At 70.7% G+C, this 55,638-nt stretch carries 52 protein-coding genes, 3 tRNA genes and 1 pseudogene (1 of these 56 cut by a window edge); 33 read left to right on the top strand and 23 right to left on the bottom strand.

The window, feature by feature from the left end; translation table 11 throughout:
* Positions 1-22: 22 nt before the first annotated feature.
* The 4 genes from trpS (at position 23) to ACTMTB_RS08875 (ending at position 4,887) form a co-directional block, all read left to right on the top strand.
* The gene (gene trpS, locus ACTMTB_RS08890; protein ID WP_441143959.1) at positions 23-1,078 is read left to right on the top strand and encodes a tryptophan--tRNA ligase; all 1,056 of its coding nucleotides are present in this window, start codon (positions 23-25) and stop codon (positions 1,076-1,078) included.
* Between the two features lie 289 nt (positions 1,079-1,367).
* Positions 1,368-3,086, top strand: a complete 1,719-nt coding sequence (argS, locus tag ACTMTB_RS08885) for an arginine--tRNA ligase (protein ID WP_441143957.1) — start codon at positions 1,368-1,370, stop codon at positions 3,084-3,086.
* A 41-nt stretch (positions 3,087-3,127) separates the two neighbouring features.
* Complete coding sequence (locus tag ACTMTB_RS08880) at positions 3,128-4,192, top strand: DUF3885 domain-containing protein (RefSeq protein ID WP_441143956.1); 1,065 nt, start codon at positions 3,128-3,130, stop codon at positions 4,190-4,192.
* Between the two features lie 266 nt (positions 4,193-4,458).
* Positions 4,459-4,887 (top strand): protealysin inhibitor emfourin, encoded by a 429-nt coding sequence (locus tag ACTMTB_RS08875; protein WP_441143955.1) that lies wholly within the window; start codon positions 4,459-4,461, stop codon positions 4,885-4,887.
* Positions 4,888-4,944: 57 nt separating this feature from the next.
* Here the strand turns inward: ACTMTB_RS08875 and ACTMTB_RS08870 are convergent, their stop codons facing one another.
* From ACTMTB_RS08870 to ACTMTB_RS08860, 3 genes are all read right to left on the bottom strand, one after another.
* Positions 4,945-5,790 (bottom strand): alpha/beta fold hydrolase, encoded by an 846-nt coding sequence (locus ACTMTB_RS08870; RefSeq protein WP_441143954.1) that lies wholly within the window; start codon positions 5,788-5,790, stop codon positions 4,945-4,947.
* Positions 5,791-5,845: 55 nt separating this feature from the next.
* Positions 5,846-6,415, bottom strand: a complete 570-nt coding sequence (locus ACTMTB_RS08865; protein WP_441144044.1) for a phosphotransferase family protein — start codon at positions 6,413-6,415, stop codon at positions 5,846-5,848.
* Positions 6,416-6,476: 61 nt separating this feature from the next.
* Positions 6,477-7,001: a hypothetical protein gene (locus ACTMTB_RS08860; RefSeq protein WP_441143953.1), complete on the bottom strand. Its 525-nt coding sequence runs from the start codon at positions 6,999-7,001 to the stop codon at positions 6,477-6,479.
* Positions 7,002-7,224: 223 nt separating this feature from the next.
* On the opposite strand from ACTMTB_RS08860, the gene ACTMTB_RS08855 reads away from it, so the two are divergent.
* The 6 genes and pseudogenes from ACTMTB_RS08855 to ACTMTB_RS08830 all read left to right on the top strand — a co-directional run bounded on the left by ACTMTB_RS08855 (position 7,225) and on the right by ACTMTB_RS08830 (position 15,650).
* Positions 7,225-8,724, top strand: coding sequence for a diguanylate cyclase domain-containing protein (locus ACTMTB_RS08855; protein WP_441143951.1), 1,500 nt, complete (start codon positions 7,225-7,227; stop codon positions 8,722-8,724).
* A gap of 284 nt (positions 8,725-9,008) precedes the next feature.
* Entirely contained in the window at positions 9,009-10,349 is a 1,341-nt protein-coding gene (locus tag ACTMTB_RS08850; protein WP_441143949.1) for a hypothetical protein, read from the top strand.
* A gap of 723 nt (positions 10,350-11,072) precedes the next feature.
* On the top strand, positions 11,073-11,636 hold the full coding sequence (locus ACTMTB_RS08845) for a dihydrofolate reductase family protein (protein ID WP_441144042.1): 564 nt from the start codon (positions 11,073-11,075) through the stop codon (positions 11,634-11,636).
* Positions 11,637-11,658: 22 nt separating this feature from the next.
* Positions 11,659-12,325 (top strand): annotated as a pseudogene (locus ACTMTB_RS08840) (tyrosine-type recombinase/integrase).
* Between the two features lie 299 nt (positions 12,326-12,624).
* Complete coding sequence (locus ACTMTB_RS08835) at positions 12,625-13,182, top strand: hypothetical protein (RefSeq protein ID WP_441143947.1); 558 nt, start codon at positions 12,625-12,627, stop codon at positions 13,180-13,182.
* A 1,169-nt stretch (positions 13,183-14,351) separates the two neighbouring features.
* Positions 14,352-15,650, top strand: a complete 1,299-nt coding sequence (locus ACTMTB_RS08830; protein ID WP_441143945.1) for a hypothetical protein — start codon at positions 14,352-14,354, stop codon at positions 15,648-15,650.
* A gap of 180 nt (positions 15,651-15,830) precedes the next feature.
* Here ACTMTB_RS08830 and ACTMTB_RS08825 read toward each other — a convergent pair whose 3' ends face one another.
* Positions 15,831-17,144, bottom strand: a complete 1,314-nt coding sequence (locus ACTMTB_RS08825; protein WP_441143944.1) for a DNA-methyltransferase — start codon at positions 17,142-17,144, stop codon at positions 15,831-15,833.
* Between the two features lie 209 nt (positions 17,145-17,353).
* Between ACTMTB_RS08825 and ACTMTB_RS08820 the strand changes: the two genes are divergently transcribed.
* Both ACTMTB_RS08820 and ACTMTB_RS08815 read left to right on the top strand, forming a co-directional pair.
* Complete coding sequence (locus tag ACTMTB_RS08820; protein WP_441143942.1) at positions 17,354-19,048, top strand: AAA family ATPase; 1,695 nt, start codon at positions 17,354-17,356, stop codon at positions 19,046-19,048.
* Between the two features lie 272 nt (positions 19,049-19,320).
* Entirely contained in the window at positions 19,321-20,247 is a 927-nt protein-coding gene (locus ACTMTB_RS08815) for a hypothetical protein (protein WP_441143940.1), read from the top strand.
* A gap of 872 nt (positions 20,248-21,119) precedes the next feature.
* On the opposite strand, the gene ACTMTB_RS08810 is transcribed toward ACTMTB_RS08815, so the two are convergent.
* Positions 21,120-21,329, bottom strand: a complete 210-nt coding sequence (locus tag ACTMTB_RS08810) for a hypothetical protein (RefSeq protein ID WP_441143938.1) — start codon at positions 21,327-21,329, stop codon at positions 21,120-21,122.
* Between the two features lie 380 nt (positions 21,330-21,709).
* Positions 21,710-22,270, bottom strand: coding sequence for a hypothetical protein (locus tag ACTMTB_RS08805; protein ID WP_441143936.1), 561 nt, complete (start codon positions 22,268-22,270; stop codon positions 21,710-21,712).
* A gap of 79 nt (positions 22,271-22,349) precedes the next feature.
* Between ACTMTB_RS08805 and ACTMTB_RS08800 the strand changes: the two genes are divergently transcribed.
* Positions 22,350-23,129 carry an HAD family hydrolase gene (locus ACTMTB_RS08800; protein ID WP_441144041.1) on the top strand — a complete coding sequence of 260 codons (780 nt, stop codon included), beginning with the start codon at positions 22,350-22,352 and terminating at the stop codon, positions 23,127-23,129.
* On the opposite strand, the gene ACTMTB_RS08795 is transcribed toward ACTMTB_RS08800, so the two are convergent.
* The gene (locus tag ACTMTB_RS08795; protein ID WP_441143934.1) at positions 23,087-23,638 is read right to left on the bottom strand and encodes a kinase; all 552 of its coding nucleotides are present in this window, start codon (positions 23,636-23,638) and stop codon (positions 23,087-23,089) included. The two genes, ACTMTB_RS08800 and ACTMTB_RS08795, sit on opposite strands and share 43 nt — an antisense overlap.
* Positions 23,638-24,492, bottom strand: a complete 855-nt coding sequence (locus tag ACTMTB_RS08790; protein ID WP_441143932.1) for an AAA family ATPase — start codon at positions 24,490-24,492, stop codon at positions 23,638-23,640. Before ACTMTB_RS08790 ends, ACTMTB_RS08795 begins: the two co-directional genes overlap by 1 nt.
* Before the next feature lie 200 nt (positions 24,493-24,692).
* On the opposite strand from ACTMTB_RS08790, the gene ACTMTB_RS08785 reads away from it, so the two are divergent.
* The 11 genes from ACTMTB_RS08785 to ACTMTB_RS08735 all read left to right on the top strand — a co-directional run bounded on the left by ACTMTB_RS08785 (position 24,693) and on the right by ACTMTB_RS08735 (position 32,163).
* Positions 24,693-25,091, top strand: a complete 399-nt coding sequence (locus ACTMTB_RS08785; RefSeq protein WP_441143930.1) for a transcriptional regulator — start codon at positions 24,693-24,695, stop codon at positions 25,089-25,091.
* A complete protein-coding gene (locus tag ACTMTB_RS08780; protein ID WP_441143929.1) occupies positions 25,088-25,312 on the top strand; it encodes a hypothetical protein in 225 nt (74 codons plus the stop codon). Before ACTMTB_RS08785 ends, ACTMTB_RS08780 begins: the two co-directional genes overlap by 4 nt.
* 258 nt (positions 25,313-25,570) lie before the next feature.
* Positions 25,571-27,217 carry an FtsK/SpoIIIE domain-containing protein gene (locus ACTMTB_RS08775; protein ID WP_441143927.1) on the top strand — a complete coding sequence of 549 codons (1,647 nt, stop codon included), beginning with the start codon at positions 25,571-25,573 and terminating at the stop codon, positions 27,215-27,217.
* Positions 27,214-27,525: a spread protein gene (locus ACTMTB_RS08770; protein WP_441143925.1), complete on the top strand. Its 312-nt coding sequence runs from the start codon at positions 27,214-27,216 to the stop codon at positions 27,523-27,525. Before ACTMTB_RS08775 ends, ACTMTB_RS08770 begins: the two co-directional genes overlap by 4 nt.
* Positions 27,526-27,550: 25 nt before the next feature.
* Positions 27,551-27,739: a hypothetical protein gene (locus tag ACTMTB_RS08765; RefSeq protein WP_441143923.1), complete on the top strand. Its 189-nt coding sequence runs from the start codon at positions 27,551-27,553 to the stop codon at positions 27,737-27,739.
* A complete protein-coding gene (locus tag ACTMTB_RS08760; protein ID WP_441143921.1) occupies positions 27,736-28,350 on the top strand; it encodes a hypothetical protein in 615 nt (204 codons plus the stop codon). The genes ACTMTB_RS08765 and ACTMTB_RS08760 overlap by 4 nt, the downstream gene beginning before the upstream one ends.
* On the top strand, positions 28,347-28,787 hold the full coding sequence (locus tag ACTMTB_RS08755) for a hypothetical protein (RefSeq protein WP_441143919.1): 441 nt from the start codon (positions 28,347-28,349) through the stop codon (positions 28,785-28,787). The genes ACTMTB_RS08760 and ACTMTB_RS08755 overlap by 4 nt, the downstream gene beginning before the upstream one ends.
* 5 nt (positions 28,788-28,792) lie before the next feature.
* Entirely contained in the window at positions 28,793-29,011 is a 219-nt protein-coding gene (locus ACTMTB_RS08750) for a hypothetical protein (protein WP_441143917.1), read from the top strand.
* Positions 29,008-30,711 (top strand): replication initiator, encoded by a 1,704-nt coding sequence (locus ACTMTB_RS08745; RefSeq protein ID WP_441143915.1) that lies wholly within the window; start codon positions 29,008-29,010, stop codon positions 30,709-30,711. The genes ACTMTB_RS08750 and ACTMTB_RS08745 overlap by 4 nt, the downstream gene beginning before the upstream one ends.
* Before the next feature lie 13 nt (positions 30,712-30,724).
* Positions 30,725-30,931, top strand: a complete 207-nt coding sequence (locus ACTMTB_RS08740) for an excisionase family DNA-binding protein (protein ID WP_210791599.1) — start codon at positions 30,725-30,727, stop codon at positions 30,929-30,931.
* Positions 30,931-32,163 carry a site-specific integrase gene (locus tag ACTMTB_RS08735; protein WP_441143913.1) on the top strand — a complete coding sequence of 411 codons (1,233 nt, stop codon included), beginning with the start codon at positions 30,931-30,933 and terminating at the stop codon, positions 32,161-32,163. Before ACTMTB_RS08740 ends, ACTMTB_RS08735 begins: the two co-directional genes overlap by 1 nt.
* Positions 32,164-32,239: 76 nt before the next feature.
* On the opposite strand, the gene ACTMTB_RS08730 is transcribed toward ACTMTB_RS08735, so the two are convergent.
* Together ACTMTB_RS08730 and ACTMTB_RS08725 are read right to left on the bottom strand one after the other, a co-directional pair.
* Positions 32,240-32,312: transfer RNA gene (locus ACTMTB_RS08730), tRNA-Arg, on the bottom strand.
* A gap of 36 nt (positions 32,313-32,348) precedes the next feature.
* Positions 32,349-32,439: transfer RNA gene (locus tag ACTMTB_RS08725), tRNA-Ser, on the bottom strand.
* 845 nt (positions 32,440-33,284) lie between these two features.
* Here ACTMTB_RS08725 and ACTMTB_RS08720 point away from each other — a divergent pair.
* On the top strand, positions 33,285-34,316 hold the full coding sequence (locus ACTMTB_RS08720; protein WP_441143911.1) for a hypothetical protein: 1,032 nt from the start codon (positions 33,285-33,287) through the stop codon (positions 34,314-34,316).
* On the opposite strand, the gene ACTMTB_RS08715 is transcribed toward ACTMTB_RS08720, so the two are convergent.
* The gene (locus tag ACTMTB_RS08715) at positions 34,303-35,076 is read right to left on the bottom strand and encodes a CPBP family intramembrane glutamic endopeptidase (protein ID WP_441143909.1); all 774 of its coding nucleotides are present in this window, start codon (positions 35,074-35,076) and stop codon (positions 34,303-34,305) included. The genes ACTMTB_RS08720 and ACTMTB_RS08715 overlap by 14 nt on opposite strands.
* Before the next feature lie 123 nt (positions 35,077-35,199).
* Between ACTMTB_RS08715 and ACTMTB_RS08710 the strand changes: the two genes are divergently transcribed.
* Complete coding sequence (locus ACTMTB_RS08710; RefSeq protein WP_441143907.1) at positions 35,200-36,318, top strand: globin domain-containing protein; 1,119 nt, start codon at positions 35,200-35,202, stop codon at positions 36,316-36,318.
* Positions 36,319-36,429: 111 nt separating this feature from the next.
* Here ACTMTB_RS08710 and ACTMTB_RS08705 read toward each other — a convergent pair whose 3' ends face one another.
* Complete coding sequence (locus ACTMTB_RS08705) at positions 36,430-37,935, bottom strand: peptide deformylase (protein WP_441143905.1); 1,506 nt, start codon at positions 37,933-37,935, stop codon at positions 36,430-36,432.
* 286 nt (positions 37,936-38,221) lie between these two features.
* Between ACTMTB_RS08705 and ACTMTB_RS08700 the strand changes: the two genes are divergently transcribed.
* A complete protein-coding gene (locus tag ACTMTB_RS08700; protein WP_441143903.1) occupies positions 38,222-39,001 on the top strand; it encodes an IucA/IucC family C-terminal-domain containing protein in 780 nt (259 codons plus the stop codon).
* A 6-nt stretch (positions 39,002-39,007) separates the two neighbouring features.
* Here the strand turns inward: ACTMTB_RS08700 and ACTMTB_RS08695 are convergent, their stop codons facing one another.
* Positions 39,008-40,834: a hypothetical protein gene (locus ACTMTB_RS08695; RefSeq protein ID WP_441143901.1), complete on the bottom strand. Its 1,827-nt coding sequence runs from the start codon at positions 40,832-40,834 to the stop codon at positions 39,008-39,010.
* A 209-nt stretch (positions 40,835-41,043) separates the two neighbouring features.
* On the opposite strand from ACTMTB_RS08695, the gene ACTMTB_RS08690 reads away from it, so the two are divergent.
* Positions 41,044-41,754: a class I SAM-dependent methyltransferase gene (locus tag ACTMTB_RS08690; protein WP_441143899.1), complete on the top strand. Its 711-nt coding sequence runs from the start codon at positions 41,044-41,046 to the stop codon at positions 41,752-41,754.
* Between the two features lie 131 nt (positions 41,755-41,885).
* On the opposite strand, the gene ACTMTB_RS08685 is transcribed toward ACTMTB_RS08690, so the two are convergent.
* From ACTMTB_RS08685 to ACTMTB_RS08675, 3 genes are all read right to left on the bottom strand, one after another.
* A complete protein-coding gene (locus tag ACTMTB_RS08685; protein WP_441143897.1) occupies positions 41,886-42,419 on the bottom strand; it encodes a YbhB/YbcL family Raf kinase inhibitor-like protein in 534 nt (177 codons plus the stop codon).
* Between the two features lie 126 nt (positions 42,420-42,545).
* The gene (locus ACTMTB_RS08680) at positions 42,546-43,445 is read right to left on the bottom strand and encodes a 2-hydroxyacid dehydrogenase (protein WP_441143895.1); all 900 of its coding nucleotides are present in this window, start codon (positions 43,443-43,445) and stop codon (positions 42,546-42,548) included.
* 95 nt (positions 43,446-43,540) lie between these two features.
* A tRNA-Ser gene (locus tag ACTMTB_RS08675) sits at positions 43,541-43,627 on the bottom strand.
* Positions 43,628-43,883: 256 nt separating this feature from the next.
* Between ACTMTB_RS08675 and ACTMTB_RS08670 the strand changes: the two genes are divergently transcribed.
* Complete coding sequence (locus ACTMTB_RS08670; protein ID WP_441143893.1) at positions 43,884-44,861, top strand: NAD(P)H-quinone oxidoreductase; 978 nt, start codon at positions 43,884-43,886, stop codon at positions 44,859-44,861.
* On the opposite strand, the gene soxR is transcribed toward ACTMTB_RS08670, so the two are convergent.
* The gene (gene soxR / locus ACTMTB_RS08665) at positions 44,848-45,312 is read right to left on the bottom strand and encodes a redox-sensitive transcriptional activator SoxR (RefSeq protein WP_441143891.1); all 465 of its coding nucleotides are present in this window, start codon (positions 45,310-45,312) and stop codon (positions 44,848-44,850) included. The genes ACTMTB_RS08670 and soxR overlap by 14 nt on opposite strands.
* Positions 45,313-45,357: 45 nt before the next feature.
* Here soxR and ACTMTB_RS08660 point away from each other — a divergent pair, with 45 nt between their 5' ends.
* Together ACTMTB_RS08660 and ACTMTB_RS08655 are read left to right on the top strand one after the other, a co-directional pair.
* A complete protein-coding gene (locus ACTMTB_RS08660) occupies positions 45,358-46,059 on the top strand; it encodes a transketolase (RefSeq protein WP_441143889.1) in 702 nt (233 codons plus the stop codon).
* Positions 46,060-46,063: 4 nt separating this feature from the next.
* Positions 46,064-46,957 carry a transketolase family protein gene (locus ACTMTB_RS08655; RefSeq protein WP_441143887.1) on the top strand — a complete coding sequence of 298 codons (894 nt, stop codon included), beginning with the start codon at positions 46,064-46,066 and terminating at the stop codon, positions 46,955-46,957.
* Here the strand turns inward: ACTMTB_RS08655 and ACTMTB_RS08650 are convergent.
* A complete protein-coding gene (locus tag ACTMTB_RS08650) occupies positions 46,943-47,650 on the bottom strand; it encodes a glycosyltransferase family 2 protein (protein WP_441144039.1) in 708 nt (235 codons plus the stop codon). The genes ACTMTB_RS08655 and ACTMTB_RS08650 overlap by 15 nt on opposite strands.
* Positions 47,651-47,773: 123 nt before the next feature.
* On the opposite strand from ACTMTB_RS08650, the gene ACTMTB_RS08645 reads away from it, so the two are divergent.
* Together ACTMTB_RS08645 and ACTMTB_RS08640 are read left to right on the top strand one after the other, a co-directional pair.
* The gene (locus tag ACTMTB_RS08645) at positions 47,774-50,080 is read left to right on the top strand and encodes a hypothetical protein (protein WP_441143886.1); all 2,307 of its coding nucleotides are present in this window, start codon (positions 47,774-47,776) and stop codon (positions 50,078-50,080) included.
* Between the two features lie 265 nt (positions 50,081-50,345).
* A complete protein-coding gene (locus ACTMTB_RS08640; RefSeq protein ID WP_441143884.1) occupies positions 50,346-51,944 on the top strand; it encodes a ricin-type beta-trefoil lectin domain protein in 1,599 nt (532 codons plus the stop codon).
* Positions 51,945-51,997: 53 nt separating this feature from the next.
* On the opposite strand, the gene ACTMTB_RS08635 is transcribed toward ACTMTB_RS08640, so the two are convergent.
* The 5 genes from ACTMTB_RS08635 to ACTMTB_RS08615 all read right to left on the bottom strand — a co-directional run.
* Entirely contained in the window at positions 51,998-52,600 is a 603-nt protein-coding gene (locus ACTMTB_RS08635) for a hypothetical protein (protein WP_280839028.1), read from the bottom strand.
* A gap of 56 nt (positions 52,601-52,656) precedes the next feature.
* On the bottom strand, positions 52,657-54,135 hold the full coding sequence (locus ACTMTB_RS08630; protein WP_441143882.1) for a sensor histidine kinase: 1,479 nt from the start codon (positions 54,133-54,135) through the stop codon (positions 52,657-52,659).
* Positions 54,128-54,820 (bottom strand): response regulator, encoded by a 693-nt coding sequence (locus tag ACTMTB_RS08625; protein ID WP_441143880.1) that lies wholly within the window; start codon positions 54,818-54,820, stop codon positions 54,128-54,130. Before ACTMTB_RS08625 ends, ACTMTB_RS08630 begins: the two co-directional genes overlap by 8 nt.
* A 68-nt stretch (positions 54,821-54,888) precedes the next feature.
* Positions 54,889-55,401, bottom strand: coding sequence for a hypothetical protein (locus ACTMTB_RS08620; RefSeq protein WP_154941210.1), 513 nt, complete (start codon positions 55,399-55,401; stop codon positions 54,889-54,891).
* A gap of 121 nt (positions 55,402-55,522) precedes the next feature.
* Positions 55,523-55,638 carry the 3' portion of a DUF1906 domain-containing protein gene (locus ACTMTB_RS08615; RefSeq protein ID WP_441143878.1) on the bottom strand. The gene runs 817 nt beyond the window's last position, so only the last 116 of its 933 coding nucleotides appear in the window; its start codon lies beyond the right edge, outside the window; it ends in the stop codon at positions 55,523-55,525.

The following is a 55,638-nucleotide window of genomic DNA, read 5'->3' as shown; positions in this document are numbered from 1 at the left end:
TCGGCACGAAAGGCCCATCACCATGTCCGTTGCACGGATGCTCACCGGGGACCGCCCCACCGGGCGGCTGCACCTCGGTCACTACGTCGGCAGCATCGCCAACCGGGTGGCGCTGCACCGGCGGTACGAGAGCTACTTCATCATCGCCGACCTGCACATGCTGACCACCCGCCACCGCCGCGAGGACATCGCCCAGGTGTCCCGTAACGCCCGGGAGATGGTCACCGACGTCCTGGCGTGCGGGGTCGACCCGACCCGGGCCACGTTCTACCTCCAGTCCGCCATCCCCGAGGTCGGGGACCTGAACACGCTGTTCCAGAACCTGGTGACCGTGCCGCGCCTGGAACGGGTGCCGTCGGTGCGGGAGATGGCCCGGGACGCCGGCCGGGCGGAAATCCCGTACGGGCTGCTGGGTTATCCCGTCCTCCAGGCCGCCGACATCCTCTGCATGAAGGCGCAGGTGGTGCCGGTCGGCAAGGACAACGCGGCGCACGTCGAGGTGACCCGCGAGATCGCCCGCCGCTTCAACCACCTGTACGGCGAGGTCTTCCCGGTACCGGAGATGATCGCCTCCGACACGCCCACCCTGGTCGGCACCGACGGTCAGGGAAAGATGAGCAAGAGCAGGGGAAACGCCATCGCGATCGCCGACGACGCGGCGACCGTGCGCCGCAAGGTGATGGCCATGTACACCGACCCGAACCGGGTCCGCGCCGACGTGCCGGGCACCGTCGAGGGCAACCCGGTCTTCGCGTACCACGACGTGTTCAACCCGGACCGCGCGGCGGTGGGGGAGCTCAAGGACCGCTACCGGGCCGGTCGGGTCGGCGACGTCGAGGTCAAGGAGGCCCTGGCGGCGGCGCTGAACCGGTTCCTCGACCCGATCCGGGAGCGTCGCGCCCGGATCGAGGCTGATGCCGGCCTGGTCGACCAGCTGATCGTCGACGGCACCGAGCGGACCCGTGAGCAGGTCCGCCGGACCGTGGTCGAGGTCCGCCGGGCGATGGGGCTGACCGGGGCGTACCAGCAGGTGCGGCGCCGGGCCGAGCGCGCCCGCAAGGCCGCCGCCACTGCCTGACGGCGACGGTACGGCCACCGGGCCGGCCGGGGAACGCGGTGTACGCGTCGCCGGCCGGCCCGCTAGGCTCTCCGGCATGACCAGCGCGCCTGCCCACACCACCGGACCGTCCTGTGACGTCCAGGTCGGTGCGGAGCGACGCCGGCGATCCGTCGCCCGCCCGCGCTGACCTTTTCCCTGCGACCGGCGGATCGAGCCGCCGGTCATCGCCGTTCGTCCTCGGTCCGCCCACATTCTCCCGTGTCCAGATCCGCGTGACCGCGCGGATCCGAGCGAGATCGGCGTACCCATGGATCTTGAAAGGCTGCTCACCGACCGGCTGGCGCCGGCGTTCGCGACCGTGGCCGGCGGCCCGGTCGACCCCCTGGTGCGGCGCTCCCCGCGCGCGGACTTCCAGTCCGACGCCGCGCTGGCGCTGGCCCGGCGGCTCGGACGCCCGCCGCGCGACATCGCCGCCGCGGTGCTGGACCAGGCGGAGCTGGACGACGTCTGCGCGACCGCCGAGGTCTCCGGGCCGGGCTTCCTCAACCTGACGGTGGCCGACCGGACGCTGGCCGCGCTGGTCTCCGGGCTGGCCGGCGACGACCGGCTCGGCGTGCCGGTGGCGCCCGCGCCGGAGACCGTGGTGGTCGACTACTCGGCGCCGAACGTGGCCAAGGAGATGCACGTGGGGCACCTGCGCTCCACGGTCATCGGCGACGCCGCGGTCCGGCTGCTCGACTGGCTCGGGCACCGGGTGGTGCGGGTCAACCACCTGGGGGACTGGGGCACCCCGTTCGGGATGCTGATCGAGCACCTGGTCGACCTGGGCGAGGCCGAGGCGACGCAGGAGCTGTCGATAGGCGACCTCGACTCGTTCTACAAGGCGGCCCGGGTGAAGTTCGACGCCGACGAGGCGTTCCGGGAGCGGTCGCGGCAGCGGGTGGTCGCGTTGCAGGGCGGCGACGAGCGGACGCTGCGGCTGTGGCGGCTGCTGGTGGAGCAGTCCGAGCGGTACTTCCTGACCGTGTACGAGCTGCTCGACGTGACGCTGACCCGGGACGACTTCCGGGGCGAGAGCGCGTACAACGACCGGCTGGGCGGGGTCGTCGACGAGCTGGACCGGCTCGGGCTGCTGCGCCCCAGCGACGGCGCGGACTGCGTCTTCCCGCCCGGGTTCACCGGCCGGGACGGCGAGCCGTTGCCGCTGATCGTGCGCAAGGGCGACGGCGGTTACGGCTACCCGGCCACCGACCTGGCGGCGCTGCGGCACCGGACCGACGACCTCGGCGCGACCCGGCTGCTCTACGTCGTCGGCCTGCCGCAACGGCAGCACTTCGCGATGGTCTTCGCCGTCGCCGAGGCCGCCGGGTGGCTGCGCCCGCCGACCCGGGCCGTGCACCTCGGCTTCGGCTCGATCCTCGGCTCCGACGGGCGGATGCTGCGCAGCCGGGCCGGCGGCTCGGTGAAGCTGGTCGGGCTGCTGGAGGAGGCGGTCGCCCGGGCCACCGAGCTGGCCCGGGCCAAGAACCCCGAGCTGGACGCCGAGGCCGCCGCCGAGATCGGCCGGGCCGTCGGCGTCGGCGCGATCAAGTACGCCGACCTGGCCACCGACCGGGCCCGGGACTACGTGCTGGACTGGGAGCGGATGCTCTCCCTGGACGGCAACACCGCGCCCTACCTCCAGTACGCGTACTCGCGGATCCGGTCGGTCTTCCGGCGGGCCGGGACGGACGCGCGGCCGGACGCGGCGGTCCTGCTCACCGAACCGGCGGAGCGGGCGCTGGCGTTCGAGCTGCTCGGCTTCGCCGGGGTGGTCGCCGAGGTGGAGCGGAGTCTGGAGTTCCACCACCTGGCCGGCTACCTGCACCGGCTGGCCAGCACGTTCAGCGCCTTCTACGAGCGCTGCCCGGTGCTGCGCGCCTCCGGCGAGCTGCGGGAGAGCCGGCTGGTGCTCGCCGACCTCACCGCCCGGACACTGCGGCAGGGGCTGCACCTGCTCGGCATCCGGACCGTCGAACGGATGTGACGCAGCACGGCGGGCGCGTGGTCACGGCCCATGATCCGGCCGTGACGCAGCGATGGGCGACGCTGGCGGAGATCGGCGCGGCGCGGGACCGGTTCGAAGGTGAGCTGCGCTGGCGACGGCCGGTGCTGCACGGCATCGGCTTCCCGTCGGTGGACCTGGCGTATCCGCGCTCCCCGGAGGACATCTGCTTCCTGCGGGTCAACGGCGCCGGGAACGTGCTGCCCGCCGCCGTGCTGGCCACCGTCGTCGGCTGGCACGGCGGCACGGGCTCGGTCCGGGTGACCCAGGAGCAGCTCGGCCGGGCGATCGCCCTGCTGGCGCCGGCCGAGGCGTGCACCGACGTGCCGCACCCCAACCTGGCGGTCTGGCGCGAGGTGTACGGCTGGTCGTGGGGTGACGACGGCGAGGACCTGGTGGTGGTCTTCGACGCCGACCCGGACGAGCCGACCGACGACCCGTACGTGCGGACGCTGCGCGAGGTGGCGGCGTCCGGGCGGCAGGACGTGCCGAAGGGCGAGGTCCGCTGCTGGCCGCAGGACGGCGGCGGGGAGCTGCGGGCCGCCTGGGAGGCGCGCTGGCCCCAGCTCCCGCCGATCTTCCGTTCCCTGCCGGTGGAGCCGGAGCGTTGGGTCCGCTTCCACTCGCTGCCCGGCTCGAAGCGGTACGCCGACACCGCCGAGGAGTACGCGACCATCCTGCACCGGCACGACACGGTGCTGGCCGAGCTGGGCGCCACCGACCTGGTGGTGATCACCGTTGAGGTGCTGGGCACCCCGACACCCGGCCGCCGGCAGCCGGTCCTGGCCGAGCTGCTGCCCGAGGCGGAGTGCTGGTCGGTCTTCTCCTGGCCGGATCTGGAGCCCGAACTCTGCTTCGGCCACGCGTACGCCAGCCGGGTCGACTGGCGGCCGGGACGCCTCGACGACCTGCTGCGCCGGGTCGCCGACGACGAGGTCGACCACGTGATCATCGCGCCGCCGGACCTGAGCTGGCTCTACGCGCCGTACGACGGCGGGGCGGACGTGCTGCTGCCCACCCGGGAGGGCCGGGACGAGCTGCGGGAGCGGCACCCGGACTGGCTCTCGGTCCACCCGTCGGGGCGGTGACCGGGCGGGCAGCCTAACCGGCGGAAAAAGCCGGGAAATGAATTCTTTAAATAGGCTGACACAATCGCAACAAATTGCACCGGTCGCACTGTCCGCTTGGGACTTACGGCCCATGGATCGGTTGTCGCGCCGGTGCTAGAAATGTCGCGACAAGGAACGGGCGAACGAGCCGGCCGACAACAACCGGCGGCCCGTTACGGGCATCGCGACCGCTGATTCCCGGATCCGCCGCGTTCCACCATTCCCACGAGGAAAGGGGTTCAGCCATGTCTGCCATGCTGCGCGCCATCGGCCGGATCATCACGGCGTTCGCGCTGCTCACCGGGGCCGGAGCCGGCACGCTCGCGGCCGCCGCGCCGGCCCGGGCCGCCTGGAACGACGCCTACCAGGTGACCGTCGCCCGCACCGGCGGATTCGCCGGGGTCAACGAGCAGTACCCGGTTTCCGCCGGCACGGTGCACATCTACACCGCTGATCTGCTGGCCACGGCCAGCACCCGCGAATTCCGCCGCCTCTCGCCGGCGTACCCGGCGGGTCCGGGCGCCGACCGGTTCCACTACACCGTCACCGTGACCTACCGCAACGGAGTCACGAAGACGGTGTCCACCGAGGACGGCGCGCCGGCGCCGGAGGTGCTGTGGCAGGTCATCGACATGACGATGCAGATCAGCCGGGAAATCGCGCCGGTGAGCTGATCCCCTGCGGCGCGCCGGCCGGTCCGTGGCACGCGGACCGGCCGGCGGTTCACCCGCTCATCGGTCGGCCGACAGGAAGCCCTCCACCGAAGAGGCGAAGGCGGTCGGGTCGTCGACCCAGGGAAAGTGCCCCGCCCTCGGCTGCACCAGCACCTCGGCGCGGGCGAACAGGCGGGCCAGCTCCCGCACCGCCGTGACCGTCGGCCAGATGTCGTACTCGCCGGCCACCAGCAGGGTCGGCGCCGGCAGGGTGGCCAGCCGGGCGGGCAGCGCCGGGTCCGGGGTGAAGCCGGCGTAGAAGCCGTCGGTGGCGGGCGCGGAGAACTGGGCCGGCTCGGCGGACGCCTGCGCCCGGGCCGCCGCGTCCCACCGGCCGTACAGCAAGGGGGCGGCGAGCCAGCGGTAGCGCTGCTGCTCCTCTTCGGTGCTGGCGTCGGCGTGCAGCGCGGCCACCGCCTCGGCGTACCAGGGTTCGTGCGCCCGCTTCGCGAGGACGTCGGCCACGGCGAGGTCCGACTGGATGTCCACCACCCGCAGTGACGGCGCCACCAGGACGAGGTGGTCCAGCCGCCGCGGGTGCCGGTCCGCGTAGAGCAGGCAGATGCCGCCGCTGGCGGAGTGCCCGAGCAGGTCCATCCGGTCGAGTGCCAGGTGGCGGCGCAGCGCCTCGACGTCGTCCACCAGCCGGTCGACGCGGTAGCTCGCCGGATCGGCCGGAACCTCCGACGCGCCCGTCCCCCGGTTGTCGAGCAGGACCAACGTCCTGGTCGCGCTCAAGCCCCCCAGCTCGGCCAGGTATTCGACCACCTGGCCCGGCCCGCCGGGGACGCAGACCAGCGGTGGACCGGAACCGACGCGCCGGTAGGCCAGTTCCGTGCCGTCTGAGGATCGAAAGCGCTGCATGGCGCCCCATCCTGCCAGCGACGGCTCGACGGCTTGCCCGCCGTGGGCATCAGCGCTACCTGCCCCACGCGGTGCTGGCAGGCGGGCGCGCGCGTCGTCGTCGTCGGAACGCCGGCCTCGATTCGAGATGCCCGGTCAGGTACGTCAGGGACGCGGTGATGTCCTCGCCGGTGCCGTGCGGTCGGCGCAACTCGCCGACGTAGACGGCGATGTCGGCGAGCTTCCACCACAGTGGGTAGAGGTCGAGAACAGCCGGCGTGAGGTTCGGGCCGGTTGCCCGCGCGTAGCGCGCGAGGATCTCCTCGTCGTCGCCGACCGGGTCCTCGCCCACCATCCGGGCGAGGGCGCCGGTGAGCATCCACAGATCCCGTTCGGCCGGGGCGATCCGCACGGTGTCCCAGTCGATGAGCCGCAGTCCGTCGGGTGTCCGCATGACGTTGCCGGGATGGAGTTCGCCGTGCGTGAGCACCCAGTCCGCCGCGGTGGCGCGTACCCGCTCGACGCGCCGGTCGAACTCGGTGAGCAACCCTTCGACGTGCCCGGCGTGGGCGGACAGCAGCTTGCGGGCGGATTCGCCGTACGGCCCGCCGGCGTCCCGGCCGGTCTGTCTCTCATGCGCCGCGATTCTGCCCCGGCCGGGCGCACCGTCGCAGGTCGATTTCCCGTGGGTCGACCCCGGGCCGGGCCTAACGGCTCGGAGTCGCCTTCACGCCCGGGCTTGCCCCTTGGCCCGGGCCGGTCACCACGGCGCCCACGATCCCGACCACCGTGGCGAGCAGGATCGCCCCGACGGCGATCGCCACGGCCGCGAGCATGCCCCGTGGTCCCCGTCCGGTGGGATCGAGCGGGTGACAGGTACGGACAGCCGGTGCCCCTCGCCGCGCACCGCCTGCCTGGGCCGGGGTCGGCCCGGCCTCCGTCGCCCGCGGCCAGGTCAGCGCCGAAGCGGGCGGGTGCACGACCGGCGTCGGCTCGTCGTACGGCTCGGGAGCGGGGGACGGCGCCGGTTCCTCGGAGTACCGGTCGGCAACGTCGACGAACCGGCGGACCAGCGAGGCACCCCGGAAGTCGTGCTCGGCGGCGCAGTGCAGGCAGACGTAGTCGGTCGTCGACCGGTCACAGCGCGGACACAGGCCCGCGGGGTTCAGGGCGTCGTCCCGGTCGGGCAGCGCGTCCCACCCGGGGCGGCTGTCATCGGTGGAACCCGTCACCTCGTCCTCACCGTACGGGCCGGGAGCGGCCGGCGCATCGACGGCGATCCGCTCGCACCGTCCGTCCCGCGCACCGTATCCCGCCGGATGCGGGGCCGCCATCCGTCAATCCCGCTGGCCGGGACGGTGGAGGTGGACGGTTCATGTGGCGAGGGGTGGGCTCGCGTCGATGTAGCGATACCGGTGGTTGGCGGCTGTCGATCACCGCCTTACCGTGTTGGCCGTGAGCGTGTTCGACGGAGTCGACTGGGAAGCGCGCCCGATGGGCCGGTATCGCGGCCTGCACTCGGTGCCGGGCGGTCTCGGCCTGAGCCTCGCCTACCTGACGCTCTGCCTGACCGGCATCGCGGTCTATCCGTACCTGTCCGACGCACAGCGGATGGTCGACTACCTCGTCCTGTCGTTCGCTACGGTCCCCGCCGTCGTGGTCGGGCTGAACCGGACACCCGCCGACAGCCGCAAGCCCATCTGGTTCCTACTCGCCGCGCTGGTCAGCTTCAACGCCGGCAACGTGGCCTGGTACTGGTACGTCTTCGCGATGGGGCTGCCGAGCGGCGACGGCACGATCGCGGGAATCTTCGCGGCGCTGGCCCAGGTCTTCATGTTCTCCGGCGCGATCACGATCGTCGCGCGGCGCGGTCGTGACGACGTCGGCGGGTTGATCGACAGCACCATCGTGGCGATGGCGGTCGGCGGTGTGATCTGGAGTTTCCTGCTCCTGCCGCAGCTGCGGGAGGTCGCCGCCGCGCAGGTGTCGCAGATCGCGACGTGCGTGACGGTCTTCATGCTGACCGGCATCTTCGGTTGCCTGACCCGGCTGCTGCTCACGGCCAGGGAGTTCATTTCTGCGCTGTGGTTCCTGGTCGCGGCGATGGGCTTCTCGCTGGCCGGGGTGATCACCGTCGCGCTGGTGGTCGTACCGGGATCCGGTTCGCGACCCGCGTACACCGACATGATCTACCTCGCCGGCTACACGGCGGTGGGGTTGTGCGGCCTCGCCCGGTCGGTGGTACGCCTGCTCCAGCCCGGTCCGGCGCCGAAGGACGACCTGAGCAAGGGGCGGCTGGTCTTCCTCGGGCTCGCGCTGTGCGCCATGCCCGCCGTGGGCGCTGCCAGTGAGCTGTCCGGCCGGGACGTCGACACGGCCCTGCTGGCCGTCAGTACGGCCGCGGTGACCCCGCTGGTCATGCTCCGGATCTGGGGCGTGTGGTCGGAGCGGATGCGGGTCCTCCGGTACCAGGCGAGCTTCGACCCCGTCACCAACCTGCCGAACCGTCACGAGTTCGCCAACCGGTTGGACGCCGCGCTCGCGGTCGGTCACCCGGTGGTCGTGCTCTTCTGTGATCTGGACGGGTTCAAGGCCGTGAACGACCGGTACGGCCACACCGGCGGCGATCAACTACTGATCCAGGTGGCCGAGCGGCTGGGCCGTTGCCTGCGCCCGGGCGACACGGTGAGCCGATTCGGCGGCGACGAGTTCGTCGTCCTCTGTGTCGACATGGAGCGCTACGACGCGACGGAGCTGTGCCTGCGCATCGAGACGGCCTTCCGCGAGCCGTTCGCGGTCGACGGTGAACCGGTCGTGATCGGAGCGAGCATCGGCATGGTCTGCAACGACCGCGCCGAGAACGGTGAGCAGTTGATCCAGCGGGCGGACGCCGCGATGTACACGGCCAAGCAGGGGCGCCAACAGGTCCCCGGCGTACGGACCAGCGTGGCCTGACCCGGGCCGGCTCCGGGTGGGTGATGCCGGTTTGCCGAATGTCATCGGCACTGGGCTTTCGGCGGCAGAGGTGACGGCAGGAATTGGTGGTTGTTGGCGCTCGAGGTGCCCGGTATCCGCTCCGCAATAACGTAGGGACAACACTTCTCCGCAGCATCCACTATGCTCCGACGGGTCGCGCCGGCGGCGGCGGGGAATTGACCCGCGCGATTCATGGTCGGCATCGACCAATCAGACAACCGGAAGTCACCGCGTAACCTCGGAACGTTCGGAGGCCCTCAACGATGGCCCGCCCAAGGACGCGACGGTCCGTCGCGATCATCGCGCTCGCGCTCTCACTCGCCGGCGTCGTCTCGGTACCGGCCCCCGCCTCGGCCGCATTCAGCCAACCCCTTTCCATATCACCGGCGGGGTACGACTCCTACGATCAGCAACAGACCTACGACCGGCAGGGCGACGCGCTCTTCGTCTGGGTGCGTGAATCCCACACCTATCCGCACCCGCGGTACGTCGAGTTCAAATCCCGCAGCTACAACGGCCGATGGGGCACCACGACCACCCTGTCCCCGGCCGGCCAGGCCCCGCACAGCCCACAGGTCGCGGTCGATGACGACGGCGACGCGATCGTGGCGTGGCGCGCGTACAACGGCGTCGACAACAGCATCTATGCGCGGAGAATCGCCAAGAGTGGCACCCTCGGACCGCTCATCACGGTCTCGGCGGGCGGGGTGCAGGCCCACGGCACCAACGTGGCCATCGACTCCGACGGCGACGCCGTGGTGACCTGGGCCGAGTGGCACGACGACGGCAGGGTCCTTCCGATGATGCGTCGGTACAGCAGCAGCGGGTCGCTGTCGCCCGCCGTCGTGCTGGCGTCGACTCCGGCAGATGCGGAAACGCCGGCGGTGGCGTACGACCGCGAAGGCGACGCCGTCCTCGCCTGGGCCAACGACAACGTCGTGCAGGCCCGCACCCTCAGCGCTGACGGGACCATCAGTGAGCTCAAGACCGTGTCCGCGCCCCTCTCGCCGATCGACCGTCACTTCACGGCCAAGGTGACGGTGGACCGGGACGGCGACGCACTCGTGACCTGGCGCCACTGGAGCGACCAGGGTCAGAGCACGTCGGTCTGGGGTCGCTGGGTGGCCCGCGACGGGACCGTCGGCAACGTCCGTCGGCTCACCCCCGCACTGCACACGGACGTGGTGAACCACTCGGTCGCCGGCGACCTCGACGGCGACATGCTGCTGACCTGGGACCTGTTCTCCACCGGGCACCTGTACTCCGTGGCCATCAGTCCGGCGCAAACGGTGGGGCAGCCGGTGCTGCTGTCGACCTGGGGCCGTCTGCACTCGGTGCGCGTCGACGACGACGGTGACGGCATCGTGGTCTGGCAGGGGAAGGGCCTCAACAACTCGGTCGGCAGCGTGGAGGCACGTCGCGTGACCCGGTCGGGCACCTTCGGCACCACGGAGGTGATCGTGGGGATCGGTGTCGATCCGACAGTCGCGGTGACCCCTACGGGACGCGCTGCCGTCGCCTGGGAACGGCGGTTCCAGGTCGATCTGCAGATCCAGGTGAGCGTCGACCCCTACTTCGTCACCACTCAGGGAATCCGTTCCTAGACCGTCTTCTGGGCTGTCGATGGAGAGGGGTCCGGCCGGACGGCCGGACCACTTCCGCTGTCCCTGGTCCGGAGAGACGTGTGGCTACCCGAGCGGCTGTCTCGACGTATCGCCCATGGGCTTGGTACACAGCACGTCGGGCATGGGCAGATACCCGAGTGTCTGCCAGAACCTGCTGCGGCGGCCATGTCCCGTGCGCTGTTCGGGCAGTGAGGCACCCGGTGGCTCCCAGCCTGGCTCCCACGCCCACTCGAAGCCTGGCGGACACGAAGAAGCCGTCAACCCTGCCGTTCGGCTGGTCGAGGGCTTCTTCCTGCTCGGTGCGCCCGAAGGGACTCGAGCCCCTAACCTTCTGATCCGTAGGAGCGTTCCGCATCCGCTGCTACCCGCCTCGCCTGCCCGCTGGCTCGTGGCCGGCGTTCATCCGGTGGCGGCTGTGGGCGTCGTGCTGGGGTCAGGCTGGGGTCAGAAACTGGCAGCTTGGGAAATCGAGCGAAGCCATCATGAAGGCATCTTCGCCGCGTGTAAATGCCTCGACCAATGCCCGCGGGTGACCGTGGTTTACCCGCCCTAATGGCACGAACCAAGGTGTACGGGACGAGCGGCTTGGAAGTCTTGAGCGAGGGTCAGGAGCCGGTCCGTATGAACAGATTGCGCACCGATCAGTTTCCTCCGCTCGACTGGTCTAGTCTTCCGAGACCGACTGACGGAAGGCATGGCGCTATGCGGAAACTGATCTACGGCATGAACCTGACCCTGGACGGCTACATTTCCGCGCCCGGCGACGACCTCGGCTGGAGCGGGCCGAGCGATGAGCTGTTCCAGTGGTGGCTCGATCAGGAGCGGGTGATCAGCCTGTTTCTGTATGGGCGCCAACTGTGGGAGACCATGAGCGCCTACTGGCCGACCGGCGACCAGCAGCCGGGCGCCACCCCGGCGCAGATCGAGTTCGCGCGGAACTGGCGGGACACGCCGAAGGTGGTGTTCTCCTCAACGATCGACAAGGTCGACTGGAACACTCGCCTGGTCACCGGCGACGCGATCGCCGAGATCACCCGGCTCAAGGCCGAGGACGGCGGGCCGATGAGGGTCGGTGGCGCAACGCTCGCCGGGGCGGTCATGCGGGCCGGGCTGATCGACGAGTACGAGATCGTCACCCATCCGGCCCTCGTGGGCGGCGGCACACCGTTCTTCAGTGCGCTGGACGGCTGGGTGAACCTGAACCTGGTGGAGACGCGGACGTTTCCCGGCGGCGTGATCCTGACCAGGTACGAGACGAAGCGCTGAGCGCGATTCCTTCACGAAAAGCTTGTCTGAGGGAGCGAAGGCCCTGCGGATCTCGCACCGGTACCGGCCGAAGTTCACGCCGTGGACGGCTGACGAGGCCAAGCGGTTCTTGAAGGCGGCGCGGGATGACCGGTGGTACGCGCTCTACTCGGTCGCCTTGGCCCTTGGGCTTCGCCGCGGTGAGGCGCTGGCGCTGCGATGGGTCGACGTGGACATGGTCGACAACGTGCTCCGCGTTCGGCAGTCGCTGCAACGCACCGGCGGTGAGCTCCGGTTCGGGCCGGTGAAGACGGACGGCTCGGAGCGGGCCGTGGTTCTGCCGCTCAGTCTGGTCGACGTGCTGCGCGGTCATCGGGCGCTGCAACGGACGGAGCGGGAGGCGGCCGGGGACCGCTGGCAGGAGCATGGATTGCTGTTCACCACGAAGATCGGCACTCCGATCGAGCCTCGCAACATCAATCGGCACTTCGACCAGTTGTGCGAGCAGGCGGGAGTCCGGCGCATTTCGTGCGCATGACCTGCGCCATTCGTGCGCGACGCTGCTTTACGACCAGGGCGTGCCGCTCGAACGGATTCAGGACGTGCTCGGGCACAGCTCCCCGACCGTCACCAAGTCGATCTACGTGGAGGCCACGCGGCGTGTACAGCAGGACGCTGTGGACCGGCTCGGCTTCCTGTTCGACGCGTAGGCGTAGGGGTCAGCCGTGGGGGTCAGAAAGATCAAGGGCCGGTGTCCCGTGATGGGAAACCGGCCCTTGACCTGCTGTGCGCCCGAAGGGACTCGAACCCCTAACCTTCTGATCCGTAGCTCCGGGCAGTGCGACCTCTTACGGTCTCCCGCGATGTCGACTAGCTCCTGGTCGTCGTGTGGCAGCTTTTGCGGCTCAGTCGGTTGCTGTACTTCGCTGCTGTACTGCTGGTCCGGCCCTCCTGGGTGCGCGGTTTGCTGTCACCTTCGTGTATTGCGATCGGCTGGCACTCTGTGCAAGTGGATGACATGTGGCCGGTGCTCGTCGGGGGCGTGGTGGCGCTGCTGGGCACATATCTGGGGAGCCGATGGCAGGCGAGGCACAGCGCGAAGGTGCAGCGGGCGTCGCTGCTGCACGAGCAGCGGATCGCCTTGTACGTGGACCTGCTGGCCGAGTGCCGCGACCGTCGGCGCTGGCTTGAAGACCTCACGAAGGAGTACGGCGCTGTGCGCGGGCAGCGGAAGGACATCCAGTACCAGCCGGCTGTACCGGTGGAGGTGCGTGTGGACCTGCTTGCCCCACCGCGTACCAGCGCCGCATGCGAGGAGATGATCGCCGCGTTTGCCGTGTTGGCGTATGAGTTGCAGGAGCAGGGCTACCCGCAGCACGAGTGGGATGTCGTCCTACCGGAACAGGGGGAGTGGGTGGCCGCGGTGGAGGCCGTGGGGGTGCTGAACGCCGCGATTCGCGCGGACTTGGTTGACCCTTCGGATAGCGGCGGCCGTCGTCGGTGGTGGATACCCTCCTGGTGGCCGACGGCCGGCCGGCGCAGAAGCGGGCAGGACGTCAAGGGCTAGGGCTTTGTGGTGATCTCCCCTCCGTCGTCTCGCCGACGGAGCTTGACCTTCTCGTCCCGAACGTGATGTTTCGACGGCATCCATCCCAGCTGCCGTCCAACTGATAGCGCTAGACGTCCCCCTGACCAGAAAGATGCACCGATGAGATTTGATCGGCGATCCCTCCTGCTTCTCATCGGGAGCGGGGTATGCATTCTCACCGCCTCGACCCTAGGCATGGCCTTCATCTCGGTGACTTACCGTGCCCCTGTTGGAGAAGAGCAGCCGAAGGTCACAGACTGGATGCAGGCATGGGGAAGCGTCATGGGCGTCTTCACCGGGTTGGTGGCTGCCCTGGCCGCGACATGGCTTCTGCTTCACGAGCGACAGCAAACCCGTGAAGCACGGGCTGAACTCGCCGCAGAACGAGCTGAGGCAGCGCTGGCTCTGGCCCGTTCCGTGACCGTTAGCGCTGCACGCTTCACGGTCGTCAACGGCCTCGTACGTGACGTAACTGTCCACGTACACAACGACAGCGCGGGTCCGATTCGACAGGTGCAGCTGTATGTAGACGTACCGGGGCAGCGTCTCTCACTACCACCCATCGAGGCCATCCCACGTGGTATGGGCCAGGAGTCCCGGCGTCGGTACTCACCGCCAGTAGAACTCGGCGACGACGAGTGGTCCCCAGAGGGAGGAACGGCCCCTGCAACAGCCGTGTTCGTCGATTTTACTGGCCAGCGATGGCGCAAGACCGATGAAGGAGAGCCTGAGAAGTGGCGGGACACTTCTACCACCGGCTAGAGCAACCCCAGGCCCTGCCTTGCAAAGATCAAGACGTTGTCGGCCAGCGTCGGTGGCTGCCGCTGACCTGCTCGCCTGTCAACCTCCGCGGATCTCAGACTGGTCCCGTCGGCTGGCTTGGCTGTACGGATGGCTGCAAAGCCAACGACCTCTTCGTCCCGAACGCGGGCACCTGGCACCGTCACTTGTCACCCGTGCGATGCTGCTGGGCGTGGCCGTCATGCTGACCGGCGCCGGACATTGTCAGTGACTGCCGGCGGTTTCGATGCCTCCTTGCTGCCTCTGCGCCAAGGGTCAGCGCCATCAGCTTGTTGGAACGCAGGTTGCACAGCGACGTCCTACTATGGCCGAGCATCGCCAGCGTCAACGAGCCTCTGGGACGGACATTGCGCAACTTCACCTGGGAGGAGTGGGCCGGGCCTATCGAGAAGGCGGCGGTAACCGCTCTCGGCCAACCCGTGCTGTCGTGGGCTGTTGGCGTGCTGCGAGGCCTCTTCGGTGAGTCATGGTTGGCCGATAACGCGGCCAGGAACCAGACCATCCCACTGCTGCATCTGGATTGGTACCCCCTGGCCAATCCGCGTGCGGTCGTGCGAGTGCTGGAGTTCGCGGCGCGAGTCGCTCTGGTCAAACACCAGGAGGGCGCCGAAGCCCTGCTCGCCCAAGCGGGTGAGATCCGATCCAGGGCGGATGCCGCCCTCCGCGAGTTTCAGCATCTGCTGCTCGGGCTCGAGGTCGCAGCGTTCGCCGTCACGGATGGCTGGAAGGTGAGTTACGAGCAGCAGCTCCCCTCCGGCCGGAAGCCTGATCTGTGGCTGAGCCGAAACGGCCTGAACTACTTGATCGAGACCACGGTCATCGGCTTCGACCGTGACTTTCGGTCAATCGAAGGTTGGACGGACCGCCTACATCGGGCTCTCCAGGTGTTGGAGCTACGGCACGAGATCGAGACCGTCGCCCAGCTTGACGAGGTGCTGGGTGAGGCAGAGACCGAACAGTGGGTCCTGAACATCGCCGCCGCAGCTCTCGCTACTGGCGAGGATGGAAAGCAGCGCACCGTGCGGGCCGGCGAATGCTCTGTGCAGGTCTTCGCAAAGGGCGAGCGTCCCTCCGGACCAATCCTGACCGGCCCCGCCTTGACGAACGACGCGTGGTTACGCGTGGCGGCTCGGCTAGCCAGCAAAGTTAAGCAAACCTCGGGAGGTCCGCCTGCCTGGCTGCGCATTGATGATGTAGGAACCCTCTTCCGCCTTACTGACTGGAGCGCTCGCCCGCTTGCTCAGCGTCTATACGAACTATCGCTGAACATCGGAGTCGCCCTGGCCGACGCGCCCCACGTCCGCGGCGTCATCCTCTCGGGAGGGCTCCAATACGCCGCAAGCGGTGCCGCTGGCGAGACCGCCTGGCAAGACGTGGGAAGACTGCTAGGCCAACCGCCTCAGACCGGAGCCAGTCGGCAGCAACTCGCGCACGGCCCCGCAGCACTTCGTCGGATACTTCCGGGGCGACGGCAGCGCCTCACCTTCGTGATGCCCACCCCGCACACTTACCTCGCGCTCCCTGCCGGAACCGGGCTCGAACCTGGCCTCTGGTACAGCGAGGAAGCTTCTTGGCTGGAGACGGCCCTTCGCCGCCTGGGCCATCCGCCTTTGGCTGCAATCATCCGGGAGCCAGCTCGTCCGTAGGCTATGGCGCTCCGTTCGGTCTGGCCCGATCGTCATCGGTCGGGTCCAGTCCGTCGCGCGCCCAGGTAGTCCGGCCAGCTGCTCTACTGCTGCATCTGCTCCAGTGCTCGCGAGCGGTCCGGGGCCTGCAACGTTCCGTCCGAATGTGGGGCGTTCGAAATCCAACAGGTGCGCTCTTGTTTAGGCACTCTTCCGATCAGCCTGCGACCCCGGCTGTGGAGCCGTGACCGAGAAATCAATCGGGAGGCGCTGCTCTAACTCGTGAATTTTCGCTTCGGCTACATCAAGGTATTGCTGGGAGACGTCTACGCCAATTACGCGTCGACCGAGGGTTAGCGCAGCTACGGCAGTGTTGCCTGACCCGACGAAGGGATCAAGAACGACGTCGTTTGCATTAGTCGAGATCGAGATACAACGTCCCGGCAAAGCGACGGGAAACTGCGCCCCGTGGCCGTCACCACCGGACGAAACGGGAATCACCCAAACGTCCGAAAGCTTGTCGCCCTCGTAGAGGGTGTTGCGGCCGCCGAGGTTGGCGCCAAGCCTGCGGTATGCGCCCTTGTCGAAGGTCGGCGCGCGCCGGGTCGAAAGGTGCAGCACGTACTCGAGGTTGCGGCTCACCCGGGAATTTTGGGGCTCAGGCAGACTGTTGATCTTCGCCCAAGTGATGATGCTCTTGGTGTAGTAGCCGATGCGGCTAGCTCGCTCTGCTACCAGAGCCGGGATACCGCATTGCTCGCCATCCTTGATGTAGGAATGCCCAGCGCTGTACCGGTGATGATCGTGGTCCCCCCACTTCATCCGGTTGCGACCGTCCATGGCCTGGAGGGCTTCGTAGGCGTTGCCACGGATCTGGGTCCGCGTCATGTAGGTGTCCATCAGGTTCCACCACACTGACGCTGACTCCGTCAGGACTGGGCGCAACCTATGCAGGATCTCGACCGTATGCCGGATGAAGCCTTCCGGCGTCTGCTCGTGCCCAAAGGCGCACTCTTCGCCATCCGCCCAGCGCACGAGGCGGGCATCCTTGTAGATGCGCATGCCCCAGTACGGGGTCGAGGTGACGACGCATTGGACGCTTCCCTTGGGTAGGGTGCCAACGACCTGGAGGAAGTCGCCGTGGATCAGCTTCCACTTCTCATCCTTGGCGAACTCAGCCGAGCGCACGCTCGCGTCGAGCTCAGACAGCAGGTAGTCCAGGACGCGGCTACGAGGAACGAAGGTCTCAGAAAACGCGTCCTGGTCGAGGAGCTCGAGGACCTGGTCCACGGTGAGCTTCCGCTTGTTGCCGAAGATCCGTCGGATGAACGACTCGGCCATCCCCACGACGGGCGCGACCTCCTCGACGGGGAAGGTCTCCGGCCGCCCCTGGTAAGCGCCGCGATCCAACTTCGCGATGGCGGTACGCGGGTAGATGTTCGGCAGCTCAGGGGTCGCCGGCTGCGCCACGCGCCTGCGTTGCTGCGGGGTCTGAGGGGGGCCTCCGGTGCTCATGCACCGAACTCTAAAGCCTACCCCCGACGGCCCGTCAGCGGCTCGCGGGCTTGACGTATCCAAGAGAGTTCGTTAGGGGGTTCGGCCCCCCCGGATCGAGCCCACCTCAGCGAGGGCGACGGCGACGGCCAGCCCGGGCAATGACATCGACTGGCATCTGGCAGCATGCTGGCTGACCATCTAACCCGCTGCCGAGAGGATCCTGCTGGATGCGACTCAGCGCTGAGGCGATGAACGCGGCGCTCGCCGACTTCCAGGGACTCAACTACCAGACGAAGGTCGCGTCTGCGTACGACGTGTTCCTCACGATGAAGTGGCTCGCCGCCAATCGCCCCGACCAGGACCCTTGGCAGGCCGTTGCAGAGGCCGTAGATGACCTCTTTGGGGTCTTCCCGAACCGCGAACTCGGTCGGCTCCGCCCATGTCGTTACGACTGGTTGGTACTCAAGGACTCCGGGCGGAAGACGGTGTGGAACAACAACACCCGTGGGGTCAAGCTTTCGTCTTCGCTTCTCGTGAATAACCACATACGGCACGGTCTGCTCCCAGCTGCTTCCTCGGTCCTGGCCAGGGCCTTACCGCCTCACCGTCCTTCTTGGCAGTCCCTGGCTGTGCTTGTGCTGCGAAACTATGACTTCTCCCCGGAGGCAGATTGGTCGACGGCACGGGCGGAGTTGCTGCAGAAACTGGGATTGACTACGAGTGAGCTGGAAGACATCACCTCGCCCACGTCCCTTGACGTTCCGCTGCTCGGCGAAACTGAGTGGGACGAAACCACGATCCCTGAGGCACTTCGCCCCCCAGAAGCCGTGGTCGTGCGGGCCCCCGAGGTGCAGACGCCGCTTCCCGGAGAGCAGGCGGCTTCGCCGGCCGCCCCCGTCTCGATCAGCGTAGATAGGCGAGTCGAGCGCATGCTGCGCCTCGCACTCAAGACGACGCCTTCGATCCTCCTGGTCGGCCCGCCTGGCACTGGCAAGGGAACACTCCTCAAGTGGGTATTGAGTGAGATCGCTGCCGAACCAGAACGCTACGGCTTCGAGGCTGGCTTCGATCCGAACCCACTCTGGCGCACGCCGGACGAGAGCTGGACGGCGTACGACCTCATCGGCGGCCTGAGCCCCGATTCCAACGGCGTACTCGCTTGGTCGACGGGCGCGCTTCTAAATGCAATCGAGGACGAGCGGTGGCTTATCCTCGATGAGGCCAATCGTGGCGATATGGATAAGATCATGGGGCCGTTGCTGACGTGGCTTTCCGATCAGGAAGTCGAGGTCGGGCGCTCGGCGGCTCACAATGGCAGTCCCCAGCATGTCGGGTGGGGTAACGAGCGCCGGTCAAAGGTAGATGACAACGGCCACGTTCGTCGCTATCTCGCGGGCACGGACTTTCGCCTGCTCGGGACCTACAACCCGCAAGACGCACAGCGGGTTTTCCGGTTTGGTCAGGCGCTCTCCCGTCGCTTCGTCGTTATTCCGGTTCCCGCCATTCAACCAGGACAGTTCACTCAGCTGCTGGAGAAGTCATTTCCTGATCTCGGCGGGGACGCGGTTATCGCCATCGCGGGCTTGTACTCAGCACATCTGGCGGATGACAGCACTGCGCTTGGACCGGCCGTTTTCCTCAGAATGGCCAAGTATCTGCTGAGCGGGCGGCCGAAGGTAACGGATGGGGCCACGGCACCCACGGCACCAGCCGACTTTGAGGGAGAGGGCCCGAATGCTGACGAAACGCCGCTCCTCGCGGAGCTCCTCGCCGAAGCGTACGTTACGGGCATCGGCCGGTATTTGGCTGGCTTCGACGACCGCGTCTTCGATGCTCTCGGCGAACGGATCGTCAACGACGAAAACGCGCTACCACAGGGGCAGTGGACATGGGTGAGCTCCCAGCGACACGTCCTGAGCTAGCTGCTCTGACCCTTCCACGGCGCGGCCTAGAGCAGCTGCTCCGTGGCTGGAGTAGTGACGGACAACTGTTCGATGCGCTCAGTGCTGTTACGGCCGACGAGATAGAGGTCCAGTGGTCCGCGGCCGCCATCAAGCTACGAGCGGCACGCGTGTTGCTGCAAAAGATAGAGAGTGCCCTTCTTCTCCTCCCGGGTGACGTCAGGACATGGCGCGAGAACCTACCGGTCACGACGACGTCAGCTCGGGAGGTGTCCGATCGTCCGCTCCGCCCCATGGACTGGGCGACAACGGGGAGACGTTATGGCTGGCCACCGAAGGCTTTCGTCGGGCATCCCCGATCGCGGGTGAAGGACGAGAGCGCACTGCAAACCTTGGCGTGGACGGCGCGAAAACTCGAGCGAATGGCGAGGGACGTGCGTCCCATAGCACCGCTCCTCGTCGATCGTATCGAGCATCCAATACTCACCATGGTCGGCGTAGTGAAATCGGATCTCCAGGATGTCGAGGCGCTTCCCCCAGATCGACTTGATCTCCGTTCGCTTGCAAACTCCGGTCGCCCATGGTCTTCGCTGGCCATGGTGGCAGCGTCACTGGTGCGATCCCTGACCGATCTGGACTTCCTCGCGTTCGAGCTCATCGAGCCGGATTCCCAGCTGGATTGGCGCCTATTTCATCTCTCTGTGTTGGGAGAGGTGCTCGCCACCGTGCGGTCACTGGGAGGGCGTGTCCGATGGAACGCACCACTGAGTGCCGGCGAGTCGTCAGGGCCCCAGTTTCAGCTCAGGATCGGGCAAGACATCTGGGATCTGTGGTTCGAGGCTTCCGCAGCCGCTCGTTACTACCAGGTCCCATCACCGTACAAGGCAGCAACGACCGGCGTGAGTAGCGTTCAGAGGGCCATTGGAGCAGATATTCTACTGTGCCTGCCGGGCGAGCGCGCACTGATGCTGGAATGCAAATGGAGCGCTCTCGGAAGCTATGTGGGTCGAGATGGTTATCACCAAGCGTCGTCATACCTGATCGAGGCGCAACCTGGGCTCGTCGACAATGCGTGGTCCTACGTAATTGGGCCCGAAGAAGTCGTCAAGAAGCAAAGCGAGGCCAAGCTAAATTGGTCGGGAGGAACTTCTGTGGTGGGCGTCGGTAGCATCGAGCATGTAGCCGGCCTCGTTCGACTTGTCATTGGTGATTCTCGATAAATGCTTCCTCCGTGCTAAGGACGCGCCAAAGGGCCGATACTGCCATCCCGTCTGCCGCCGACCCACACTCCGTGGAGCGGGCCAGGGCCAGGGTGACAAGGTGGAGCGCCCTACCGGACGTACGACCTTGTCGCCCTGGCCCTGGTCTGCTCGGCTTGCCTGGGTCGGTGGCTGGCGGGATGGCATCCCACCTCAACCACCCACCTACCGAAACCGTTCGGCAACTCCATCTCGGAGTCGTCTGGCCCCCGCCGGAGGCACAGCTCTAACCCGGTCCTCTCCCCTCACCTTCCACCCCCACACGGCCCCGCTTCCTTCCTCCCCGGGGGCGCGAGAGACCTGCGCCATCGTTCGGCAACTTCGTCCGCCTCGGATCGCCGGCCAGTTCTCGTGGCGCTGCGGGATCGTCGGAAACGGATGGAAGCCTGTCCGCCTGGCCCAGGCCGTCCTTCGGGACTCGTCGCCGGGTCACCTGACTGACCCAGGCTGTGACGCGCGGGGCGGGGCGTGGGGTTCGGGCCGGCTGACTTTTCCGCCCCGGCGCCACGGCGTCGGGGCGGCGGCTCCGCAGGAGCCGTTTGCCGCGCCCCGGCCCGCGCCGCGCGGAGCGCGCTTGATCTAGTACAGGCCAATTCGGCAACAGATCACAGGAAGCGATCCGAGTGGACCTAGCCGGGCACGAACACAACGTCCACCCGGGCCGCCCTCGTCCGGTGGCCGTCTCAAGGATCGCTGTGGCTCATCCTCGCGTGAACCCTTGCTGCCTTCCGCTCCGCTCGTGGTCGCCTGCCCCGCCTTCTCTTTCACTGGCCCGCGCGTTCCATCGTCCCGGCTCTACAGCTCCTCCCCTCCTGCCTCACGCCACTGCTGAGTCACGCGGACCGGTTGTCCGGATGGGCGAGGAATGCCTCGTACCACTCGGCCTCGATCCGCACCACTTCTGGCGGTGTCGTACGTGCCTCGGCTGTCGGTCCGGTCACCGGCCTCAGCGGACCCCATGCGGCATTGCGCCGCCGCCGGAACTGCTCGTCTAGCAGCGGCCACCGGACGTGCGGCTTCCTTACCAGGTCTTCTTCGCTCATGGCTACCTCCTTCTTGGGACTCGCTTGTCGCGTCCCATACTTCACATATCGGCGGAACCCGTCGCCAACCCCCTAACCGCACCGCTCCACTTCTTAGAACACTTGTACGATCACTTGGGTGGGCAGGGAGCTGGTAGCGCGCTGGTGGAACGGGACATGGGGACGGCTCACCCGGCGTGACGTGTGGCTCGCCCGAGAGGTTCGGTGGCACGTCGTCGCCAGGGCCGGTGACTCCGAGACAGGCAAGGTGCTCCGCTGGGAGTTCGACACCGAGGACGAAGCCCGGCGGATGGTTCAACGGCTCATGCACGCTGACAACGGCCGGTGGCGCGAACACACGGGCGAGGCAGCCACCCGGCCCCCGTCGTAGCCCCGCGCCGTCAGTGGCACAGCTCCGCTCGCACGTGGACACCGCACCACGCCGGCAAGTCAGCCGACCAAACGCGCCACCCGCCGCCGTCCTTGCGGACTTCCCACCGCCACGGGTGCTCCGTGCCGGCGAGAGACGTTGGCCCCTGCCACCACACCGCCCGGATCTGCTCAACGACGGATGCGCGGTCGTCGCCCTGGCGCTCAACGACACTCGGTCCAACTGCCTCGATCTTCGATGGCGGGTTACCGGAGCGGGTCATCTGGGCGCGGTAGTCACGCCACTGGGCCAGCAGCTCGTCATGCCGTTCCTCGGCCAGCACGCGCGACACGCCCAGCTCCTCGCCGGCACTGAGCTGCAACCGCCAGACGGCCACGGCCGCCTCCGGCGAAGCTTCGCCCCGCTCCGCCTCAAGCTGCTTCCGCATCGCCCATGACGCCGGTATCGCCACCAGTCCGGCGCAGAGGATGGCGACCAGGGCCATGAGCAGCCACGGCCATCGCCGCGTCGCCTTTCCCTGCCCTCTCGCTCGGTGCGGTCGCCATCCCGGTATTTCCTCCCCCATGGTCATCACTGCACGATACGAAGCAACCGCGGACGATCAAGACGCCGCATCCCCACCGGTCGGGTCATCCGTGAGGATGAAGGGCATGCTTCGATCGCCTCGCGCTCTCCTGTTGGATTTCGGCGGCGTCTTGGCCGACGCTCCACGACAACCACCGGCTCCACCAGACCTGGTCCGCCGGCTGTCGCAGATCGTCGCCGGGACGGTGCCGGCCGAGCAGATCGCCGCCGACCTTGGCAAGGGCGCACGGGCCTACGCGCTGTGGCGCGATGACGTCGGCCGCACCGGTGAGCCGGTCGAGCTGCCACACGCTGAGGTGTGGGCGGACTTCGTGACCCGTACCTGGCCGCAACCCTCCCGCGACGCCGTCGAGCGGGAGGCCACCCCGCTGGCGTACGCCTGGACCTGGCGCCCAGAGTGGGAGGTCCGCCCTGGGATCGCGGACGCGTTGCACGCTGCCGCAAACGAGGGTCTTCCGATGGCGGTGGTCAGTAACACCCTCTGCGGGGCTGCGCATCGGGACTTCCTCGCCGCCGCTGGGCTGTCCGGCCTGTTCGCCGCCGAGTTTTACAGCGACGAAGCCGGACCTCGCAAACCCAACCCCCGGCTGGCCCAGCTGGCCGCCGACGCCGTCGGCGTACCGATCGGGGACTGCTGGTTCGTCGGTGACAGCGTGCACCGCGACATCGCTTGCGCCCGCCGGGCCGGTACCGGCGCCGCGATTCTCATGCGGTCACCCCGCACCGACCGCGAAGCACCCCACCCTGACCTGGAACCGGACGCCCGGGTTGAGGACGGTCACGGGCTGCTCGCTCTACTACATCAGAGCAGGGGTACCGGTGAGCGGTCGTCGGCCAGGACGTGACGATGGATGCGCTTCGCTGCCACGCGCGGGGACACGGCGGCGGTGTTCAGACTGAGATCGGCCTCAGGTAGCGGCTCGGTCTCATCCCATGCACGTAAGCGCGCATCGGCGTCGCCGGTCCGGCGAGAGATGATCCGCTGCGCCGCCACCTCTCGCGGACACCACAGGTAGACCACACACCAGCGGACATCAAGGACGGCCGCGGTGACCGCAGCGACGGCGGGACGCTGGCCCAGGTGCACGACAGGCACCCCGCTCGACAACCTTTGCATCAGGGACGGGCGGTCCACGACATAGCGCGCGCCGTACCGCTGGTTCTCCCAGACGACTTCGCCGTTGCGGCGTAGCCGGTCAAGGGCGGCTTCATCGGCTATGCGGTATCCGCTCGTGCGCCCCGGGCCTACCTTGAGGCGCGGGTACAGGGCGTACTTGGCATCGAGGTCGTGCAGGGCGCTTGTGATCGTGTCTTTGCCGGCCGCTGGTGGACCGTACAGAATGACGCCTCGCATCACAGACCCTCGTCCGCAAGGATGCCCTTCACCAGCTCCTTCGCCTGTTCTTGCAGCGGCCGGCTCGATGCGCAGTTGTCCAACACGAGGTGCGCGCCCGCCGGGCGGAAGTCAAGGTCGATGGTGCCCAGGTAGCCGGGCCAGTCCGCGAGTTTGAAGGCGTCCCGAGCGGCGCCACGACGGCGCACGTAGGTCAGCATGGTGTCCGCATCGCAGTACACCCACACCACGCTCGTACTCGCCTTCGCTGCCTCGTAGAACGCCCGGGTCCGGGCCATCCAGGCGGCGTCGCCGAACTCCCGAATGAACGGCGCGGTCACGATCACGCTGTTGCCGCACTGAATGTTCTCGCTGGCCGCGTCCTGGAGGGCTTCGTACTCGCGCGGGCGGATCTGGCTTAGGTAGGTCTGCGACTCGCGGTCATGCGGCGACTGGCCCAGCGTCTCTAGCGCTGCCTCCACCACGGGGCGGGTCAGCGTGTCCTTGTCGAGGATCGGCCAGCCTGTTTCGCGGGCGAGGATGCGGCCCAGCTCGGTCTTGCCGCTGCCCGCATAGCCGCCGATGAGGACAACGCGGGGACGCTGCGGGCGTACCTCAGACCGGCGCAACTGATCTGGGGCGTGGACGACTCGCTTGGACCGGGACTCGTTGATCACAAGCCCCTCCTCAGCAAGCACCTTCATCGCCTCGTTGATCGTGAAGCCGCTGACGCCCCACTCCTCCGCAAGCTTCCTCGTGGACGGCAGGGCAGTTCCGTGCACTAGCCGACCCGCCTCGATCTCGTTGCGGATGTTGCGCGCGACCTGCTGATGCCTGGCCTCCGGCCGCTCCGTGCGGCCCCGGGGAGAGGTCATGGCGGTGCTCCCTGCTGGTCGGCGTCGCGTACGGGTGAAGGTTACCAGTCACCTAACAGATGAGAGGTCTTCTGCCTGCTCAGTGACGCACCGCGACGAAGTCGGACCTAACAGTTGACCGATCCACCTATCAGTTGTTAGGTTACCGGCATCACAGAGGCCGGAGCGCCGGCCAAGTCGCATCAGCGAAGGAGATCGTCATGGCCCTCAGGGGTGGGACTCGGTTCACGGTTCCGTTTGAGGCAGTGTTCCCGCACGGGTGCGTACTCGTGCCGGACTCGATCGCGGAGGCGCAGGACTTCAACGAGGCGACCCGGCAACGGACGCCGTCGAAGGACAAGCTGACGGGTCAGCGGGTGTGGCAGTGCCGGGTCATGGACATGGACCCGGAGCTGGGTGCACGGTCGCGCGAGGTATCGGTGAAGATCCTGGCGGATGTGCAGCCGGTGCCGCCGGTGGGTCCGTTCCAGCCGGTGGAGTTCGAGAACCTGACCGTCACGCCCTACGTGGGCAGCAACGGCCGGCTGGCCTACTCGTTCCGAGCGACGGCGCTGGCCGCGCCGAAGACTCTGGCCGAGTCCCACGGGAAGGCCGCGTGATGGGCATCTTCGGCAAGCGTCCCGACCCGGAGCCGCCGGTGCGCAAGGACCAGGTCATGCGGCTGATCAAGCTCGGCATGGCAGAGACCGACGCCGCCGACCGAGACATTGACAGCCCGGTATTCGACAAGGCCAAGGCGGCCCTCGACGCCGCGTCTCGCAACGCCACGAAGGCGGAGCAGAAGGCGGCCTACGACGCCCTGAGGCGGCACGGCTACTGAGCACTTGTTGTGGCGCGGGGCGGTCTCGGCCCTAGGAAAGCTTGACCGCCCCGCTGCCCTCTCAACCCTCTTGGCCTGGAAGGGCAGGTTCATCATGCCAATTTCCCTGGACTGGACGTGCGCCGGTGGTGCCGGCGAGTCCGTCCCCTGTGTGATCTGCGGGAAGCCAGCGGTCTGCCGTAGCCCCTCCGGTAAGCCCGTGCACAAGCTCTGCGCGGAGGCGTGGACGCAGCAGCACTCCCGTAAGGCGGCGTCCTGATGCGCGCGCCGCTGGTGAACTTCCGCCGCCTACAGATCGCCACTCCGTGGCCGCTGGTCTGGACAGTCACCGTTCTTCTGCTGCTAGTTCGGCTGCTCGTGCTGATGGCGCGCCTGACTGTGGTGGCGGTGCAGCACTGGCGGGCTTGGCCGGCTGTCGCCCTATTCCTGGTCGCCGTCGACGTGCACCGGTCGTCGGGTTGGTGGCCTCACCTCCTGGTCCTCGGCGTCCTCGCCGCTGGTGCCGGGCTGTGGTGGTGGCGGGGACGTGAGTCGTTCCACCGCCTGGTCGCGCTGCGACTGCTGTCGTCGTGGCGGCGGTTCTGGGTGTACCGGCGTCAGTGGCACGAGGCCATGACGCTCTGCGGGCTGGCCAAGAAGTACGACGGTGGCGAGAAGCTGCCGCAGCTGCTGTCGGTGCGCTGCTCCTACGCCACGGATGAAGTTGTGCTGCGGATGCCTCGGGGGCAGAGCCCGGAGGTCTACCACAAGGTGGCCCGGGATCTGGCGTACTCGTTCGGCACCCGGCACTGCCGCGTGTTCTCCGGCCGCCGTCAGGCACCCCCGGCCCGTACCGGCCGCCTGGCGTGGCTGCTACGCCGGGTCGACGCGATCCGGTTTCGTGACCGGCCTCGGCATGTGTGGCTGGTGTTCATCCGCCGCGACCCGCTCACCCGCATCGTCAAGCCGCTACCCGTGCCGGCCCGCCCGGACTTCACCGCACTGCCGCTGGGCCTGCGTGAGGACCTGGCCGTGTACTGCCTGCGTCTGCTCGCGACTCACGTCCTGATCGGTGGGGCGACGCGGATGGGCAAGGGCTCGGTCATCTGGTCCCTGCTGCGCGCCCTGGCCGCTGGTATCCGGTCCGGCCTGGTGCGGGTGTGGGCGATCGACCCGAAGGGCGGGATGGAGCTGGCCATCGGCGGTCCGCTGTTCTCCCGGTACGTCGATGACGACTGGTCGCGCATGGCGGACATGCTCGACGACGCCGTAACCCGGATGCGCGCACGGCAGCGGGTCCTCCGCGGCAAGGTCCGAGTCCACACCCCGACCGTGGATGAGCCGCTGATCGTCATCGTGATTGACGAGCTGGCCACGCTGCTGGCATTCCTACCCGACAGCGAGATCCGCAACCGGATCACGCAATCGCTGGGCGTACTGCTCTCGCAGGGCGCCGGGCTCGGCGTCTTGGTCGTCGCCGCCACCCAGGACCCCCGCAAAGAAGTCGTCACGGTCCGGGACTACTTCCCTACCCGCATCGCCCTCGGGCTGACCGAACGAGGCCACGTCGACCTGCTCCTCGGCGACGGTGCCCGCGACCGCGGCGCCCTGGCCGACCACATCCCGCTGTCGGCGAAGGGCGTCGCGTACGTCTTGCTGGACGGCCAGCCGGAACCGGCCCGCGTCCGCTTCTCCTACATCGATGACGACCTGATCCGCGAGATGGCCGCGACCTTCGCCGCCCCGCCCGAGGTCCAGCCCGAACCGGAACCCGCCCCGGCCCCGCTGAAGCCCGCGCGCACCAACGGCAACGGCCGGCACACCTACCGGCCGACCCCGCCCCGGCAGGCCGCGCCACTGCTGCCGCCGTCGCTACTCAACGCCCTCGACCTCGACGCCACCCCGAACGGAGGCGACCCGCAATGACCGCCAACGAGCTGCCCGAGGACATCCCGGCCCGGATGCCCTACGCCGACGAACCCGACGAGCCGACCCAGCAGGCGCGCCGCTTCTACCGGCTGCGCGCCCCGCACGTCGACAAAGCCTCGGTGCCGGTCACGGTCCGGGTCACCCCCGACGCCGACCTCTACGTCGCCGTGGGCTCCGGCCGGCGCCGCATGTACCTCACCCCGAACGAGGCGTGGGCGCTGTGGCGCTGCCTCTCCGAAGCCGTCGCCTCGACCGGCGAGCCACCGGAGTGGATCCGCGTGCACATCACCCCCACCCACCGCTGACATTCCCCCGCTTGGAGCTTGCGTGATGCGTACCCGTCGACTCACCCGCCGACCCATCCGCCGGACCTGCCTCGACCTGGCCCACACCGACGCCGACCAGCAGTGCCCGTACTGCGCCCCCGACACTGGCGCCGCCGCGATCCTCGACGCCGCCCTGCGGCAGCACGCCGAGATCGCCGCCGAGGATGCCGAAGCGTGGGGGTGGGCAGCATGAAGCGTGCCTCCGATCGGCTGGAAGCCGTCGCCCTGGTGCTCATCCTCCTAGCGGTGGGTGGCATGGCCGGTGCAGCGTCGTTCACCCACGTCAAGGACTGGACCATGGACCACGCTCCGGCCGGCACCGGGCAGTGGTTCGGCTGGTCCAACGCCGTCATCTCGGAACTGACCCCGGCCGCCGCGCTGCTGGTCATCCGCCGTCGTCGCCGCCGTGACCCGCACGCCCCGGTGCTCTACCCGCTGTCGATCCTCGTCGCCGCGGTGGCCCTGTCCCTGGCCGCACAGATCGCGGTGGCCAACGACAGCTTCTCGTCCCGGCTGCTGTCCTCGGTGCCCGCGCTGGCATTCCTCGCCCTGTCCAAGCTCATCCTGTCCGCCCCCGCCAAGACGCCCACCCCGGCCCCGGCCCCGGCTCCGGTGCGGCCGTCGCCGGCACCCGCCGCCGTCGACCTGGACGACCGGCCCGCGGATCCCGCCCCGGTCCTCGTCCCGCCGGCACCCGTCCCGACCCCGGCCCCGGCTGCCCCGGTGGTGCGGTCGGCCCTCGTCTCGTCCGTCGTCCAGACACCCCGTAACGGTCAGGTCTTCGCCTCGGAGGTGACCCGATGACCCGCACCCAGCTCACCCGCGTTCAAACCCGCCGTCCCACCGTCGTCGCGCGCCGGATCGTCGGCACCCCGGCCGAGGTCGCCGCCACCGTCGCCCTGGTCCGTGACTCCGGCCGCCTCGTCTCGATGACCGCGCCCCGGCAGGTCCCCGGTGACTCCCGCGTCACGGTCACGGTCCGGTTCCTCAACACCGGCCGCCCGGCCCCGGCTCCGGTCCGCCGGCTGCGCCCTGGCCACGTCATCGCCGCCGTCACCGTTCCGACCTTGGGTGCCGTCGCCGTGGCCGGGTACCTCGCCGCCGTGCACCTCGCCCAGGCGGTGCGGGCCGCGTTTCCGCTCATCGCGGGCGTGGTCCTAGTCCTGGTCGCCATCGTCCTGCTGTTGCGCCGCTCCGGCCGGTGCTGCCCCGGTCTGCACTGCCCCGGCTGCGGCCACTGACCGCCATGGCTGGCTGGCCCACCTACTGCGCCCGCTGCGGTGGGCCAGCCATCGCACTGGTCGAAGCCGGCCACCCCGGCAGCGGCCACTACCGCGCCGAAACCACCTGCCACCGCCACACCGCCGCCGCCCACCGCTGGGCAGCCCACGTCGGCCCGACCCGCACCACCCCCCTCGGTGACATCCAACCCGCCCTGTTCGAGCTACCGGAGGTGACCCGTTGACCGCCCCGACTCTGCCCGGCCTCACCCCCGACGAACCCGCCCCGGCGACCGTCGCGCCGGCGGCGAACTCTCGCGCTGCCCGCCTCGCCCTGCCCATGTCGCGGCAGGTGTTGAAGGAGATGGCCGCTGAGTACGGCGTCTGCATCCGGCCCGTGACCCTGCGCCGCACCGACCTCGCCACCGGTCAGACGGAGGTGGTCGACCTTCCGTGCGGCAGCACCCGAGAGGACAAGTGCCCGCCGTGTGCGCAGCGTGCCCGTCGGCTGCGGCAAACGCAGATCCGCGAGGGCTGGCACCGCACCGACGAACCCGCCCCCGCCCCGGACCCGGCCACCGACGCTCAGCGGGAGTTGATCCTGCTGCGGGCGCACCTGGAGTTCGCCCGCGAAGAGGCACAGCGGTCGGCGCAGTTCGATCAGGTGCCCGGCATCGATCAGGCGATAGCCGAGGTGGAGGAAGCCATCGCGGCCGAGGGCCTACGCGGGCAGATCGCCCCGCCCCACGACGGAGAAGGCTCCGAGGGTGGCCGACGCAAGCGGTCGACCCGACGCCGGCAAGACGCACCCGACCTGCCTCGGAAGAAGGTGGAGCGGCGCACGGTCGGCCGGGTCTACACCGCCCCGGACGGCACCGAACACCGCCCGTCCATGTGGCTGTCCCTCACCCTCGACTCCTACGGGCGGGTCCTGCCGGACGGGACGCCAGTCGACCCGGACTCGTACGACTACCGGCGCGCTGCCTGGGATGCGGTGCACTTCGCGCGGCTGCTCGACCGGTTCTGGCAGAACCTTCGACGGTGCGTCGGGTGGAACGTCCAGTACGCCGGCTGCGTCGAGCCGCAACGCCGCCTGGCGCCGCACGCGCACTTCGCCATCCGCGGCACCATCCCCCGCGCCGTGCTGCGGCAGGTCGCCGCCGCCACCTACCACCAGGTGTGGTGGCCACCGGCTGACGAGCTGGTCTACGAGCTGGAGCACCCGCCAGTCTGGGACGACAGCCGCGGTGCATGGGTGGACCCCGACAGCCGGGAGCCGTTGCCGTCGTGGGCTGACGCCCTGGACCTGGTCGACGCCGCCCCCGACGCCCAACCGGCCCACGTCGTCCGCTTCGGTCGCCAGGTCCACGCCGAGGGGGTCACCCCCGGCACCGTCCACGCCCAGCGGACCATCGGCTACATCACGAAGTACATCACCAAGAGCGCCGCCGACTGCCACAAGGCAGACACCGACCGGCAGCGGGACCACCTCGACCGGCTCTGGCAGCAACTACGGATCACACCGTGCAACGAGCGGTGCGCTAACTGGCTGCTCTACGGCATCCAGCCGAAGAAGGCCCACGGTCGGCTTCAAGCGGGACGCTGCAAGGGAAAGGTGCACCAGCGGGCCACCCTCGGCATCGGTGGGCGCCGCATCCTCGTCTCCCGCGACTGGTCCGGCAAGACCCTCGCCGACCACCGCGCCGACGCCCGCGCCTGGGTCCGCAACCTGCTCGGCATCAGCACGGGCGCCGACGACGCCGATCCCGCCGGCCCGACCGCCTACGCCTGGGAAGTCGCCCGCCCCGACGACCCCGACATCCCACCCCTGCAACACCGACTCCTGCGCGCGCTGTCCCAACGCGCCCAATGGAAAGCCGCCCTAACCGCCGCGAGAGACAGAGCATCACCCGTTTCCGCCCTGCCCGCCCAACGGCCCGCCTGACGGAGAGGACGACATGAGCACCCGTTCCCAGCCCCTGGCCCCGAAGTGGTACTCGCCCGCCGAGGTCGCTGCTCTGCTCGGCTTCGGCTTGTCCAAGGTAAAGATGAAGATCGCCACCGGTGAACTGCGCTCGGTAAAGGACGGCAAGTACCGCCGAATCCTGCCGGAGTGGGTCGACGAGTACATCCGCGATCAGGTCGAGCGGCAGGAGGCGGCCTGATGCCCGGCCGCACCCGCGCCAATGGCGAAGGTTCGATCTTCCCCTACCGCAACGGTTACGCCGCGTATGTCTGGGTCGACAAGCCGGACGGCAAGCGCGATCGCAAGTACGTCTACGGGCAGACCCGCGAGATTGTCCACGAGAAGTGGTTGAAGCTGCACCACCAGGCGAAGGCGGGGCCGGTGGCAACCCGCGTGCCGACGCTCACGCGCTACCTCGGGTACTGGCTGGAAGAGATCGTGAAACCGAACCTCGCGCCGGCTACCTACGTCTCGTACGAGGGCTTCACCCGGCTCTACATCGTGCCGGGCATCGGGGCGAAGCGGCTCGACCGTTTGCAGGTCAAGGATGTGCAGACCTGGGTCAATAAGGTTGCTCGGACGTGCCAGTGCTGCGCCCAGGGCAAGGACGCCGCCAGGCCGCCGGCCAAGCGACGCTGCTGCGCGCTCGGCGCCTGCTGCAACGCTGTCCCGTCCGACAGTGCGATCAAGGGGCTGCGGGCGACGCTGCGAGCCGCGCTCTCGCAGGCCGTGACCGAGGAGCTGGTGAGCAAGAACGTGGCGGCCCTGGTCAAGCTACGGGCCACTCGCAAGAGGCCGGGCACGGCGTGGGACAGCGATGAGGCACGCCGGTTCCTGGAAGCAGCGCGGGCGGACAACGATCCGATGTACGCGGCGTGGGTGCTGCTCCTGGTGCTCGGGCTGCGCCGCGGGGAACTCCTCGGCCTCGCCTGGGACGACATCGACCAGGAGGCCGGTGAGCTCAACGTCGCCTGGCAACTCCAGCGCATTGGAGGGCAGCTCGTGCGCCGTGAGACCAAGACGGCGGAATCCGACGCGGCAATGCCCCTACCGGACATCTGTCGGACCGCCCTGGTCATCCGTCGCGCAGAGCAGTTGGGAGACATGAAGGCTGCCGGCGAGGTGTGGCAGAAGTCGCCGCTGGTGTTCACCACCCGCTTCGGCACGCCGATTGAGCCTCGGAACTTCAACCGGGCCTGGGAAGCTCGCATCCGCCGCTACGGCCTACGGGAGATCACTCCGCACGGCGCCCGACGGACCTGCGCCAGCATCCTGGCCGATCTCGACGTGCACCCGCGGGTGGCGATGCAGATCCTGCGGCACGCCGATTTCAAAGTGACGATGGAGGTCTACACCCGGGTCAGCTCGAAGCAGACCCGCGAGGCGTTGAAGCGCCTGGGCGACCGGATGAACGGCACGGAGTCGGCATGACTGCTGCTGTACTTTGCTGCTGTACCGCACGAAAAAGGGGCCGTTTCGGTTTCCCGAAACGGCCCCTCACCTGCTGTGCGCCCGAAGGGACTCGAACCCCTAACCTTCTGATCCGTAGTCAGATGCTCTATCCGTTGAGCTACGGGCGCTCGGTGCTTGGCCAGTCTACACACTCGGCTTCCGCGCGGAGACTCCGGGATTCGAACCCGGGAGGGGCTTTAAAACCCCAACCGCATTAGCAGTGCGGCGCCATAGACCAGACTAGGCGAAGTCTCCCTGGTGGCCCCTGCAGACCACCGCGCCCGAGGATACAGGTCCGCCCCCACCGGGGGCAAAGCGACTACCGCAGCGAGGTGTTTTCACCGTGTGCGTCGTCACATTCGCGACTACGCTCCATCGACATGCAGGAGCAGACGCCGAGCGATCCGCCCCGCCGCGAGCCCGCCGAGGGGGCCCGCCGGCGCTCTCCGAAGGCCACCTTCACCCCACCCCCGGCCCCACCGAAGGCGGCCGGACCGGGCCAGGACGAGGGTACGGACGCCGCGCCGGGGAAGCGCCGTCCAGCGAAGGCCGCGCCCGCGGTCCTGTTCCGGCCACCCACTCCCGATCAGCCGCTGCCCCGCCAGCCACGGCCCGCAAGGAAGGCATCGGGTAGCGCCGGCACCCCGACCGAGCCCGGCGGGACCGACCCGGCCGACGTACCTACCGGTCGAGAGGGAGCCGGTGCGAGCCCCAGCGGCGGCACGGCGGCCGACGGGGCAGGTGAGCAGGAGATCGCCCGGCAGGTGACCGCCGACACACCAGCGGCGGACCGCGCCCGGAAGGGGAGCACCTCGACAGCCCGACAGGCACCCCCGGGGCGACAGACGCCTGTTGCCCCGGTCACGCCGGGCCCGGCCGAGCCGACCGGTCCGGTGAGTTCCGGCACGACGCCCCCAATCTCGGCGGCAGAGCCCGACGACGCACAGCCGAAGAGCCCTGCCTCGCCGACGAGGCGGAAGACCCCGAGGAAGGCCACCCCGCGCAAGGAAACCACCTCCCGCACGGGCACACCGGGCGAGAGCCGCACGGGTACCGGAGGCGAGAGCGCCACCAGCACCTCAGGCGAGAGCCACCCGACCATGCCGAACGAGAGCCCGCCGAGCGCGCCCGGCGAGAGCGACACCAGCACCCCGGGCGAGAGCTCGATGGCGGAGAACCACAGCCAGACGATCGTCCCCGAACAGAGCCGCGCCGCCACGCGGCCCCGGAGCCGGACGACCGCCTCGGGCGAGCGCCGCACCGCCGCGCCGAGAAAGACGGCCACGCCCAAGAAGGCGACCCCACCGAAGAAGGCCACACCGAAGAAGGCGACGCTCGGGCCAGCCCCGACGACGGTCGAGCAGATCGAAACCACGGCGGACGCCCCCGCACCGACCGCCGACACCGGCGACACCGCACCTGGACCCGGCACGGCCCGGCCGGCACCTGACCTCGCGATCAGGACCGAGCAGCAGCCGGCGGCTCCGGTGCGTACCGGGGAACTGGACCTGGCGGAGATCCGGAGCCGGCTGCTGGAGCATCCCGGCTTCGCACCGGAACTGCTCGCCCTGGCCGCCGTGGCGGGGATCGGGCCGCGCGCCCACGACTGGGCGCAGCGGCTGCGGGCGACGTACCCGGATGCCGGACCGGACGGGCTGGCCCGGCTGGCCAGCCGGCGGTTCGTGCGGGTGGCCGGGGCCGGTGGCGCGGCGGCGGCGGTGGCCGGGCTGTTCGCGCCGGTGGCGGAGCTGGCGGCGGTGCTGTGGAGTCAGGCCGGCCTGGTGCTGCACGTGGCGGCGGCGTACGGCCGGGACCCGCTGGACGCGGAGCGGGCGGTGGAGCTGCTGGTGCTGACCCAGGTGCACCCGGACGCGGCGAGCGCGCGTACCGCGCTGGCGGCGGCACGGGCGGCGGACGGGCCGGGGGACCGGCCGTGGCCGCGCGCGGCGGAGGCCGCCTGGCGGTTGGCGGCGCCGCTGGCCGCGCAGGCGGGCGGTTGGGCGGTGCTGCGGCTGGCGTCCCGGCTGCTGCCGGGGGCGGCGGTGCTCGCCGCGGCGGCGGGTGACGCGGCCGCCGCCGAGCGGCTGGCGGCCCGCGCGGTGGCCGCCTACCGGCCGGTCAGAGCCAGCTGAACCACTCCCTGGGCAGCGACGCGTAGCCGACGAAGGCGATCACGTCGAGCAGGGTGTGCGCCACGATCAGCGGCATCACCCGCCGGGTGCGCAGGTAGAAGAGGCTGAACACGACGCCCATGATCGCGTTGCCGACGAACGCGCCGAAGCCCTGGTAGAGGTGGTAGGAGCCGCGCAGCAGCGCGCTCGCCGCGATGATGGCGGCGAGCCGCCACTGGAGCTGGCGCAGCCTGGTCACCAGGTAGCCGACCACGATCACCTCCTCCAGCACGGCGTTCTGGACGGCGGCGAGGATCAGCACCGGCACCGCCCACCACAGGTCGGGCAGGCCGGCGGGGACCAGGGTGGCGTTGATCCCGAGCTGCGCGGCCGCCCAGAACAGCGCCAGGCCGGGCAGGCCGATCAGCGCCGCCAGGCCGGCGCCCCGGGCCAGGTCGGATCCGGGTCGGCGCAGGTCCACCCCGAGCGTCCGCGCCGGGTCGCCGGGGTCCCGTGCCAGTAGGTGTACGGCGAGCAGCACCGGCAGCAGCGCGAAGAGGATGCCGAGGAGCTGGTACGTCAGGTCCAGCCACGGCCGGGCCGACTGCGAGGTGTTGAGCGCGGCGGTCTGCTTCGACAGCGGTCCGTCGGCGGCCAGCTTCTCGATGATCAATACCAGCGCGTACACGGCCGACTGGCCGAGGGAGAGACCGAGCACCAGCAGGGTCTCGGTGCCCAGAACCCGGCGGGTCACCGGGCGGATGAGCTCGTCGACGGTCACCGCACCACTCTGCCGTACCGCCGGGGCCGGCGGCACCGGTCGCACAGCCTGTGCGACCGGTGCGCACACTGCGTGGACATTCTATGCGGGCCCGATCCGCCGTCAGGAGGAGGAGCGCGTCCCGTGGACAACTTCGCACGGCTACTGAAGGAGAGCTGGATCCTGGTCGAGGAGGACCGGGACCGGCTGATAGGTCACTTCTACGCCCGGCTGTTCCTCCTCGACCCGGACCTGCGCAAGCTCTTCCCGGTGCAGATGGCCGCCCAGCGCGACCGGCTGGTGGAAGCCATCGTCACCGCGACCCAGGTGGTGGACGACCCGGAGAGCTTCGACGAGTACCTGCGCTCGCTCGGCCGCGACCACCGCAAGTACCACGCGACCGCCGCGCACTACGAGACGATGGGCGTAGCGCTGCTGGACGCGCTGCGCAGCACCGCCGGCGACGGCTGGAACCTGGAGTACGACCAGGCCTGGCGGGACGCGTACGCGGCGATCAGCGAGAAGATGCAGGCTGGCGCGGCGGCGGACGACGATCCCCCGTTCTGGCACGGCGAGGTGCTGACCCACGAGCGGCACGGGCCGGACACGGCGGTGCTGACCGTCCGCGCCCTCCAGCATCCGCTGCGCTGGAAGGCCGGGCAGTACGTCAGCATCGAGGCGCCCCGGCACCTCCCGCGGGTGTGGCGGACGTACTCGGTGGCGAACGCCCCGAACGACGACAACGTGCTGGAGTTCCACATCCGTACGCCGGCCGGGGCGGGCTGGCTCTCCGGCGCGCTGGTCCGCCGGACCAGACCGGGCGAGCTGCTCCGGCTGGCCGCGCCGATGGGCTCGATGACGCTGGACCGCGAGTCGACCCGGGACATCCTCTGCGTGGCCGGCGGGGTCGGCCTGGCCCCGGTGAAGGCGCTGGTGGAGGAGCTGACCAGCTGGAACCGGACCCGCTGGGTGCACGTGTTCTACGGCGCCCGGCACGCCGACGACCTGTACGGCCTGGCGGGCCTGGAGGACCTGGTGGCCGCGCACCCGTGGCTGTCGGTGACGCCGGCGTGCAGTGACGACCCGGACTTCGACGGCGAGCACGGGGAGATCTCCGACGTGGTCACCCGGTACGGCCCGTGGACGACGCACGACTGCTACGTCTCCGGCTCGGCCCCGATGGTCCGGGCCACCCTGCGGGCGCTCGCCGAGGACGAGGTGCCGCCGCCGAACATCCGGTACGACACCTTCGGCAACCTGTAACGACTTTCCTCCCCCCGAAAAAACCGGGTCGCGTGCCCCCGCCCCCTGGGGCACGCGACCCGGTCCCCGTCCGGCCCCTGACGGCGTCCCGCACGTGCCCCCGGGCGCTTGTCAGGGGCCGGTCTCCCGGTATTCCTCGACCGGCACCAGCGGCACGCCCGGCGCCATCCGGTCGGTGTAGAGCCGCCCCTGGAGGTGGTCGACCTCGTGCGCCACCAGCCGGGCCATCCCGTACGCGAACGAGGTGATGATCCGGCTGCCGTCCCAGCGGGCGTGCTCCACGTCGATGCGCAGCGGCCGGGGCACCAGACCGCGGTGGTCGGCGAAGGAGAGGCAGCCCTCGTACTGCTCGTCGGTGTCGGGGCTGGCGTCGACCACCCGGGGGTTGAGCAGCACCACCGGCTCGGCGGACCGGTCGGCGGGGCGGACCACGGCCGCCGCCGCGTCCATCCCGACCTGCGGGGCGGCCAGCCCCAGGCCGGCGCTGAACGGGTGCAGCTCGTCGACCCGGGTCAGCAGCGCGGTGAGCCGGTCGACCACCTCCCGGGCGGCGGTCTCGTCGCCGGGCAGGTCGAACGGTCGGGCGGGCCGGCGCAGCAGGTCGGCGTCGTGGGGCAGCACACCGAGGGCGCGCAGCCGGTCGCCGGCCCGACCGGCCGCCGTGGCCCGTTCCGCGTCGGCCGGTTCGCTCCGGAACCGCCACTGGAGGCGGTAGCGGGAGTTGAGCGGCGGGTCGTCGGTCGCCCAGTCGAAGATCGCGCGGTCACCGCGGTCGTGCCGGCGGATCGGGGTACGCAGCGGGCCCTCGTCGGCGGAGAGGGAGGTCTCCACCCCCCAGACCCGGGGGTCGAGCGCCACCGGCAGGTCCAGCCGGACGGCCAGGTGCCGGGTGGGCAGGCGGACGGCGCGCTGGAACCAGGGGCCCCACTTCTCCCGGCCGACGTGGTACGCGTACTCGATCTCGACCCGTTCACCCGGGTGCAGCGGGAACGACCCGTCACCGTTCTCGAAGAGCAGCCAGATCTCCTTGTACGCGTCCCGGTCGTGCTTGGCCCGCCAGCGCATCGGCTCGCGGCTGCCACCGTCCTCCCGGTACGCCCGCAGCCGCAGCTCGGCGAAGGTGAGCGGGTGCTCCCGGTGGTGCCGGTTGGAGCGGCCCGGGTCGTCGGGGTAGCGGTCGACGGCGACCCGGACGAGGTGGCGGGTCACCGGCTCGGTGCCGACGTTGTGCAGCTGGCGGCGCACCACGCAGTGGTAGCCATCGTCGGTGTGGGTGAGGGTGGCGGTCTCGCGCTCGACGACCAGGCCGGTGCCGGGGGGCAGCCACTGCCCGGGCGGTGGCAGCTCGCGGTGCGCCGGTACGGGGCGGGCCTGGCGGAGCTGGTCGTACTCCCGGAAGCGTTGCCAGATCGCGCCGCTGGCGTCGAGGACGGCCTCGGCGCGGCGGGCGAAGTCCTCGGTGGGCCGGTGCCGGCGCCCCTCGACGTGGCTGACGTAGGACGGGTCGAAGCCCATGAGCGTGGCGAGTTGCTTCTTGGAGAGTCCTCGCCCCGTCCGGTGCCGGGCGAGTTCCGCGGCGAAGGACTCGGCGGCCCGCTCCAGGGGGGAGGTCGTCATCAGCTTCCTCACGGCCGGGACGACAAGTCTTCACGTTCGACCACCCCGGCCGCACCTGAACTGGCACTTTGCCGACATTTGGCTTGACACCACGCGCGTTTCCACCTTCACGAACCGGGTAGTACGCGGAGCCCGGGCGGTTCGTCGCCAGCGCCGTCGACGGAGTGACCCGGGCCTCTCGGTCCACCTTTGGTGAGGCTTCCCTTATCCGGAAGGCTGTGGTTAGGCTAGCCTTAGCTGGACGGACGGCACTTCGGACAAGGGGACGGACCAGGTGACAGCGGTGATGCCAGGGTGCGAGCTCGCCCCGCCGCTCGCCCCGGTGACCACCACCCTCCGAGCCATGTTCGGCACCGACGACCTGCCCGGCCTCGCGCCGGGCCTGCTGGTCGTCGACGAGGCCGGCTGGAGCCCGGCGACCGGCCTGATCGACGGCACCCGCCTCCCCGAGTTCCTCGCCGCGGCGTCCCGCCGCTGGGGTGGCACCCCGCACGCCTGCGCCGCGCTGGCCTGGAAGTCCTACAGCTACTGGACGGCCCTGCCGGTGGTGCTCGGCTGGGCCTCGGCGCGCCGGGTGCCGCTGCTCGACCCGGCCGACGTGCTGATCCACTTCGAGGACCACCACCAGTTGCTCACCATGGGCCTGCGCGGCTCGACCGCGGTCGCCGTGCTGCCGAACGACCCGCTGGCGCTCGCCGGCCACCCCGAGGTGCGGGTGGTCGCCGACGAGGCGGAGCTGCTCCGCGTGCTCCGCGCCTCGCTGCTCGACGCCCACCTCGCCCCGATGATCGCCGCGATCCAGACGGAGGTCCGGGTCGGCACCCGTACGCTGCTCGGCTCGGTCGCCTCCGGCATCGCCCACGGCATCCTGCGCGCGGCCGACACCCTCCCCGGCTCCTCGGTCCGCAGCATCTCCACCCTGCTCGACGCGCTCGACCTGGCCGACCTGGTGGAGCTGGTGCCCGGTCCGACCGGCGAGCCGACGGTGCAGCGCCGGACCTGCTGCCTGGCCTTCACCCTGCCGAAGCCCAAGATCTGCCAGGGCTGCTGCGTCCGCCCGTCCTGACCGCGCCTACCCCGTCAGCGGCCGCACGTCCCAGAGCCACACCCCACCGGTGAAGGTGGGGGTGATCCCGGTCAGCTCGGTCATCGCCCAGCGCAGCGCGTCGGCGTTGCGGTGCAGGCCGAGGACCACCGCCCCGGCCCGCCAGTAGCGCAGGTCGTCCACCGCCGCCGCCCGGTCCTGCCGGGTGATCGGCGGGATCACCCCGGTCCGGGCGACGTGACCGAAGAAGTTGCTGGTCCGGCGGAACGGCGCGGTGAAGAGGGCGACGTCCGGTTCGGGCGCCGACGGCCGGGTGTCCGGCGCGAGGAAGTAGCCGCGGGCGATCGGCATCTCCAGCCGGGTCCGGGACGACCAGCGCAGCGGGTCCGCGTAGGTGTTGTCGGGCAGCGGCAGGGTGACGATGCTGCGTCCGCCGGCGACGTACGGGCGCCACGCGCCGGAGGTGACGAACGCCGGGGTCGGGTCGAGCCGGGTGACGGGCAGCGGGGTGGGCACGTTCGGCAGCAGGGCCATGACCAGGACGGTGACGGTGGCGAACCGGATCTGGGTCCGCGTGCCCGGGTACCGGCGGGCCAGCTGGCGGGCGTGTTCCGCGCCGAGCGCGAGCAGCACCCCGATGACCGGCGTGACCGCCAGCGACCAGCGGGTGGGCACCACGGAGTGCAGCAGCGGCAGGTCCTCCAGCAGCGCCCACGGGGCGGGCACGCCGGTGTCCCGGCCATTGAGCTGGATCTCCCGGCCGAGCGAGAGCACCGCGAAGAGCACGGCGAGGACCGCCAGGCCCAGCACCAGTGCGCTGCGCCGCAACCACCAGACCAGGGCGACGGTGAGGACCACCAGCGGCCAGCCGAAGAAGGCGTTCTCCTCGGTCGCGTTCTTGGCGAGCGGCCTGGCGGAGCGGACGTCACCGGCCAGCGACTCGCGCGAGTACGCCACGAAGGCGGCCAGGTCGGTGCGGTAGCCCCGGATCAGCCGGGACAGCCCGTGGTACGAGCCGGGGCCGAAGAGCTGCACGTAGAGCGGGTACGCCAGCAGCACGACGGACAGGACGGCGGCGACCCCGAGCCCGGCCAGGAAGGTGCGCGTGCCGCGGCGCAGCTCGGGCCGGCCGATGGCGAGCGCGGCCACCACCACGCCCAGCGCGATCGCGGTCATCAGCAGGATCTCGAGGTTGAGGAAGGCCTGCCAGACGATCAGCAGGCCGAGCAGGAGGCCGTTGCGCAGCCACCGGCCGGCCTCGGCGAGCCGCAGGGTCCGCCAGGCGATCAGCGGGACGACGAACTGCGACACGATGTTCGGGTGGGCGTTGGCGTGCGACACCATCGCCGGGGCGAACGCGCAGAACGCGGCGCCCAGCCACGCCGGGCCCCGGGACCGGGTCATCACCCGGGAGAGGAAGAAGTACCAGGCGGTCCCGGTGGCGGCCATTCCCAGGGTGAGAAAGAGCAGAAAAGACCACTGCGGTCCGAAGAGAACGGTGACCGGCGTCATTGGTATTGAAATGGACAATACGGAGGTATTGGCCATCAGGTTCACGCCGTCGGGCACGTTCATCTGCTCAGAAGCGAACGGGTAGGCGAATTCGGTCACGACCCGGGCACCGTGGGCCATCATCCACTCGAACTGCGACTGGTCGGACCGGTTGTCCCGCAGCCCACCGCCGGGGCGTGTCCAGAGTCGCAGGGTTACCCAGAGTGCCAGCAGCACGAAGCCGAGCACCGCGGCGACGTCCCGCCGCCAACCCTCCCGCCACCGTACGCCGTGGTCGTCGCCGACCTCGGCGTCCCCGACGCCCGGTCGCTCGACCTTGGGGTCCGAATCGGGAGTAGTCATGACAATTCGGAGCGTAGTTGGCTTATCGCGCTGACGTGACATGTTTCGGAGGACTGCGTACTATGTGCCGGGTTCGCCGACCCCCGATCACGTGCCCAAACCCGACCGCATTTCGGCCACCACGGTGCCCCGTTTCCTCCGCCGCTGACGCGGATGATTCACTCTGTCGGTCCAGGCGCGGGTCGAGTCATATCGTGAGGAATCGACGCATGGCAGAAATCACTGGGGATCAGCGCGTCCAGTCCGAGGTCCTGGAGGGCCTCGCGACGGCGGTCAACCACCGGAGCTGGTTCGTCGAGCTGGCCGTGCCCCACCTCGGCGACAACCCCATCGAGATCGGCAGCGGCCTCGGCGACTACGCGCTCGAGTGGTCGCAGCACGTCCCCCGCTTCACCGCCACCGAGGCCGACCCGGACCGGCTGGTCCAGCTCAAGGAGCGGCTGGTCAACGAGCCCACCATCGAGGTACGGCAGATGCTGCTGCCGCACCCCGAGCGCGGCGACTACAGCGCGGCCGTCTCGTACAACGTGCTGGAGCACATCGAGGACCACGTCGGCGCGCTGCGCAGCATGCGCGACCTGGTCCGGCCCGGCGGCGCGGTGATCATCATCGTGCCGGCCTTCCAGTTCGCGATGAGCCCCGCCGACATCGCCACCGGGCACGTGCGCCGCTACACGAAGAAGACCCTGGCGGCGGCCATGACCGAGGCGGGGCTGACGGTCGAGACCATCCACTACGCCAACGCGCTCGGCCTGATCGGGTACTTCATGGCCACCAAGGTCTTCCGGCTGATGCCGAAGGAGGGCCCGATGGTCAAGGTCTACGACACCCTGGTACTGCCGGCGACCAAGGCCGCCGAGCAGCGGATCCGGCCCCCGTTCGGCCAGTCCGTGTTCGCCGTCGCCCGCGTCCCTGACTGACCCGTCCCGCCGGACGCCGTCCGGCCTCGTGGGGGTCGGCTCGCCGGCCGGGACCGCGGACGGTGGTGGCCTCCCACGGTCAGGGGGAGGCCACCAGGTCCGGTTTCAGGCGCGCGCACGGCCCGCGCGGGTCACTCCTTGATCTGGTACGTCGGGCGGATGACCGCCCGGGCCAGGGTGTGGAAGGCCAGGTTGAAGCCGACGTAGGCGGGGCTGGCGGTGGGGCCGACGTCGAGGCGCTCGACGTCCAGCGCGTGCACCGCGAAGACGTACCGGTGCGGCCGGTCCCCGGGCGGCGGGGCGGCGCCGCCGTAGCCGGTGTCGCCGTAGTCGTTGCGGACGCTGAACGCGCCGCCGAGGTCGGCCTCCTTCGCCCCGGTGGGCAGCTCGGTCACCGACGCCGGCAGGTTCGCCAGCACCCAGTGCCAGAAGCCGCTGCCGGTCGGGGCGTCCGGGTCGAAGCAGGTCACCACGAAGCTCTTCGTCTCGGCCGGGAAGTCCGACCAGGCCAGGTGCGGGGAGACGTTCTCGCCGCCGGCGCTGCCGTGCGCGTACCGCGCGTCCATCGGCTCGCCGTTGTGCACGTCGTCACTGGTCAGGTTGAACGACGAGACGGTCGGCAGCAGCTCGTACGGGTCCGGGGCGATCGGTCGTTCCAGGGTCATCGGGGGTCCTTCCGGTGCGCGTGATGTCCTCCGCCCTTCTTACCCCGCCGCCGCGTCCGAACGAACCGAAAGCCACGCCACGTCCAGATCGCACCCACCCTGCGACACGAAGTGCGGCACACGGAGTTACGGCCCGACAACCACATTCGCGAGCGGCTCGCCCGCCGCGTACCGCCGGACCTGGTCGACCAGCAGCCGGCGGGCCCGGGGCGCCAACGCGGCGGTCAGGCCGCCGACGTGCGGGCTGATCAGGACGTTCGGTGCGGACCACAGCGGGTGGTCGGCGGGCAGCGGCTCGGGTTCGGTGACGTCCAGGGCAGCGTGCAGCCGGCCCGCGCCGAGCTCGGCGAGCAGCGCCTCGGTGTCCACCACCCGCCCCCGTGACACGTTCACCAGCAGGGCACCGTCGGCCATCCTGGCGAGGAAATCCTTGCTCACCAGGCCCTCGGTCTCCGGGGTCAGCGGCGTGGCCAGGATGACGACATCCGCTCGTGGCAACAGCTCCGGAAGTTCGGAAACCGGCCGTACGCCGGGGCGGGCGTTCCGGGCCACCCGGCTGATGTCCACCTCGAACCCAGCGAGCCGGCGCTCGATCGCGGCGCCGATCGAGCCGTACCCGACGATCAGCACCCGGGCGTCAGCCAGCCCGGTCGACCAACCCGAGGCCCAGCGGCCCGCGCCCCCCGCCCGGACGAAGTCCGGCAGCCGGCGCCGGGCGGCAAGGGTGAGCGCCACGGCCAGCTCGGCGGTGGCCGCGTCGTGCACGCCCCGGCCGTTGGCCAGAGTCAGGCCGGGCCGCAGGTACGGCAGGACATGGTCGTAGCCGGCGGTCACGGTCTGCACCACTTTGAGCCGGGGCATCCGGGCGATCGGCTCGCAGAAGCGCGGATCAACAACCCCGTACGGAACCGCGTAGAACTCGACGTCGTCCAGCTTCTCGGGCACGGGTTGAGTGCCGTCGTACAGCGCGACGTCCAGATCGCCAAGCTCGGCCAATGCGTCGGGGTGAGAGATCAGGTAGCGCACGGCGACAATCATGCTCGATCGGGCCGAGCGGCCGCGCCCGCAGCCCCCTGACCGGCGTCTGCGCTGTTCAGGGGGGTTTCTGCTGTTCCGGCGGGCGGAGGGTGTGGGATTCGAACCCACGAGGACGTTGCCGCCCTACCGGTTTTCAAGACCAGCGCCATCGGCCACTAGGCGAACCCTCCCGGACCGTCACCCTCGGGTGTACGGCCGGTGCCTAGTCTGCCACGGACGCCGCACGCGGGAACGGGCCTCCCACCCCTATTGCGAGAATGCCCCGATGTGAGAGACACCGACGATCGTCCTGATCAGCGCGATCGCGGCGGCCGACCGCGTCCACAGTGGCTGGAGCTGGCCCGACAACCGTCCCGCTCGGCGCGGACGGTGGACGAGATCCGGGCCCGAGCGTCCGGCGAGGGGCGGATCGGGTAAGACTGGGCCATGCACGCGATCACGATTCCGGAACCCGGCGGACCCGAGGCACTCGTCTGGGCGGAGGTGCCCGACCCGGAGCCCGGCCCGGGTGAGGTGGTCGTCGACGTGCGGGCCAGCGCGGTGAACCGGGCCGACCTGCTGCAACGGCAGGGCCACTACCCGCCGCCGCCGGGCGCGCCCGCGTACCCGGGGCTGGAGTGCTCGGGGGTGGTCGGCGCGGTCGGTCCGGGCGTGACCGGGTGGGAGGTCGGCCAGGAGGTCTGCGCGCTGCTGGCCGGCGGCGGGTACGCGGAGCGGGTGGCGGTGCCGGCCGGGCAACTGCTGCCGGTGCCGGCCGGGGTGGACCTGGTCGACGCGGCGGCGCTGCCGGAGGTGGCCTGCACGGTCTGGTCGAACGTGGTGCGGCTGGCCCGGCTCGGCAAGGGCGAGACGCTGCTGGTGCACGGCGGTGGCAGCGGGATCGGCACCTTCGCCGTCCAGCTCGGGGTGGCGCTCGGCGCGACCGTGGCGGTGACCGCCCGCGCGGCCAAGCACGACCGGCTGCGGGAGCTGGGCGCCGCGCACACGATCGACTACCGGGAGCAGGACTTCGTGGCGGAGCTTCGCCGGGCCACCGACGGCCGCGGCGCGGACGTCATTCTCGACATCATGGGCGCCTCCTACCTGGGCCGGAACGTGGCGGCGCTGGCCGACGGCGGTCGGCTGGTGGTGATCGGCATGCAGGGCGGCCGCAAGGCCGAGCTGGACCTGGGTGCGCTGCTGGCCAAGCGGGCCTCGGTGGCCGCGACCGCGCTACGCTCCCGCCCGCTGGACGACAAGGCGGAGATCGTGCGGGGCGTCCGCGAGCAGGTCTGGCCGCTGGTGGAGGCCGGCAGGATCCGGCCGATCGTGGACCGGCGGCTGCCGATGACCGAGGCGGCGCAGGCGCACCGGCTGGTCGAGTCGAGCGACCACGTGGGCAAGGTGCTGCTCACGGCGCCGTGACGGCACCACTCCCCGGTCGCGGCAGCACCAGCCGGGCGCCCGGCCCCTCGCCCGCGAGCGAGTCGCCCGGGTTGTAGAGGCTGCAGCGCTGCAACGACAGGCAGCCGCAGCCGATGCAGCCGTCCAGGTCGTCGCGGAGCTTGCCGAGCAGCCGGATCTTCTCGTCCAACCGCTCCCGCCAGACCCGGGACAGGGCGGCCCAGTCGTCGGGGGTGGGGTTACGGGAGGCGGGCAGCGAGTCGAGCGCCTCGCGGATCTCCTCCAGCGAGATGCCGACCTGCTGGGCGATCCGGACGAACGCCACCCGGCGCAGCTCGGTGCGCGGGTACCGGCGCTGGTTGCCGCCGGTGCGTTCGGCGCGGATCAGGCCGAGCCGTTCGTAGTAGCGCAGCGCGGACGGGGCCACGCCGCTGCGGGTGGAGAGCTGCCCGATGGTGAGTGATTCGTGCATCAGTCGCCTTGAGTTGAAGTTGACTTCAACTTGCAGGCTAGCCGCATGACCACCACGACCGCCACCGCCCCACCCGTACCGGGCCCGGTCGCCGCACCGCTGGAGCGGCTGCGCGCCGGCCGCGAGTTCGGCCCCAACGTGTACTCGACCGTCGACGTGCTCTGGGTGCTGTACGACCGGATCCTGCGGATCACCCCGCAGACCGTGGACGACCCGGATCGGGACCGCTTCCTGCTCTCCAAGGGGCACGCCGTCGCCGGCTACTACGCGGTGCTCGCCGCGAAGGGCTTCGTCCCGGCCGACTGGCTGGACGACCAGGGCGGCCCGGACAGCCGCCTCGGCGACCACCCGGACCGGCTGCTGGTGCCCGGCGTGGAGATCGGTTCCGGCTCACTCGGCCACGGCCTCGGGCTGGGCGTGGGCACCGCGCTGGGGCTGCGCGCCCAGGGTCGCACCGATCCCCGGGTGTACGTCCTGCTCGGCGACGCCGAGCTGGACGAGGGTTCCAACCACGAGGCGATCGCGTACGCCGGGGCGACCGGGCTGGCCAACCTGACCGCGATCGTGCTGGACAACCGCTCCGCCAGCCACGGCTGGCCGGGCGGGGTGGCCAGCCGGTTCACCGTCAACGGCTGGACCGCCGCCACCGTCGACGGACGCGACCACGACGCCCTGCACGCCGCCCTCACCGGGCACGAGAAGCACCGGCCGCACCTCGTCGTCGCGGTCGTCGAGAACGGGGAGTGAGAGCATGCGGGAGACCTTCGTCGCCAGCGCGACCGAACTGCTGGCGGATCCGCGTACCACCATCGTGCTGGCGGACATCTCGGCCGCCGCGTTCGCCCCGGCCGCCCGCCGGTACCCCGACCGGGTGCTCAACGTCGGGATCCGGGAACAGTTGATGGTGGGGGTGGCCGGCGGGCTGGCGCTGACCGGGCAACGCCCGATCGTGCACAGCTACGCCCCGTTCCTCGTCGAGCGGGCCTACGAGCAGATCAAACTGGACCTCGACCACCAGGGGGTGGGCGCGGTGCTGGTCAGCGTCGGGGCGTCGTACGACCGGGCGGCGGCGGGCCGGACGCACCTCAGCCCGGCGGACGTCAGCCTGCTCGACACGCTGAACGGCTGGACCGTGCACGTGCCCGGCCACCCGGACGAGGTGCCGGGGCTGCTGCGCGACGTGGTGTGCGGGCAGGACTCGGCGTACCTGCGGCTGTCGACGCAGCGCAACAGCCGCCCGTACGGCGGGGACGGTGCGCTGCGGGTGCTGCGGGACGCCGGGCCCGGCGCCGCGCTGCTGGTGGCCGTCGGGCCGGTGCTGGACGCGGCGCTCGCGGCGGTGGCCGACCTGCCGGTGACGGTGGCCTACACCCACCGGCCGCGGCCGTTCGACACCGCCGGCCTGCGGGAGCTGGCCGGCACGGAGGTGATCCTGGTCGAGCCCTACCTAGCCGGCACCTCGGCCCGGGTGGTGTCGGAGGCACTGGCCGACCGCCCGCACCGGCTGCTCAGCCTCGGCGTGGCCCGGTCGGACCTGCGGCGCTACGGCACGGCGGAGGACCACACCCGCTGGCACGGGCTGGACGCCGACGGTCTGCGCCGGTCGGTCGACGGTTTCCTGCGGACGGCGTCAGCGCGGGGCTGAGCCGGCGGGACGGCGGCGGGTGCGCTCCCGGCCGAGGATCCAGAGCGCCTCGACGCCGTCCTTCCAGGTGATCTTCTTGCCCTCCTCGCGACCGCGCGCCCGATAGCTGATCGGCACCTCGTACGGGCGGATGCGGCGGCGCAGCAGCTTGCCGGTCACCTCCGCCTCCATCCCGAAGCCGCGGGACCGGACGTCGAGGGAGCGGTAGAGCTCGACCGGCATCAGCTTGAAGCAGGTCTCCAGGTCGCCGATGTAGGAGTTGAACAGCACGTTGGCGGCCATCGTGACGCCCTTGTTGCCCATCACGTACCAGAAGCTGTAGGCGCTGTGGCTGCCGAAGGTGCGATTGCCGTAGACCACCGTGGCACGGCCGTCGAGCACCGGGTCGAGCAGGCGCGGGATGTCCTGCGGGTCGTACTCCAGGTCGGCGTCGAGGATGACCATGTACTCACCCTCGGCGCTGTCCACGGCCGTCCTGATGGCCGCGCCCTTGCCCGCGTTGCGCTGGTGGGTGATGACCCGCAGCCGGGCGTCGTCGGCCCGGCCGAGGATCTCACCGGTGCCGTCCCGGCTGCCGTCGTCGACCACGACCAGCTCGATCTCGCACGGGTAATCGACCGCCAATGCCTGCTTGAGGGCATCCGCGATGCGTTCTTCCTCGTTGTAGACCGGCATGAGGATCGAGAGCTTCACGGGGATCTCCACGGTGGCGACAGTAAGTCGGCCCTAGCCTAGCCTGGCTGCTCAGCGCCAGGGAGGCCGCCACCACGGCCAGGGGGCACCCACCCTTCAGGAGCATGGTGTTAACTTCCGCCCATGTCGGCAGCCGGCTGGATGGTCGTAGTGGCGCCCGTCGCCGCGTTCGTGGTGCTCACCTCGGTGCTGTGGAGCCGCCGCCCGGACGCGGTCGCCCCGCTGCGCCTGGCCGTGGTCCGCGCCGCGCTGCTGACCGGCGTCTTCGCCGTACTCACCGTGGAACTGCTGGGCGCGCTGCGCGCGCTGACCCTGCCGGCCGTCGCCGTGGCCTGGCTGCTCTTCCTCGCTGCCACCGTGGCGGCGGCCCGCCCGTGGCAGCGTCGCGCGGCCGTGGCGTCCGCCGCGGTGGCGCCCGCCACCCGGGCCGGGACGCTCGTCGGGGCGGCGACCGGCGCCCCGGCGTCCGGCGCCGGCCCGGCCGCCACGCCCGACTCCCCCGCCGGCCCGCCCGACGCTGTCCCGCCCCCGGCGTCCGTGCCGGGCGGCCTGGCGTCGGCCCTGGCCGGCGTCCGGGCCCGGCTGGCCCACTTCCGGGGTACGGCGAGCCGGGGCGAGCGGCTGCTGGCCGGCACGGTCGGCGGGCTGGTGCTGGTGGAGCTGCTCGTCGCGCTGCTGGCCGAGCCCAACAACTTCGACTCGCAGACCTACCACCTGCCCAAGGTGGAGCACTGGGTCGCCCAGGGCAGCCTGGACTTCTGGCCCACCGCGATCCACCGGCAGGTGACCATTCCGCCGGGCGCGGAGTACCTGCTGCTGCACCTGCGCCTGCTGACCGGCGGTGACGCGCTGCACAACCTGGTGCAGTGGGCCGCCGCGCTGGGCTGCCTGGTGGTGGCGACCCGGGTCGTCGCGCAGCTCGGCGGCGGACGGCGGGCCCAGCTGCTCACCGCGTTCCTGCTGGCCACCACGCCGATGGTGGCGCTCCAGGCGACCAGCACCCAGACCGACCTGGTGGCCGCCGCCTGGGCCGGCTGCGCCGGGACGCTGGCGCTGGACGGACTGCGCCGGCGCGCGGACGTCGGGAGCCTGCTGGCGCTCGGCGCGGCCACCGGCCTGACCGCGCTGACCAAGACCAGCGGCCTGCTCGCGGTCGGACCGCTGCTGGTGCTCTGGGGAGTCGCCCAGCTCCGGCTGGCGTTCCGCCCGGCGTCGACGGAGGTGGTTCCAGTCTCGGAGACCGGCGGCGCGGGCTCGGCGTCGACCAGCCCGGTGCCGGCGGGCTCGGGCTTGGCGGGCTCGACGCCGACGGGCTCGGCGTCGGCCGGTTCGGGGTCTGCCGGGGAGGGGCGTGGCGGCGCCGGGGTGGTGCGGACGGTCGCCGGATCGCTGCTGGTGCTGTTGGTGGCCGCGGCGGTGGTGGGCCCGTTCCTGGCCCGGGTGACCGTCGAGTTCGGTCACCCGCTCGGCCCGCCCCGGCTCCGCGAGTCCATCCCGATGGAACGGCACGACCCGGCGTCGATCCTGGTCAACGCGCTGCGGATTGGTCACACCGCGTTCGACACCCCGCTCGCGCCGCTGCGCGCCGGCACGGCCGGGGCGATCGCGGACGGCTCGCGGGCGATCGGCGTCGACCCGCAGGACCGCGCGATCACCTTCGGCCGGGAGGTGTTCCCGGTGCCGGCCTGGTACCCGGACGAGGACCGGGTGGCGTTCCCGCTGGCCGGCACGCTGGCGCTGCTGGGGGCGCTGTTCGCGCTGGCCCGGCCGGCCCGGATCAGCCCGACCGGGCCGGCGGCCCTGCGGGCGTACGCGGTCGCGGTGGTGGTGGCCGTCGGGCTGCACACCGCGACGATCAAGTGGCAGCCCTGGGGAAACCGGCTGCTGCTCTACGCGCTGGTGGCCGCCGTGCCGCTGGCCGGGCTCTGGCTGGACGCGCTGCTGCGGCACCGGCTCGACTCCGGGCGGCGGTCGGTCGCGGCCGGGCTGGTGGTGAGCATGCTGGCCGCCTCCGCGCTGGCCGGCGTGCTGGCCCTGTCGTACGGCTTCCCGCGCCGGTTGGTCGGCGCCGGCTCGGTCTTCACCACCTCCGAGTGGGACACCCGCTTCCTGCGCCGGCCGCAGTGGGCCGAGGAGTTCCGCTGGGCCGCGGCGGCGGTACGGGCGAGCGACGCCCGCCGGATCGGCCTGGTGCAGCAGAACGACAACTGGGAGTACCCCTGGTGGCTGCTGCTCCGCGACGTGGAGGGCCGCTCGCCGGAGCTGGTGGCGTTGCAGTCGGTGCTGCCGGAGCGGCCGCCGGCCGACCCGGCCTCGGTGGACGCGATCGTCTGCACCGGCAGCCGTACGGCGTGCGCCAAGCTGGTGCCGGCGGGCTGGACGCTGGAGTTCCGCGACTACGTCGGCTACGCCCGGCCGCCCGGCCGCTGACCGCCCCACCCCACCCGACCGCCCCGCCCACCGCCGCGCCGCCCGACCACGTCCGCCGGCGCGCTTTGCGGCGGGTCGCGGTGTCCGACGGCCGGGACACCGCGACACGCCGCAAGTCGTGGCGGAGGCGAGTGGTCCGGCGGTCGGGGACGCGCCGCGCAGATGGCGGAAACCTTTCCGAGACATATTCACATCCATGCATCGCCCACGTTACCGTCCGGTAACTCGATCGACATCCCGCGATCGAGCCGAAAGGAGTGCGTCGATGCTTGGCACCCCCACCAGGCGCGCACCGGGGATCCGACGGTGGGCACTCGCCGTCGTCTCCGCCGCCGCCCTCGTCCTGCCCCTGCTCCTCGGGCCGGCCTCCCCCGCAGCCGCCGCCGACCGCCCGACCGTCCAGCCACTCCCGACGAACCTCGAAGCGATCCGCGCCGCCGAGGCCACCGCGCTCTACGGCGCACCGGAGATCCGGCCGCTGGAGCAACGCCGCACCGCCCTGGTCACCATGGGCGACAGCGAGATCTCCGGCGAGGGGGTCGGCAACTACGTGCCCGGCACCCACCAGAACGGCAACTGGTGCGACCGCTCGTACGACCAGGCGGTGTTCCGCACCGGCATAGCCGCCGACGAGAAGTACAACATCGCCTGCTCCGGCGCCACCCCGTGGAACCTGATCCGGGGCGGGCCCACCCAGCACAACGAGCTCAACCAGGGTGACTACCTGGCCATCAAGGCGCGCAACACGCACGTCAGGTTGATCTGGGTGGTGGTCGGCGCGAACGGCGACGGCACCATCCAGTTCGGTCCGGTGGCCACCGACTGCACCATCCGCCGGGTCTTCTTCCAGGGCCCCTGCTACCCGACCTACACCGACCAGTGGACCATCCGCACCGACGGCAGCCGGCGGGCCGTCGAGGACGCGCTCACCGACATCCGGCGGACCATGACCGACGCCGGCTACCTGGGGTCGGACTACGAGCTGGTGCTGATGTCGTACCCGAGCCCGGGCAGCCCGGACGTGGAGGACAACCCCAACTTCCCCGGCTGGTACGCGGGCGGCTGCCTGCTCTACCTGGCCGACGCCGCGTTCGCGCGGAACAAGGCGGTGCCGCTGTTCGAGTCGGCGCTGCGGGCGGCGGCCACCAACACCGGCACCCGCTACCTCGACGCCAGCCGGCTCTTCCACGGCCACGAGGTCTGCACCGACAACACCTCGGTCCGCGGCCTCTACATCGAGGTGGGGATCTGGGACGAGAACGCCGCCCGGCAGTCGTTCCACCCCAACATCCGCGGGCACGGCATGTTCGCCCAGTGCATCACCCAGTTCTGGAACGCAGGCCTCCAGCGGGCCACCTGCGTCGACCCGGCCAGCACCGGCACCGGCCTGCTCCAGCCCGGGCTGCTGGAGTTCAAGCAGTTGCGCAACGCCGCCACCGGCACCTGCGTGGACGGCAGGGGATACGACTCACGCAACGGCACCGTCCAGCAGTCGTACGGCTGCCACGGTGGCCGTAACCAGGGCTTCTGGTACGACCCGGCCCGCCGGTCGCTGCACTCGGAGCTGTCGCACGACCGCTGCCTCGACGTGGCGGGCGGCTCCCTGACCGCCGGCACGGCAATCAACATTTACGACTGTCACGGTGGTGCCAACCAGAAGTTCGTCTTCGCCGGCAACCAGCTCAAGCCGGCCGGCGCGACCAACCTCTGCGTGGCGTTCGACAACCCGTGGCTGGGCACCCCACGGCTGCGGCTGGCCGGCTGCTCCACCAGCAGCCGGCAGCAGTGGTCCTTCGAGTCCCGGTCGTTCGCCAACCCGGTCGGGTACGGGCACGACGACTTCATCGGGTCCCGGGTCTACTGACCGCGCGGAGCCGGCGCGGTGGTCCGCGCCGGCTCCGTCCCGGGTCGCCCGAACTACTGCTGCTTGAACGGCACCACGATCAGGCGGGCGACGGTGGCGTCGCCGTCCTTGGCGCCGGCCACCCCGATCCTCGTGCCGACCTTGACGTCGCTCGACTGGATCGTCGTTCGCCGCTCGATCACCCGGAGCTTGTCGCCGAACGTCCAGGTCAGGGTGAAGCCGTCGGTGGACTTGACGGTCACCGAGTCACCGTCGACCGCGGTGACCTCACCGCGCTGCACCACGACCGTCTTGGTGCCGCCGTCCTTGGTCTGCACGACGGCCTCGCCGTGCAGGGTGTTCTTCCGCAGCAGCACCCGGGCCTGGCGACGCTTGCGCCACTCCTCGGCCCGCTCACCACGCTTGCCCTTCGGGCCGGCCTCCGCCTCGGCCGATCCGGAGGCCGACGGCGCGGGAGCGGCCACCAGCTCCAGCTCGGTCGGGTCGAAGCCCATGGCGGCGAGCGCCTGTCCCTCCACGCCCATCGCCGCGGCGACGTCGACCGCGGCCTGCTGGGCGGTACCGTCGGCGACCTGGGCCGGGCCGCAGCCGGTGAGGCCCAGCGCGACCGCCGCGAGCAGCGACGTGGTGGCGACGGCGAATCCCTGACGTGCCATGACACTCCCTCTCGTCCGTGGTGCTCTCAGCGTCGCGCGGCCCGATGGGCGCCGCGTCAGGCCGATGTTCGGGTCAGGTAAGGATGGGCGGGCAGCCGGACGGTGAACGCCGCCCCGCCCTCGGCGGCGTGCCCGGCGGCGATTTCGCCGCCCAGCCGGCGGACCAGGCCGGCGGCGAGCGCCAGCCCGAGTCCGCTGCCCACCTTGCGCACCCCCCGGTAGCGCTGGTGCAGCGCCCCGCGCTCGAAGGCCACCGCCAGGTCGTCGTCGGTGAAGCCGGGCCCGCCGTCGCGGACCTCCACCACCCCGCCGGCCGCCGGGTCCGTGCCCGCCGGCCGGACCGCGAGCACCACCGGCGCCCCCGGGGGTACGACCCGCAGCGCGTTCTCCAGCAGCCCGTCCACCACCTGCCGGATGCGTCCCGGATCGGTGTACGCGGGCACCGGCGTGTCCGGCGCCTCCAGCCGGAACGGCACGCCGACCGCCGCGCACCGGTCCGACCAGGTGCGCTCGGCGTCGGCGGCCAGCCGGGTGAGGTCGACCGGGACCGGTTCCAGCGGGAAGTCCGCCGCCTCCAGCCGGGCCAGCGCCAGCAGATCGCTGACCAGCCGGTCCAGGTGCTCCGCCTCGGCCAGCATGGTCCGCCCGGTGCCCGGCGCCTCGTCCGCGCCGATCACCCCGTCGGCCAGCGCCTCGGCCCAGCCCCGGATCGCGGTCAACGGGGTGCGCAGCTCGTGCGAGACGGAGAGCAGGAACTCCCGTTGCCGTCCCTCGCTGGTGGCCAGCGCGGCGGCCAGCCCGTTCAGCGCGTACGCCAGGTCGGCCACCTCGTCCGGCGGCTCCACCGGTACGCGTACCGCCCGGTCGCCGGCGCGCAGCCGGGCGGCGGCGTCGGCGGCGTGCCGGATCGGCCGGGCCAGCCGGCGGGCGAGGAGCAGTCCGGCGGCGACCCCGGCGGCGAGCCCGGCGAGCAGCGGCAGCCAGAGACTACGCAGCACTTCGCGCCAGGGGCCGCTGGTCGTGGCGCGGGTCAGCACCACGCCGTCCCCGTCGGGCAGGGCCCGCCCCTCCACCAGGGCGCGCCGGCCGTCGACCAGCCGGCGACCGGAGACGTCCTTGCCGGCGGAGATCCGGTTCACCACCTGCCTGGGCAGCCCGGGGCGGTCGACCGTGCCGGCGCGCACGACGTACACCTCGATCTCCTGCTGGCGGAGCTGGCGGATCAGCCGGTCGCCGGCGGCGTCCCGCTGCCGCACCGGGCGTACCCGCAGCACGTCGGCGGCGAGGCGGGCCTGCGCGGCGAGCGCCGCCTGGTCGCGGCGCTCCGCGCCGCGTACCGCGAGGGGGACCGCGACCAGGGCGGTGACCAGCACGGAGACCAGCGCCACCGCGCAGGTGACCAGGACCGCGCGGGCGGTGAGGGTGTCGGTGATCCGGCGACGCCGGGGCGCGGGGGCGGGCCGGGGCCCGAGCACCGGCAGCGCCACGGTGGGCTCGTGCGGCCGGTCGGGGCGCGGTCGGCCGGGGTCAGCCATCGGCCGCGTACCCGACGCCGCGGTGGGTGCGGATCACACTGGCCGCGCCGAGCTTGGCCCGAACCTGCGCCACGTGCACGTCGACGGTGCGGGTGCCGGCGTGCGCCGCGTACCCCCAGACCCCGGCCAGCAGTTCCTCCCGGGTGAAGACCCGGCCCGGTCGGGCCATCAGGTGGGCGAGCAGGTCGAACTCGGTGGAGGTGAGCTGGACCGGGGCGCCGCCGGCGGTGACCGTGCGGCGGGCCGGGTCGAGGGTGACCGCGCCGACCGTCCGGGCGCGCTCCACCCCCTCGGGCACGCCGGCCGTGCGGCGCAACACCGCGCGGACCCGGGCGACGAGTTCGCGGGGACTGAACGGCTTGGTGACGTAGTCGTCCGCGCCGAGTTCCAGCCCCACGATCCGGTCGACCTCGTCGTCGCGGGCGGTGAGGAAGATGACCGGCGTCCAGTCGCCGGCCTCGCGCAGCCGGCGGCAGATCTCCGTGCCGGCCAGGCCGGGCAGCGTGATGTCGAGTACGCAGGCCACCGGGCGCAGCCGGCGGGCGGCGGCCAGGCCGGCCGTGCCGTCCCGCTCCAGGTGCACGCCGAAGCCGTCCCGGACCAGGTAGAGCCGGACCAGGTCGGCGATGGCCGGCTCGTCCTCCACCACGAGGACGAGTCCGCGCTGCGGGGCGTCGACGGTCACCGGCCCATGATGACCGACGGGCGGTCACCGGCGACGTACGGCCGTGTTCGGGTCAGGTAAGGATGCGGTCAGCGGGCCGGTACGGGCCGCAGCGCCGGACCACCGGCGGTGGCGGGCGCCTCGCCGATGGTGGCGACGACCCGCTCCTTCGGCGTGCGCAGCCGGGTACGGAACGCGTGGTTGAGCAGCGTGTCGAGCTGCCACACCTGCTTCGGGTGCTGGGTGTGGATGACGAACCGCTCACGGACGCCGTCGATCGCGGTGGCGGCCAGGTCGACCGACTGGGAGCGCGGGTCCGGGCTCCAGGTGACGTTGCTCAGCTCGCGCAGCTCGGTGTTGAGGTGCAGGCGGAGCCGGTGCAGCACCCGGGTCTGCTGGGTGACCACCATCCGGCGGTGGGTGAGCAGGAGAAGGTATTCGCCGGCCACCGGCCGGTCGGGGCGACCGCACCGGGCGACCAGGATGGTGGCGTCGCCGGAGCCCACGCACTGCCGGAAGATCGGCATGTGCCGGCTCACGGTCTGGACCGCCAGGCCGGTCTCGGCGGCGGCCGGGAGGAACGTTCGGGAGAAGACGTCCATGACCTGCCCAACGAGCCGTGACCTGGGGTGATGTGGGTCACTGCCGACTTTTGGAAGTTCCACGACCCCCTGTCGCACCGCCTGTCCGTCATCGGAGCGACAGACGCGAGAGCGGCTCGGGTCAGCGGGTCGAGCGGGTCATACGGAACGGACCGAACCCGGCGGCGCGGGAACTGGGCCGGGTCGGCGTCACCGTCGCCGACCGGTAGCGGGTCATCGGCACCTCGAGGTCGAGGT

The sequence above is a fragment of the Micromonospora sp. L32 genome (assembly GCF_052068055.1).
Lineage (GTDB): Bacteria > Actinomycetota > Actinomycetes > Mycobacteriales > Micromonosporaceae > Micromonospora > Micromonospora purpureochromogenes.
This window is presented reverse-complemented; position numbering and strand designations above follow the sequence as displayed.

Coding starts and splice junctions, on each gene's coding strand:
- trpS (WP_441143959.1), top strand. CDS start 23: ATGTCCGTTGCACGGATGCTCACCGGGGACCGCCCCACCGGGCGGCTG.
- argS (WP_441143957.1), top strand. CDS start 1,368: ATGGATCTTGAAAGGCTGCTCACCGACCGGCTGGCGCCGGCGTTCGCG.
- ACTMTB_RS08875 (WP_441143955.1), top strand. CDS start 4,459: ATGTCTGCCATGCTGCGCGCCATCGGCCGGATCATCACGGCGTTCGCG.
- ACTMTB_RS08870 (WP_441143954.1), bottom strand. CDS start 5,790: ATGCAGCGCTTTCGATCCTCAGACGGCACGGAACTGGCCTACCGGCGC.
- ACTMTB_RS08850 (WP_441143949.1), top strand. CDS start 9,009: ATGGCCCGCCCAAGGACGCGACGGTCCGTCGCGATCATCGCGCTCGCG.
- ACTMTB_RS08845 (WP_441144042.1), top strand. CDS start 11,073: ATGCGGAAACTGATCTACGGCATGAACCTGACCCTGGACGGCTACATT.
- ACTMTB_RS08825 (WP_441143944.1), bottom strand. CDS start 17,144: ATGAGCACCGGAGGCCCCCCTCAGACCCCGCAGCAACGCAGGCGCGTG.
- ACTMTB_RS08820 (WP_441143942.1), top strand. CDS start 17,354: ATGCGACTCAGCGCTGAGGCGATGAACGCGGCGCTCGCCGACTTCCAG.
- ACTMTB_RS08815 (WP_441143940.1), top strand. CDS start 19,321: ATGGACTGGGCGACAACGGGGAGACGTTATGGCTGGCCACCGAAGGCT.
- ACTMTB_RS08810 (WP_441143938.1), bottom strand. CDS start 21,329: ATGAGCGAAGAAGACCTGGTAAGGAAGCCGCACGTCCGGTGGCCGCTG.
- ACTMTB_RS08805 (WP_441143936.1), bottom strand. CDS start 22,270: ATGACCATGGGGGAGGAAATACCGGGATGGCGACCGCACCGAGCGAGA.
- ACTMTB_RS08800 (WP_441144041.1), top strand. CDS start 22,350: ATGCTTCGATCGCCTCGCGCTCTCCTGTTGGATTTCGGCGGCGTCTTG.
- ACTMTB_RS08795 (WP_441143934.1), bottom strand. CDS start 23,638: ATGCGAGGCGTCATTCTGTACGGTCCACCAGCGGCCGGCAAAGACACG.
- ACTMTB_RS08790 (WP_441143932.1), bottom strand. CDS start 24,492: ATGACCTCTCCCCGGGGCCGCACGGAGCGGCCGGAGGCCAGGCATCAG.
- ACTMTB_RS08785 (WP_441143930.1), top strand. CDS start 24,693: ATGGCCCTCAGGGGTGGGACTCGGTTCACGGTTCCGTTTGAGGCAGTG.
- ACTMTB_RS08775 (WP_441143927.1), top strand. CDS start 25,571: ATGCGCGCGCCGCTGGTGAACTTCCGCCGCCTACAGATCGCCACTCCG.
- ACTMTB_RS08770 (WP_441143925.1), top strand. CDS start 27,214: ATGACCGCCAACGAGCTGCCCGAGGACATCCCGGCCCGGATGCCCTAC.
- ACTMTB_RS08765 (WP_441143923.1), top strand. CDS start 27,551: ATGCGTACCCGTCGACTCACCCGCCGACCCATCCGCCGGACCTGCCTC.
- ACTMTB_RS08760 (WP_441143921.1), top strand. CDS start 27,736: ATGAAGCGTGCCTCCGATCGGCTGGAAGCCGTCGCCCTGGTGCTCATC.
- ACTMTB_RS08755 (WP_441143919.1), top strand. CDS start 28,347: ATGACCCGCACCCAGCTCACCCGCGTTCAAACCCGCCGTCCCACCGTC.
- ACTMTB_RS08750 (WP_441143917.1), top strand. CDS start 28,793: ATGGCTGGCTGGCCCACCTACTGCGCCCGCTGCGGTGGGCCAGCCATC.
- ACTMTB_RS08740 (WP_210791599.1), top strand. CDS start 30,725: ATGAGCACCCGTTCCCAGCCCCTGGCCCCGAAGTGGTACTCGCCCGCC.
- ACTMTB_RS08735 (WP_441143913.1), top strand. CDS start 30,931: ATGCCCGGCCGCACCCGCGCCAATGGCGAAGGTTCGATCTTCCCCTAC.
- ACTMTB_RS08720 (WP_441143911.1), top strand. CDS start 33,285: ATGCCGAACGAGAGCCCGCCGAGCGCGCCCGGCGAGAGCGACACCAGC.
- ACTMTB_RS08705 (WP_441143905.1), bottom strand. CDS start 37,935: ATGACGACCTCCCCCCTGGAGCGGGCCGCCGAGTCCTTCGCCGCGGAA.
- ACTMTB_RS08700 (WP_441143903.1), top strand. CDS start 38,222: ATGCCAGGGTGCGAGCTCGCCCCGCCGCTCGCCCCGGTGACCACCACC.
- ACTMTB_RS08695 (WP_441143901.1), bottom strand. CDS start 40,834: ATGACTACTCCCGATTCGGACCCCAAGGTCGAGCGACCGGGCGTCGGG.
- ACTMTB_RS08690 (WP_441143899.1), top strand. CDS start 41,044: ATGGCAGAAATCACTGGGGATCAGCGCGTCCAGTCCGAGGTCCTGGAG.
- ACTMTB_RS08685 (WP_441143897.1), bottom strand. CDS start 42,419: ATGACCCTGGAACGACCGATCGCCCCGGACCCGTACGAGCTGCTGCCG.
- ACTMTB_RS08670 (WP_441143893.1), top strand. CDS start 43,884: ATGCACGCGATCACGATTCCGGAACCCGGCGGACCCGAGGCACTCGTC.
- soxR (WP_441143891.1), bottom strand. CDS start 45,312: ATGCACGAATCACTCACCATCGGGCAGCTCTCCACCCGCAGCGGCGTG.
- ACTMTB_RS08660 (WP_441143889.1), top strand. CDS start 45,358: ATGACCACCACGACCGCCACCGCCCCACCCGTACCGGGCCCGGTCGCC.
- ACTMTB_RS08655 (WP_441143887.1), top strand. CDS start 46,064: ATGCGGGAGACCTTCGTCGCCAGCGCGACCGAACTGCTGGCGGATCCG.
- ACTMTB_RS08645 (WP_441143886.1), top strand. CDS start 47,774: ATGTCGGCAGCCGGCTGGATGGTCGTAGTGGCGCCCGTCGCCGCGTTC.
- ACTMTB_RS08640 (WP_441143884.1), top strand. CDS start 50,346: ATGCTTGGCACCCCCACCAGGCGCGCACCGGGGATCCGACGGTGGGCA.
- ACTMTB_RS08635 (WP_280839028.1), bottom strand. CDS start 52,600: ATGGCACGTCAGGGATTCGCCGTCGCCACCACGTCGCTGCTCGCGGCG.
- ACTMTB_RS08630 (WP_441143882.1), bottom strand. CDS start 54,135: ATGGCTGACCCCGGCCGACCGCGCCCCGACCGGCCGCACGAGCCCACC.
- ACTMTB_RS08620 (WP_154941210.1), bottom strand. CDS start 55,401: ATGGACGTCTTCTCCCGAACGTTCCTCCCGGCCGCCGCCGAGACCGGC.